Genomic DNA, 56,339 nt, shown 5'->3' on the forward strand with positions numbered 1-56,339 from the left:
GTGGTCACCGGTGACGTCACCCAGGTCGACCTGCTGCCCGGTGGCACCAAGAGCGGCCTGCGCCACGTGCAGTCCATCCTCGAAGGGGTCCCGGACATCCACTTCTCCCAGCTGACGTCCGAGGATGTCGTCCGGCACAAGCTGGTCGGCCGTATCGTCGACGCGTACGAGAAGTACGACGACGGCCAGCAGGGCCGAAACGGCCAACACGGGAAGTAGAACTCAGCGCACCATGTCGATCGACGTCAACAACGAGTCCGGGACCGAGGTCGACGAGCAGGCGATCCTCGACATCGCCCGCTACGCGCTCACCCGGATGCGGATCCACCCGCTCTCCGAGCTCTCCGTCATCGTGATCGACGAGGAGGCGATGGAGCAGCTCCACATCCAGTGGATGGATCTGCCCGGGCCCACCGACGTCATGTCCTTCCCCATGGACGAGCTCCGTCCGCCGGCCAAGGACGACCAGGAACCCCCGCAGGGGCTCCTCGGCGACATCGTGCTGTGCCCCGAGGTCGCGAAGAAGCAGGGCGAGGAAGCCCCCACGCGGCACTCCATGGACGAGGAGCTCCAGCTCCTGACCGTCCACGGGGTGCTGCACCTGCTCGGCTACGACCACGAGGAGCCCGACGAGAAGGCCGAGATGTTCGGCCTGCAGGCGGCCATCGTCGACGGCTGGCGCGGTGAGCGCGGTATGACCGGCGCGTCCCCGGCCCCCACCGTCTCGTGAACGCCGCCCAGCTGATCACCGGGGCGGTGCTGCTGGTGGTGGTGGCCTGGTTCGCGGCCTGCGCCGAGTCCGGCATCGCCCGCATCTCCAGCTTCCGCGCCGAGGAGGCCGTACGGGCGGGCCGGCGCGGCAGCGCGAAGCTCGCGCAGGTCGCCGCCGACCCCACCCGCTACCTCAATGTCGCCCTGTTGGTGCGGGTCGCGTGCGAGATGGCGGCGGGGGTGCTCGTCACGTACGTATGCCTGGACGCCTTCGGCGAGAACTGGACCGCGCTGCTCATCGCGATCGGCGTGATGGTGCTGGTCTCCTTCGTCGCCGTGGGCGTGTCCCCCCGTACGATCGGCCGCCAGCACCCGCTGAACACGGCGACCGCGGCCGCGTACGTCCTGGTACCGCTCGCCCGGATCATGGGGCCGATCCCGCAGCTGCTCATCCTCATCGGCAACGCGCTCACGCCCGGGAAGGGCTTCCGGAAGGGGCCCTTCGCCTCCGAGGCGGAACTGCGCGCGATGGTGGACCTGGCGGAGAAGGAGTCGCTGATCGAGGACGACGAGCGCCGGATGGTGCACCAGGTCTTCGAACTCGGCGACACGCTGGTGCGCGAGGTGATGGTGCCGCGCACCGACCTGGTCTGCATCGAGCGGTACAAGACGGTCCGGCAGGCGACGACGCTGGCGCTGCGGTCGGGTTTCTCGCGCATCCCGGTGACCGGGGAGAACGAGGACGACATCGTCGGGATCGTCTACCTCAAGGACCTCGTCCGCAAGACCCACATCAGCCGGGAGGCGGAGTCCGACCTCGTCTCGACGGCCATACGGCCGGCCGTCTTCGTGCCGGACACCAAGAACGCGGGCGACCTGCTGCGCGAGATGCAGCAGGTGCGCAATCACGTGGCGGTCGTCATCGACGAGTACGGCGGCACGGCCGGCATCGTCACGATCGAGGACATCCTGGAGGAGATCGTCGGCGAGATCACCGACGAGTACGACCGGGAACTCCCGCCGGTGGAGGACCTGGGCGGGAACCGCTACCGGGTCACGGCGCGACTGGACATCACCGACCTCGGCGAGCTGTTCAAGGTCGACTCCTTCGATGACGAGGACGTGGAGACGGTCGGCGGGCTGCTGGCGAAGGCGCTCGGCCGGGTGCCGATCGCGGGTGCGTCGGCGGTGGTGGAGCTGCCGGACGGGCGTCCGCTGCGGCTGACGGCCGAGTCCCCCGCGGGGCGGCGGAACAAGATCGTGACCGTGCTGGTGGAGCCGGTGCCCCGGGAGGAGGCCTCGGGCGAGGAGGAGGAATGACCCCCGCGCAGCTGCGTGCCTTCTGCCTGGACTTCAACGCGGCGGTGGAGGAGTTCCCCTTCACACCTCAGACCTCGGTGTTCAAGGTGCTGGGGAAGGTGTTCGCGCTCACGGCGCTGGACGCGGAGCCGCTGAAGGTCAACCTCAAGTGCGAGCCGGAGCTGGCGGTGCGGCTGCGGGCGGAGCACGAGGCGATCGTGCCGGGCTGGCACATGAACAAGCGGCACTGGAACACGGTGACGGTGGGCGGGGCGGGCCGGCCCGGCGGGCTGCCGGACGCGATGGTCCGGGAGCTGGTGGAGGACTCGTACGACCTGGTCGTGGCGGGCCTGCCGAGGGCGGAGCGGCTGCGGCTCGACCGGCCGTAAGAGCTCGGCCCGCTGCGAAGGGAGCGTCTCGGCGGGGCCGTCGCACGGCCGGGCCGAGGCGCTCCCTATGCTTTCGCCCATGACCGACAGCACCGGGATCGACCCCGAGGACAGCAAGATCATCACGCTGGCGCGCAGCGCCCGGGCCCGCAACGGTGTGCCCGAGGGGGCGGCGGTCCGGGACGAGACGGGCCGCACCTACGTCGCCGGGACGGTGGAGCTCGACTCCCTCAAGCTCAGCGCGCTGCGGACCGCGGTCGCGATGGCGGTGGCCAGCGGGGCGCGGTCCCTGGAGGCCGCCGCCGTCGTCACCGCGGCCGACGCCCCCGCGGAGGCCGACCGCGCGGCCGTACGCGACCTGGGCGGCCCGGACACCCCGGTCCTCCTGGCGGCGCCCGACGGCACCCTGAAGTCCACCACCCCGGCGGGCCCCTGACGCCGGCCCGGTCGTGCTGACCCCGAGCGGGGCGGCTGGAGCCGGGTACCCCGCTACCACCGCCCCGGCGAGGCCGAGCCCGGGCCTCCCGCGGCGCCCTTCCGGGCCCTGCCCGCCGCCGTCGCCGCGGGGCTGGTCGGCGCCGGGACCCGCATCGGGGAGAATGGCCCGTATGAGCGATCGTTCCCCCGAGTCCACCGTCCCGCACCGCGCGGGCTTCGCCTGCTTCGTCGGCCGCCCCAATGCGGGGAAGTCGACCCTCACCAACGCACTCGTGGGCACCAAGGTCGCGATCACCTCCAACCGGCCGCAGACCACCCGCCACACCGTCCGCGGCATCGTGCACCGCCCCGACGCCCAGCTCGTCCTCGTGGACACGCCCGGCCTGCACAAGCCGCGCACGCTGCTGGGCGAGCGCCTCAACGACGTCGTACGGACCACCTGGGCCGAAGTCGACGTCATCGGCTTCTGCCTGCCGGCCGACCAGAAGCTCGGCCCCGGCGACAAGTTCATCGCGAAGGAACTCGCGGGGATCAAGAAGACCCCCAAGATCGCCATCGTGACCAAGACCGACCTGGTCGAGTCCAAGGCCCTGGCCGAACAGCTGCTCGCCATCCACCAGCTCGGCGCCGAGCTGGGCTTCGAGTGGGCCGAGATCGTCCCCGTCTCGGCGGTCGACGGCAGCCAGATCCAGCTGCTGGCCGACCTGATCGCGCCGCTGCTGCCGGAGAGCCCGCCGCTGTATCCGGAGGGCGACCTCACCGACGAGCCCGAGATGGTGATGGTCGCGGAGCTGATCCGCGAGGCCGCGCTGGAAGGCGTACGGGACGAGCTCCCGCACTCCATCGCCGTGGTGGTCGAGGAGATGATCCCGCGCGAGAACCGCCCCGCCGACCGGCCGCTGCTCGATATCCACGCCAACGTCTACATCGAGCGGCCGAGCCAGAAGGGCATCATCATCGGCCCGAAGGGTGCCCGCTTGAAGGAGGTCGGGATGAAGTCGCGCAAGCACATCGAGGCGCTGCTCGGGACTGCGGTCTTCCTCGACCTCCATGTGAAGGTGGCCAAGGACTGGCAGCGGGACCCCAAGCAGCTGCGCAAGCTCGGCTTCTAGACGGCAGCGGCGGTCATGACCTAGGGGAGCCGCCGCACCTTCACCGCGTTGTCCGTACGGGTCCCGGGCCGGCCGTCAGGCTGGTCCTGGACCCGTACGTGTTCCTCCGCGAGCAGGACCTCCCAGGCGTCCGGCGCCAGTTCCAGCTGGGCGAGGACCTCCTGCGGGGTCGGGAACTCGATGTCCGGGTGCGGGTCCTCCTCCTCGGCCCCGGACGGCCATCCTCCGTGGCCCACGACCAGCAGGATCCCGCCGGGTGCCACGGCGGCCGCGGCCGTGCGCAGGATCCGCGCGCGGGGAAAGTCGCCGTAGGTGTGGAGGAAGCACGCCGAGACGAGGTCATACTCGCCTGCGGGGAAGGACTCCGCGAGGTCGTGCTGCTGCCAGTCGGTGCGGTCGGCGACCCCCGCCTCGGTGGCGTGCTCGGCCGCGCGGGAGAGGGCGACCCGGGAGATGTCCGTGCCGGTGACCTGCCAGCCCCGCCGGGCCAGCCAGACGGTGTCGGCGCCCTCGCCGCAGCCGAGGTCCAGGGCCCGTCCGGGGGCGAGGTCCGCGGCCTCGCGGACCAGGGCGGCGTTGGGCTTGCCGCTCCACATGCGGTCGCTCTCGCGGTAGCGGTAGTCCCAGTACTCCGCACCGCCCGCGTCGGGCACGGGGGAGTGGGCATGGGCGTGGCCGTGTGCGTGGGGCTGCGGGTGCTCGGGCATGGGGGCCTCTTCCTGTAGGGGCGCCGGTCGGCGTGCGGCTGCGGATGCCGTGTGCCGATGCTCCGCCGATGCCCACCGGCTGCGCAAACTTCCTTGCCGTTCCGGCAAAAGCCCATGGCGGTCCCGGCGAGTTCAGTCCGTCGGCGGCCCCGCGATCAGAGCCGTCCCGACGCGGCGGAAGCCGATCCGGGCGTAGAGGCGGGCCACGTCCTCGTCCCCGGCCGAGAGGAAGACCGTACGGACCCCGCAGGCCAGGGCGTCGGCGACCAGGGCCGCGGTGACGCCGAGGGCCAGCCCCTGGCGGCGGGCCGCCGGGAGGGTGCCGACCGCCACCACCTCGGCGACCTCGCCCACCGCGGTGTACTGGCCGGAGCAGAGCACGGTCCCGCCCCGCACGGCCGCGGCCAGCGTGGTGGCGCCCGACGCGATCATCTCGGAGACCTGCGCCCGGCGGGCCTCCACCGACGGGTCCGTCATCGCCACCGCGAGCGCCGCGGGCCCGGCTTCGCCGACGGCGGTCCCGGGCGCGCCGAAGGCCAGCATCGGGACCGTCACCGCCGCTCCCAGCAGCGGATCGTCGGCGGCGAGCAGCCGTACCTCCGGATGCGGCGCCACCGCTTCCGCGTCGGCCGCCGACGTCGACAGCAGCGGATGCTCGTGGACGCGCAGTCCCGAGGCCTCGGCCGCGGCGCGCAACGAGGGGCTGGTCTCAGCCACCCACTCGAAGGCCTCGGGCACCTTCAGCTCCCGCTGCCGGTCCCGCACCCGCTCCACATCGGCGACGGTGACCGCGCCGGCCCCGAGGGCGGGCCGCGCGTAGTACGGCCAGCCCGCGCCTTCCTGGACGAACAGGGTCAGCGGGCCGAAGTCCTCGGCCCGCGCGCCGCCCGCCCGCGGCACCGCGTCGTAGTACCGCTCCAGCTCGGACAGCGTCGTATCGATCACCCGGTCGGTCATCGCGCCATCCAAACAGGCCGGCGGCGCTCAGGCACCTTCTTTGAGCACCCGGGAGATCAGGGCCCGCTGTGCGTCCGTCAGGCCTGGTTCATGACAGGAGACCGTGCGGCCGTCCACGCAGATGCGGTACGAGAAGCCGTCGCGCACGTGCTCCGCCTGATCCCCCGGCGGCCCCGGGCGAAGCGCCAGGTACGCCAGTGCCTGCCACTCCTCCTCATCCGGCCGGCCGGAGGTGTCCACCTCGGCCCGCCGCTCGATTCCCGCGAAACCGCCTGTCCGTTCCACCTGAATCCGCATGGGGTCCGTCTACCCGGCCAGCGGGACGCCCACCACCGACCACGCCTTCTGCAGTGCCCGGTGCTCCTCGCCGCCGTCCCCGTACCGGGCCACGGCCGCCGCCACCGAGAGTCGGCCGAAATCGGCGAAGTCGGCGTCCACGGCCAGGTCCCCGCCGGTCAGGGTGTCGTACCAGATCTGCCCGGCCCGCTCCCAGGCCTTGCCGCCGAGCTCGGTCGCCGCGATGTAGAAGGCGTGGTTCGGGATGCCGGAGTTGATGTGCACCCCGCCGTTGTCCTGGTGCGTGTGGACGTAGTCGTCCATCGTCGCGGGCTGCGGGTCCTTGCCGAGCTCGTCGTCGTCGTACGCCGTACCCGGCGCCTTCATCGAGCGCAGGGCGACCCCGCTCACGTTCGGCCCGAGCAGTCCGGCGCCGATCAGCCAATCGGCCTCCTGCGCGGTCTGACCCAGCGAGTGCTGCTTGATCAGCGAGCCGAACACGTCCGACATCGACTCGTTGAGGGCGCCCGACTGGCCCTGGTACTCCAGGTTGGCCGAGTACTGCGTGACCCCGTGCGCCAGCTCGTGCCCGATGACGTCCACGGCCACCGTGAAATCGAGGAACAGGTCCCCGTCCCCGTCGCCGAAGACCATCTGCCGGCCGTCCCAGAAGGCGTTGTTGTACTCCTCGCCATAGTGGACGGTCGCGTCCAGCGCGAGCCCGGCGTCGTCGATCGAGCGCCGCCCGAAGCCCTTGAGGAACAGCTCGAAGGTCGCCCCGAGCCCGGTGTACGCGCGGTTGACGGTGGCGTCCGAGCTGACCGGGTCGCCCTCGGCGCGCACCTTCTTCCCGGGCAGCCGGGTGCGCTGCCCGGCGTCGTAGACGGTGCGGTTCGGATCGTCGGACCCGGGCGTCGGGGCGGCGGCGGCCGTCCCCCGGACGGTGGTGACCCGGCGCCGGGTACGCAGGAAGGAGTCCCGTTCGAGGGTGCGCTGCGCGAGGTCGGCCCGCCGGGTGTTCCCGGACTGGGCGATCTTGTCGAGCAGGTGCGGCGGCACGACGGTGCAGAAGACGGGGTGGCGGTGAGCGTGGGAGGCATCCATCTCCGCAATGTGGCACTCAGTCACCATGCTGTCACTAGCTGCCACCATGATTCATTCACGAGCCTGACAACGCCGCGCCACGTTGACGCAGCGGAACGGGCGGCGGGGAGCCGGGACGGGGCGAAACGAGAGGTAGCTCACATTCCGCACAAATCGGACCGAGTGGTCTTGCATACTGAAACACGTCCTCGCGTTACGGCGCGGCTCGGCTAGGCTCGGTCCATCATGCGTATCGGGCTGCTTCTCCTTAGCTGCCGCGGCGAGGGCCTGTAGTCGTAGGCCGACCCCCTTCCCGCGGAGTTCGGTGTTGCGGATTTACCACCCGTCCGTCGGCCGTCCCAGCGAACAACGCGGACACGCGAGGAGCCCTACGCCATGAGTCAGAACAGCTTCGTCGGTCGCCCCACGCCCATCACCAACGCGACCCACACCCAGAAGCCCTCCGGGATGCCGATCCACAAGTACGGCTTCTACGAGCAGGTGGACATCCCGGACCGCACCTGGCCCGACGCCCGCGTCACCAAGGCTCCCCGCTGGCTCTCCACCGACCTGCGCGACGGCAACCAGTCGCTGATCGACCCGATGACCCCGGCCCGCAAGCGCGAGATGTTCGACCTGCTGGTGCGCATGGGCTACAAGGAGATCGAGGTCGGCTTCCCGTCCTCCGGCGAGACCGACTTCAACTTCGTGCGCTCCATCATCGAAGAGGGCGCCATCCCGGACGACGTCACGATCTCCGTACTGACCCAGGCCCGCGAGGACCTGATCGAGCGGACCGTCGAGTCCCTGGTCGGCGCCAAGCGCGCCACCGTGCACCTGTACAACGCGACCGCCCCCACCTTCCGCCGCGTGGTCTTCCGCGGGTCCAAGGAAGACATCAAGCAGATCGCCGTCGACGGCACCCGCCTGGTGATGGAGTACGCCGACAAGCTGCTGGGCCCCGAGACCACCTTCGGCTACCAGTACAGCCCCGAGATCTTCACCGACACCGAGCTGGACTTCGCCCTGGAGGTCTGCGAGGCCGTCTGCGACGTGTGGCAGCCGGGCGAGGGGCGCGAGATCATCCTGAACCTGCCCGCCACCGTGGAGCGTTCGACCCCGTCCACGCACGCGGACCGCTTCGAGTGGATGGCCCGCAACCTGACCCGGCGCGAGCACATCTGCATTTCCGTCCACCCGCACAACGACCGCGGCACCGCCGTGGCGGCCGCCGAGCTGGCCCTGATGGCCGGCGCCGACCGCATCGAGGGATGCCTGTTCGGGCAGGGCGAGCGCACCGGCAACGTCGACCTGATCACGCTGGGCATGAACCTGTTCTCCCAGGGCATCGACCCGCAGATCGACTTCTCGCAGATCGACGATATCCGCCGCACCAGCGAGTACTGCAATCAGATGGAGGTCCACCCGCGCCACCCCTACGCGGGCGACCTGGTCTACACCGCCTTCTCCGGCTCCCACCAGGACGCCATCAAGAAGGGCTTCGACGCCATGCAGGCCGACGCGGCCGCCCAGGGCAAGAGCGTGGACGACATCGAGTGGGCGGTTCCGTACCTGCCCATCGATCCGAAGGACGTCGGCCGCTCCTACGAGGCCGTCATCCGCGTCAACTCGCAGTCCGGCAAGGGCGGCATCGCCTACGTCCTGAAGAACGAGCACAAGCTGGACCTGCCGCGCCGCATGCAGATCGAGTTCTCCCGGATCATCCAGGCCAAGACCGACGCCGAGGGCGGCGAGGTCACGCCGAAGGCGATCTGGTCCGTCTTCCAGGACGAGTACCTGCCGAACCCGGACAACCCGTGGGGACGCATCCAGCTGCGCTCCGGCCAGACCACCACCGACAAGGACGGCACGGACACGCTGACCGTCGAGGCGGTCGTGGACGGCGAGGAAACCGTACTGAACGGTACGGGCAACGGTCCGATCTCGGCCTTCTTCGACGCGCTGGCCGCCATCGGCATCGACGCCCGCCTGCTGGACTACACCGAGCACACCATGAGCGAGGGCGCCTCCGCCGTGGCCGCCTCCTACATCGAGTGCGCGATCGACGGCCGCGTGCTGTGGGGCATCGGCATCGACGCCAACACCACCCGCGCCTCCCTGAAGGCGGTCATCTCCGCCGTCAACCGCGCGGGCCGCTGACCCTTTCGGTGCCCCCTCCGAAGCCCCGCCGCTCCCTCCTCGGGAGGGCGGGGCTCCGCCGTTCCCGGCCCGGTAGGCGGGGGCGCAGACCGGCCAAGTCCGGCCGCCGCGAGATGTTGTCCTGTCACACGGCTGACGCATCCTCACCGATGTGGCTAACATCACGCCAACCCGGCGATGCTGCCGGAAGGTGACGGAGGTGCGACGTGCTGCCAGTTCGGGGTGGGGACGGCCGGAAGCTGACGGTCTGGGGCACCCGTACCACCTGGAGCACCGTGGGCGACGGGGAGTTCTTCTGCCCCGCCTGCGGTGGAGACCGCAATTACCGCCGCCGCACCGGGCGCCGCCGGTTCACCGTCATCGGGGTACCGCTGCTGCCGCGCGGGCAGGCCGGACCGGTCGTCGAGTGCCAGGCCTGCCGCGAGCGCTTCGGCACCGAGGTCCTGGACCACCTCACCACCACCCGCTTCTCCGGGCTGCTGCGCGACGCCGTGCACACCGTGGCGCTGGCCGTGCTGGCCGCGGGCGGGACGGCCTCGCGCAGCGCGCTGGAGGCCGCCGTGTACGCCGTACGGGCCGCGGGCTTCCAGGACTGCACGGAGGAGCAGCTGGAGGCCCTCGTGGAGGCGCTGTCCAGCGACGAGGGCCGGCTCGGGCTCTACGACGTCCCCGAGTGCTGCGGGGCGGCGCTGTCGATCGAGCTCCACGAGGCCCTGGAGCCGCTGGCCCCGCACCTGGCAGACCCGGGCCGCGAGTCGATCCTGCTGCAGGGCGCCCGTATCGCGCTCGCGGACGGACCGTACATCCCGGCCGAGCGGGAGGTGCTGTGCACCGTAGGCGCGGCGCTGCGCATCGACGCGAACGAGGTGGCCCGGCTGCTGTCGGCGGTGCGGGCGCCGTAGGTCCCCCCGGTTGGGCGATGTGGGCGGGCCCGGCGTCGCTCTCGCCGGGCCGGTTTCGCGTACGAAGCCGGCCCCGCGGCTCACCCTCGGTACCCGCCGGGCCGCCGTAGGTGTCCGGAACGACGGGTCAGGACGTAACGATCCGGCCTCGGGAGGCCTGAATCCAGCCTCTCCCCCGCTCTCCCGACGGCGAGAACCAGCCGTCGCCGGCGCGGCGCGTCCACCCCTTGGACGGCCCGGGCCGAGGCTCGGAATCGGCGCGGTCGTGCCCTCGTGCAGGGCTTCCTCGCAGGTCACCGAGGGTGGATGGGGGCGCGCGGCGGCGGGATCGGCGGGCCTCGCCGCCCCTGCGGCCATAACGCGTCGCTGCTCGATGCGCCACTGGACAAACATCCAGATCCGGCCAGCCGTGACGGCAGCGATTGGTAGAAGCCGACGATATCTGTGAGCGCCCCCACAGGCGTTCAATTCCGGTCACACGACGAGACGCCGCCGGTAACACAGCGGGGATTCGATTCACGTGAAGCACGGACAACCCCGGCGGACCAACGGGTTAGCGACCCACTCCGGCCAGGGACAACCAGATCTCCTCTCACTTACCTACCTCCTTGAAGGGCAAGGCAGAGATGGCACGTGTCGCCGCCCGGCTGTCCGGCAGCGGACAGCAGAGCACCCACCCGGTCGACGAGGTGCTCCCCCTCCCCAGGCTCGCGCTGTACGGCTTCCAGCACGTACTCGCCTTCTACGCCGGCGCGGTGATCGTCCCGATCATCGTCGGCAACGCGCTGAAGCTCAGCCCCGAGCAACTGGTCTACCTGATCAACGCGGACCTCTTCACCTGCGGCATCGCCTCCATCATCCAGGCCTGGGGCATAGGCCGGATCGGCGCGCGACTGCCGCTGATCCAGGGCGTGACCTTCACCGCGGTCTCCCCGATGATCGCCATCGGCCTCGGCGCCGGCGGAGGAACGGCCGCGCTGCTGGTCATCTACGGCGCCGTCATCACCGCCGGCATCGCGACCTTCGCCTTCGCCTGGCTGCCCGCCAAGGCGTTCCGCACCGTCATGCGGCTGTTCCCGCCGGTCGTCACCGGTACGGTGATCACCGTCCTGGGCGTCGTCCTGATCCCGGTCGGCCTCAACGACGCGGCCGGCGGCCTCGGCAGCCCCGACTTCGGCGCTCCCGAGCACTTCGCCTACGCCGGCGGCACGATGCTCTTCATCCTCGTACTGATGAAGCTCGGCAGGCCGTTCCTGTCCAGCATCTCGATCCTGCTCGGCCTGGTCGGCGGCACGGCCGTCGCCTTCCTCCTGGGAGACGCGAAGTTCGGGGCCGTCGGCGACTCCGACTGGATCGGCGTCACCACCCCCTTCCACTTCGGCTTCCCGAAGTTCGAGTGGTTTCCGATCGTCCTGATGCTCATCGTCATGCTGATCACCATGGTCGAGACGACCGGTGACACCTACGCCGTCGGCGACATCGTCGACAAGGAGGTCGACAGCGAGACCGTGGCCCGCGCCCTGCGTGCCGACGGCGCCGCGACCGCGCTCGGCGGTGTCCTCAACTCCTTCCCGTACGTGGCCTTCGCCGAGAACGTCGGCCTGGTGCGGATGACGAAGGTGAAGAGCCGGTTCGTGGTCGTCGCGGCCGGTGTGTTCATGATCATCCTGGGTCTGCTGCCCAAGGCCGCCGCGATCGTCGCCGCCGTCCCGCACGGAGTGCTCGGCGGCGCCGCGACCGTCATGTTCGGCATGGTCGCCCTGGCGGGCATCCAGACCCTGGCCAAGGTGGACCTGAGGGAGGAGAAGAACGCCCTGATCGTGGCCGTCTCGCTCGCCTTCGCCCTGCTGCCCGCGACCGTGCCGGTCTTCTTCACGCAGCACATGGACACGGACCTGTCCTCGCTCCTCAACAGCGGCGTCACCCTCGGTGCCACGTCCGCCATCGTCCTCAACCTGGTCTTCAACGGCCTGGCCAAGGACGACGCCCACGTCCTCGCCAAGGCCGCGGTGGTGCCGCTGGCCGAGCCGCCGGCGCGGGCGGAGACGGCGGATACCGGGACGCCGGCGGCGGAGCCCGCGACCACGGAGCAGCCGGCCACCGCGACGGCCGCCGCCACCGCCTCCGCGACCACGGCAGCCGTGCCCGCCCCGGCCGGTGAGGCGGCTCCGTCCACCGAGGGCGAACCCGAACCCGCCCCGAAGCCGACTGCCTGAGCGGCCATCCGCATCCGGCCCCCCTCCGAACCCGCCCATTGTCCCGGCCTCCGTACGGGACAATGGGCGCATGAGTCTGTTCCGCGACGACGGCATCGTGCTGCGCACCCAGAAGCTGGGTGAGGCGGACCGCATCATCACCCTGCTCACCCGGGGCCACGGCCGGGTGCGTGCCGTCGCCCGCGGGGTCCGGCGTACGAAGTCCAAATTCGGGGCCCGGCTGGAACCTTTCTCCCATGCCGACGTGCAGTTCTTCGCCCGCGGCAGCGAGCTGATCGGCCGCGGCCTCCCGCTCTGCACCCAGAGCGAGATCATCGCCCCGTACGGCAACGGCATCGTCACCGACTACGCCCGCTACACCGCCGGCACCGCCATGCTGGAGACCGCCGAGCGCTTCACCGAGAGTGAGGGCGAGCCCTCCGTACAGCAGTACCTGCTGCTCGTCGGAGCCCTGCGCACCCTCTCGCGCGGCGAACACGCACCGCACCTGATCCTCGACGCCTTCCTGCTGCGCTCCCTCGCCGTCAACGGCTACGCCCCCAGCTTCGAGGACTGCGCGAAGTGCGGGATCCACGGCCCCAACCGGCACTTCTCCGTCGCCGCGGGCGGGGTGATATGCGGCGACTGCAGGGTCCCCGGCAGCGTCGTACCCTCGTCCGAGGCCATCGCCCTGCTCAGTGCGCTGCTGACGGGCGACTGGGGTCACGCGGACGCCTGCGAGGCGCGTCACGCGCGGGAGGGCAGCGGGCTGGTCTCGGCCTATTTGCACTGGCATCTGGAGCGCGGGCTACGCTCCCTGCGATACGTCGAGAAATAGGAGCTGGACACATGGCACGACGCGGGATTCTGGGACGCTCTCGCCGGGAGTACAAGGTTCCCGAGCCGCACCCGTCCGGTGAGCGCCCGCCGAAGATCCCCGGCGAGCTGGTCCCGAACCACGTCGCGGTGGTCATGGACGGCAACGGCCGCTGGGCCAAGGAGCGCGGGCTGCCGCGCACCGAGGGCCACAAGGTCGGCGAGGGCGTGGTCCTCGACGTGCTCAAGGGCTGCCTGGAGATGGGCGTCAAGAACCTCTCCCTGTACGCCTTTTCCACGGAGAACTGGAAGCGCTCGCCCGACGAGGTGCGCTTCCTGATGAACTTCAACCGGGACGTCATCCGCCGCCGCCGCGACGAGATGAACGAGCTGGGCATCCGCATCCGCTGGGTCGGCCGCATGCCGAAGATGTGGAAGTCGGTCGTCCAGGAGCTCCAGGTCGCGCAGGAGCAGACCGTCGACAACGACGCCATGACCCTGTACTTCTGCGTGAACTACGGCGGCCGCGCGGAGATCGCCGACGCGGCGCAGGCGATCGCCCGGGACGTGGCCGCGGGCCGGCTCGACCCGTCGAAGGTGAACGAGAAGACCTTCGCGAAGTACATGTACTACCCGGACATGCCGGACGTGGACCTCTTCCTGCGGCCGAGCGGCGAGCAGCGCACCTCGAATTACCTGCTGTGGCAGAGCGCGTACGCCGAGATGGTCTTCCAGGACGTGCTGTGGCCCGACTTCGACCGCCGCAACCTGTGGGCGGCGTGTCTGGAGTACGCCCAGCGCGACCGGCGCTTCGGCGGAGCCGTACCGAACCAGCCGGACATCCCGGGGCAGTCGGGCTGACCCGCGGCGGGCGGCTGCCCGCGACTGCGGGTGGCCGCCGCGCAGGACCCTAGGCCCTGTCCGGGCGATCTCCGCGGGCCCGTGCTGCCTGGCACGGCGCCTCTCCCCCAGCTACCGCTGGGAGGGGCCCCCGGGTTGTCGGAGCGCGCGAGTACGGCCACGTACGAGCTGCGCCCCTCCGCCTTGCGATGCACCGCACCGGACAACGCGGCCTGATCCACGAAGACCGCCCGGAGCGGACCTCAGAGGGCTGCCGCGCAGTCCGCGCAGGTGCCGAAGATCTCCACCGTGTGGGCGACGTTCACATAGCCGTGCTCCGCTGCGATGGAGTCCGCCCACTTCTCGACCGCCGGCCCCTCCACCTCGACGGCCTTGCCGCACTTGCGGCAGACCAGGTGGTGGTGGTGATCCCCGGTGGAGCAGCGCCGGTAGACCGACTCCCCGTCGCTCGTGCGCAGGACGTCGACCTCGCCGGCGTCCGCGAGCGACTGGAGCGTGCGGTAGACGGTGGTCAGGCCCACGGAGTCGCCACGGTGCTTGAGCATGTCGTGGAGTTCCTGGGCGCTGCGGAACTCGTCCACCTCGTCCAGCGCCGCCGCCACGGCGGCCCGCTGCCGGGTGGACCGTCCTCGTACTGGCGCGGTATTCATCTCGCCAGGCGCAGTCGCCACCGGTTCCTCCTCGTATCGGCCTCGGCCCATTGTGCCAGGCGGCCGAACGTCCTAGACCTTCACGTCGTCCCGGGTGCATGCCTCCTCCGCCGCGCGGGCCGGCCTGACCCGGCGCCGGGCCAGCGGGGTGGACAGGGCCGTCATCACCATGAAGACGGCGATGGCGAGCAGCACGATCGTGCCGCCGGAGGGAGCGTCGATGTAGTACGTGGTGGCGGTGCCGGTCAGGGCGACCAGCACGCCGATCGTCATGGCCACCGTCAGGGTCGAGGCGAAGCCGCGGGTGACCCGCTGGGCGGCCGCGACGGGAATCACCATCATGGCGCTGACCAGCAGCAGGCCGACGATGCGCATGGCCACCGTGACCGTGACGGCGGCGGTGACGGCCATCAGCAGGTTCAGCGCGCGCACCGGCAGGCCGGTGACACTGGCGAACTCCTCGTCCTGGCAGACCGCGAACAGCTGGCGGCGCAGTCCGAGCGTGACGGCGAGGACGAACGCGGCCAGGATCACCACCGCGGTGATGTCCTCGGCGGAGACGGTGGTGATGGAGCCGAAGAGGTAGCTGGTCAGATTGGCGGTGGAGCCGCCCGGCGCCAGGTTAATGATCATGACGCCGCCGGCCAGGCCGCCGTAGAAGAGCATGGCGAGCGCGATGTCACCGCTGGTCTTGCCGCGGGAGCGGATCAGCTCCATGCCGACGGCGCCGATGACCGCGACCAGGGTGGCCATCCACACCGGGCTCGTGTTGAACAGGAAGCCGAGGGCGACGCCGGTCATGGCCACGTGGCCGATGCCGTCGCCCATGACGGCCTGGCGCCGCTGGACGAGGTACGTGCCGATCGCGGGAGCGGTGAGGCCGACCAGGACCGCGGCGAGCAGGGCCCGCTGCATGAAGGCGTAGTCGAGGATTTCCATCAGCTCAGCAGTCCCGTCCGCAGGGGCTCGGCGCCGTGCGCCGCGTGGGGGTGTACGTGGTCGTGGCCGGGCAGGGCGTGCTGGCCCACGGCCTCCGGGGGCGGGCCGTCGTGGACGACGCAGCCGTCGCGCAGGACGACGGCCCGGTCGATCAGGGTCTCCAGCGGGCCCAGCTCGTGCAGTACGAGGAGCACGGTGGTGCCGGCGGCGACCTGCTCGCGCAGGGCGGTCGCGAGGACCTCCTGGTTGGCGAGGTCCACGCCGGCCATCGGCTCGTCCATGATCAGCAGCTCCGGGTCGCCGGCGAGCGCGCGGGCGATGAGCACACGCTGGTGCTGGCCGCCGGAGAGGGCGTTCACCGAGGCATCGGCGTACGTGTCCATGCCGACCAGGACCAGGGCGCGTTCGACGGCGGCCTTGTCGGCCTTGCGGAGCATCCCGAAGCGCGAGCGGGCCAGGCGGCCTGAGGAGACGACCTCCCGGACGGTGGCCGGGACGCCGCTGGCGGCGGTGGTGCGCTGGGGGACGTACCCGACGCGCGACCAGTCCCGGAAGCGCCTGAAATCCGTACCGAAGAGGGACAGGTCGCCGCCGGTCAGCGGGACCTGGCCGACCACGGCGCGGACGGCCGTGGACTTGCCGGAACCGTTGGCGCCGAGCAGGGCGACGACCTCACCGCGGCGGACGGTGAGGTCGATCCCGCGCAGCACGGGGCGCGAGCCGAGCGAGGCGGTGGCCCCGCGCAGGGATATGACGGGCTGCTCGGCCGGTGCGGCGGCCTTCGCTGCTATCGCGGACTCCATGGCTCGCGCCTCCGTTGCTGCTGTCATTACTTGCTCCCGAGGGCCTTCTGCAGGTTCCTCAGGTTGGAGCGCATGACCTCGAAGTAGTCAGCGCCCTGCGACTTGTCGGTGATTCCCTCAAGCGGGTCGAGGACGTCGGTCTTCAGGCCGGTGTCCTGGGCGAGGGTCTTGGCCGTCTTGTCGCTGGCCAGGGTCTCGAAGAACACCGTGGAGACATTCTCCTTCTGCGCGACGCTCTGCAGCTCCTTCATCCGGGCCGGGCTCGGCTCGGACTCGGGGTCGACGCCGGAGATGCCCTCCTGGTCCAGGCCGTAGCGCTCGGCGAGGTAGCCGAAGGCGGAGTGGGTGGTGATGAAGGTCCTGGTGGCCGTGTTCTGGAGGCCGTCCTTGAACTCGGTGTCCAGCGCGGTCAGCTTGGTCACCAGTTCGTCGGTGTTCTTCTTGTAGTCCGCCGCGTGGCCGGGGTCGGCCTTCTCCAGGGCCGCGCCGACGCCCTTGGCGACCTCCGCGTACTTGGCGGGGTCGAGCCAGATGTGCGGGTCCTCGCCGGCCTCGCCGTGGCCGTGCTCCTTGCTCTCGCCCTCGGCGGCGTGGCCCTCGTGGCCGGCGCCCTCACCCTCGCCTTCGGCGGCGTGGTCGTGGTGGTCGGAGGTGCCGTGGGCCTCCAGCTCGGTGAGGGTGGCGGCGTCGACGACGTTCTTCACGCCGGACTGGGCGACGGCCTTGTCGACGGCGGGCTGCAGGCTCTTGAGGTAGAGGATCACGTCGGCCTCGCCGAGCTGCGCGGTCTGCTTCGGGGTGATCTCCAGGTCGTGCGGTTCGACGCCCGGCTTGGTCAGGGTGTCGACCTTCACGTGGTCCTTGCCGATCTGCTCGGCGAGGAACTGCATCGGGTAGAACGACGCCGTCACGCCGAGCTTGCCGTCCTTGCCGCCGGTGGCATCCGCGGCGCCGGGGGTGGCATCGGCGCCCGAGCAGGCGGTGAGGGCCGTGGCGCCGAGGGCGACGGCTCCGGCGAGGGCGGTGGCGGGTATGAGGCGTCGTACGTTCATGACATCCATTTTCATCAAAAATGGAAACGATTGTCAAAAAGCCAGGTGAGCGCCCTGTACCGGGGTCTGAGAGGGGGATACGATTTGAAAGGCAGGGTGCGGGCGCCGGTAACCTAAAGGCTTCGCCGTTCGTCCTCGTAATGAAGAGAGCACCGTGGCCGCCGACAAGATCGACACCATCGTCAGCCTGAGCAAGCGCCGTGGCTTCGTTTTCCCTTGCAGTGAGATCTACGGCGGCTCCAAGGCCGCCTGGGATTACGGCCCGCTGGGTGTCGAGCTCAAGGAGAACATCAAGCGCCAGTGGTGGAAGGCGATGGTCACCGGGCGTGAGGACATCGTCGGCATCGACTCGTCCGTGATCCTGGCCCCCGAGGTCTGGGTGGCCTCCGGCCACGTCGCGACCTTCTCGGACCCGCTCACCGAGTGCACCTCCTGCCACAAGCGCCACCGCGCGGACCACCTGGAAGAGGCGTACGAGGCCAAGCACGGCCGCCCGCCGGCCAACGGCCTCGCCGACATCAACTGCCCCAACTGCGGCGTGAAGGGCCAGTTCACCGAGCCCAAGCAGTTCTCCGGCATGCTGGAGACGCACCTCGGCCCGACCCAGGACAGCGGCTCCAAGGCGTACCTGCGCCCCGAGACGGCCCAGGGCATCTTCACCAACTTCGCCCAGGTGCAGACCACTTCGCGCAAGAAGCCGCCCTTCGGCATCGCGCAGATGGGCAAGTCCTTCCGCAACGAGATCACTCCCGGCAACTTCATCTTCCGCACGCGCGAGTTCGAGCAGATGGAGATGGAGTTCTTCGTCAAGCCGGGCGAGGACGAGCAGTGGCAGGAGTACTGGATGGCCGAGCGGTGGAACTGGTACCGCGACCTCGGCATCCGCGAGGAGAACATCCGCTGGTACGAGCACCCGAAGGAGAAGCTGTCCCACTACTCGAAGCGCACCGCCGACATCGAGTACCGCTTCAACTTCGGCGGCAATGAGTTCTCCGAGCTGGAGGGCGTCGCCAACCGCACCGACTTCGACCTCAAGGCGCACTCCGCGGCCTCCGGCCAGGACCTCACCTTCTTCGACCAGGAGGCGGGCGAGCGTTACACCCCGTACGTCATCGAGCCCGCGGCCGGCGTCAACCGCGCCATGCTGGCCTTCATGCTCGACGCGTACAACGAGGACGAGGCCCCCAACGCCAAGGGCGTCATGGAGAAGCGCGCCGTGATGCGCCTCGACCCGCGCCTCGCCCCGATCAAGGTCGCCGTCCTGCCGCTGTCGCGCAACCCGCAGCTGTCGCCGAAGGCGAAGGGGCTCGCCGCGGACCTGCGCAAGAACTGGAACATCGAGTTCGACGACGCGGGCGCCATCGGCCGCCGCTACCGCCGCCAGGACGAGATCGGTACGCCGTTCTGCGTCACGGTCGACTTCGACACCCTGGACGACAACGCGGTGACGGTGCGCGAGCGCGACACCATGAAGCAGGAGCGCGTCTCCCTGGACCAGATCCAGAGCTACCTCGGCAGCCGCCTGCTCGGCTGCTAGGTCCGCTTCACCCGGTGGCCCGGTGCGCGTCTCGCGCACCGGGCCACCGGTGTGTCTGGCGCAGGCCGTCCCGCGGCTCGGCGGGGGGCGGGGGCTCAGGTACGGGGAGGTCCCGCCGCCGGTTCCAGGGTGCGGGCGGCGCGCACCGCCGTGTCCCGCGCCCACCGGCCGCTCGTCGCGGCGCCCACGGCCAGGACGAGCAGCCCGCATCCCGTGATGGTCCACCAGGCGGGCCGGGCCGCCGTCACGAAGGCGCCGCCCCCCGCGGTCCCGGCCGCCAGCAGCGCCCCGATCACCGCGACCCCCAGCGTCCCGCCGGTCTGCCGGCTGGTGGACGCCACGGCCGCGGCGACGCCGGCCTGGGAGCGGGGCATCCCCGATACCGCCGTGTTGGTGATGGGGGAGTTCACCATGCCGAAGCCGATGCCGAACAGCACATAGCCGGTGAAGAGCAGGGCAGTGGAGGGCTCGGCCGGGAGAACGGCGAAGAGCAGCCCGCTCGCCCCCATCGCCACCCCCGCCACCATCAGCGGCAGCCGTGGCCCCCGGCTGCCCACCAGGCGGCCCGACAGGGGTGCGAAGAAGAGGGTCGGCACCGCCATGGGCAGCATGTACAGCCCGGCGTGCAGGGCGCTGAGCCCCCGTACCTCCTGGAGGTAGAGCGTGTTCAGGAAGAGGAACCCGGACAGTGCGGCAAAGGCGCCGACGGCGATGACGTTGGCCCCGCTGAAGGGCGCGCTGCGGAAGAACCGGAGGTCGATCAGCGGCTCCTCGCGCCGGGGCTCGTAGAGCAGCAGCCCCACGAGCGAGGCCACGGCCACCAGGGCGCAGCCCACGATCAGCGGCGAGTGCCAGCCGGCGGCCGGCGCTTCGATGATCCCGAACGTCACCGAGCCCAGCAGCGCGATGATCAGCAGCTGGCCCACCGGGTCCGGGGACCGCGGCTGCGCGGCGCGGGACTCGGGGACGTGGCGCAGGGTCAGGACGAGCGCGGCCAGCCCGATCGGGAGGTTGAGCAGGAAGATCGAGCGCCAGCCCACGGAATCCACCAGCAGTCCGCCGACGAGCGGGCCCGCCGCCATGGAGATGCCCGCCACCGCGCCCCATACGCCGATGGCCCGTGCCCGCTCGCCCGGATCGGTGAAGGTGTTGGCGATGATCGACATGGCCACCGGATTGAGCATCGCCCCGCCCACCGCCTGGACCATCCGGAAGAAGACGAGCCAGTCGAGGCCGGGGGCGAGGGAGCAGAGCAGGGATCCGGCGGTGAAGAGCACCAGGCCGGCGAGGAACACCTTGCGGCGGCCGATCCGGTCGGCCGTGGAGCCGGCGAGCATCAGCAGCGAGGCGAGCACGAGGGTGTAGGAGTCGACGGCCCACTGCATCCCCGCGACCGTGGCGTCCAGCTCGCGGCGCATCGAGGGCAACGCGACATTGAGGACGGTGTTGTCGAGGCTGACGATGAGCAGGCTCATGCAGCACACCGCCAGGATGAGCGTGCGCTGCCGGTGACTCGGCTCGATCATGCCGCCGATCGTACGGCGGCAGGACGGGCCCGGCATGCGGGACAATGGGCGGATGACCACGCTTCCTCCGCCTCTCGCGATCGGCCCGCACACCGTGCAGCCCCCGGTGGTGCTCGCGCCGATGGCCGGCATCACCAACGCACCGTTCCGTACCCTCTGCCGCGAGTTCTCGGGCGGCAAGGGGCTGTTCGTGAGCGAAATGATCACCACCCGCGCCCTGGTCGAGCGCAACGAGAAGACCATGCAGCTGATCCACTTCGACGAGACCGAGGAGTTTCGCTCGATCCAGCTGTACGGGGTCGACCCCGTGACGGTCGGCAAGGCGGTCCGCATGATCGTCGAAGAGGACCGCGCCGACCACATCGACCTCAACTTCGGCTGCCCGGTCCCCAAGGTGACCCGCAAGGGCGGCGGCTCGGCCCTCCCGTACAAGCGGAACCTGCTGCGCGCGATCCTGCGGGAGGCCGTCGCGGGCGCCGGCGACCTGCCGGTGACGATGAAGATGCGCAAGGGCATCACCGACGAGCACCTCACCTACCTCGACGCCGGCCGGATCGCCGTCGAGGAGGGGATCACCGCCATCGCCCTGCACGGGCGCACCACCGCCCAGCACTACGGCGGCACCGCCGACTGGGAGGCCATCGCCCGGCTCAAGGAGCACGTGCCGGAGATCCCGGTGCTCGGCAACGGCGACATCTGGTGTGCCGAGGACGCGCTGCGCATGGTCCGCGAGACCGGCTGCGACGGCGTGGTCGTCGGGCGCGGCTGCCTGGGGCGGCCCTGGCTCTTCAACGACCTGGTCGCGGCCTTCGAGGGGCGCCCGGAGGACTTCCACAAGCCCACGCTGCGCGAGGTCGCGGGCGCGATGCACCGCCACGCGCAGCTGCTCGGCGAGTGGATCGGGGACGAGGCGCGCGGGGTGATCGACTTCCGTAAGCACGTGGCCTGGTACCTCAAGGGCTTCGCGGTGGGCTCGGAGATGCGCCAGAAGCTCGCCGTCACCTCGTCACTGGCCGAGCTGGATGCTCATCTGAGCGAGCTGGATCTGGATCAGCCCTGGCCGGAGAGCGCGGACGGCCCGCGGGGTCGAACGTCCGGAAACAACCGAGTTGTCCTACCTGAGGGCTGGCTGAAGGATCCGTACGACTGTGCGGGCGTGGGCGAGGAAGCCGAACTGGACACCTCCGGCGGCTGACAAACTATGCCGTGGGCGGCGTGACATACGCCACGCATGGGTGGGGTTGTGCTCACATGAGCACGAGAATCACGGCTAAGACTTCCAAAGGGTGGCACTGCGTGCCACCCTTTGTTCGTTCAAGAGGTGAACGCAAATGTATCGATGATCGCTCATCCGAGCAGAACCAAGCCTCCGTAGCCCCTTCTAGCTTCGGGAGGTGAAGGCTCTTCGTATGTTCAGGCTACCGATCAGTCACTTTCGATGTACTGGCGCATGGGTGGTTACAGCCACATGACCGCCAAGTGGACGTACCCATAAGCCTTCGATCTGGGTATGTTCCTGGCCGTCAGGGCAGCCACCCGAGCCTCGCCGCATCAAGGAGTCGAGACCCGTGTCGGAAAACAAAGAGCAGCAGAAGTTCGTCTACGACTTCACCGAGGGAAACCGCGACCTCAAGGACCTTCTCGGCGGCAAGGGAGCCAACCTCGCCGAGATGACCAACCTGGGTCTCCCGGTGCCTCCCGGCTTCACCATCACCACCGAGGCCTGCAAGGTCTACCTCGAAAGCGGCACGGCCCCGGCCGAGCTGCGCGACGAGGTCAGCGCCCACCTGGCTGCCCTTGAGGCGAAGATGGGCAAGAAGCTCGGCCAGTCGGACGACCCGCTGCTGGTCTCGGTGCGTTCCGGCGCCAAGTTCTCGATGCCCGGCATGATGGACACCGTCCTCAACATCGGCCTCTCGGACGAGTCGGTGGCCGGCCTCGCCTCCCAGTCCGGTGACGAGCGGTTCGCGTGGGACTCCTACCGCCGCCTCATCCAGATGTTCGGCAAGACCGTCCTCGGGGTCGGCGGGGAGCTCTTCGAGGACGCCCTCGAAGACGCCAAGGCCGCCAAGAAGGTCACCGTCGACACCGACCTCGACGCCGCCGACCTGAAGAAGCTGGTCAAGCAGTTCAAGAAGATCGTGGCGAAGGAGGCCGGCCGCGAGTTCCCGCAGAACGCCCGCGAGCAGATGGACCTCGCCGTCGAGGCGGTCTTCAACTCCTGGAACACCGACCGCGCGAAGCTCTACCGCCGCCAGGAGCGCATCCCCGGCGACCTGGGCACCGCCGTCAACATCTGCTCCATGGTCTTCGGCAACCTCGGCCCCGACTCCGGCACCGGCGTCGCCTTCACCCGCGACCCCGCCAGCGGCCACCAGGGCGTCTACGGCGACTACCTCCAGAACGCTCAGGGCGAGGACGTGGTCGCGGGCATCCGCAACACCGTCCCGCTGGCCGAGCTGGAGTCGATCGACAAGGCCTCGTACGACCAGCTCATGGCGATCATGGAGACGCTGGAGACCCACTACAAGGACCTCTGCGACATCGAGTTCACCATCGAGCGCGGCCAGCTGTGGATGCTCCAGACCCGCGTCGGCAAGCGCACCGCCGGTGCGGCCTTCCGGATCGCCACGCAGCTGGTGGACCAGGGCCTGATCGACGAGGCCGAGGCCCTCCAGCGGGTCACCGGCGCCCAGCTGGCCCAGCTGATGTTCCCGCGCTTCGACGAGACCGCCTCGGGCAAGGGCGGGACCGAGCTGCTGGGCCGCGGCATCGCCGCCTCCCCGGGCGCCGCGGTCGGCAAGGCCGTCTTCGACTCGTACACGGCCGTCAAGTGGTCGCGCTCCGGCGAGAAGGTCATCCTCATCCGCCGCGAGACCAACCCGGACGACCTGGACGGAATGATCGCCTCCGAGGGCATCCTGACCTCGCGCGGCGGCAAGACCTCGCACGCGGCCGTCGTCGCCCGCGGCATGGGCAAGACCTGTGTCTGCGGCGCCGAAGAGCTGGACGTGGACACCAAGCGCCGCCGGATGACCGTGGGCGGGAAGGTCATCGAGGAGGGCGACGTCGTCTCCATCGACGGCTCCACCGGCAAGGTGTACCTCGGCGAGGTGCCGGTCGTACCGTCCCCGGTCGTCGAGTACTTCGAGGGCCGCATGCACGCGGGCGCCGACGACGCCGACGAGCTGGTCGCCGCCGTGCACCGGATCATGGCGTACGCGGACCGCGTCCGCCGGCTGCGCGTGCGCGCCAACGCCGACAACGCGGAGGACGCCATGCGCGCCCGCCGCTTCGGCGCCCAGGGCATCGGCCTGTGCCGCACCGAGCACATGTTCCTCGGCGAGCGCCGGGAGATGGTGGAGCGACTGATCCTCGCGGACACCGAGAAGGAGCGCGAGGAGGCACTCAGTGCCCTCCTGCCGCTGCAGAAGAAGGACTTCATCGAGCTGTTCGAGGCGATGGACGGCCTGCCCGTCACCGTCCGCCTGCTCGACCCGCCGCTGCACGAGTTCCTGCCCGACATCACCGAGCTGTCGGTGCGCGTCGCCCTCGCCGAGGCCCGCAAGGACCACAACGAGAACGACCTGCGCCTGCTCCAGGCCGTGCACAAGCTGCACGAGCAGAACCCGATGCTGGGCCTGCGCGGTGTCCGCCTGGGCCTGGTCATCCCGGGTCTGTTCGCCATGCAGGTACGGGCGATCGCCGAGGCCGCGGCCGAGCGCAAGAACGCCAAGGGCGACCCCCGCCCCGAGATCATGATTCCGCTCGTGGGCACCGTCCAGGAGCTGGAGATCGTCCGCGAGGAGGCCGACCGGGTCATCGCCGAGGTCGAGGCCGCCACCGGCACCAGCCTCAGGCTGACCATCGGCACGATGATCGAGCTGCCCCGCGCCGCGCTGACGGCCGGCCAGATCGCCGAGGCCGCGCAGTTCTTCTCCTTCGGTACGAACGACCTGACGCAGACGGTGTGGGGCTTCTCGCGGGACGACGTGGAGGCCTCCTTCTTCACCGCCTACCTGGAGAAGGGCATCTTCGGGGTCTCGCCCTTCGAGACCATCGACAAGGACGGCGTGGGCTCCCTGGTCCGCAGCGCGGTCCAGGCCGGCCGGGCCACCCGCCCCGACCTCAAGCTCGGCGTCTGCGGCGAGCACGGCGGCGACCCCGAGTCCGTCCACTTCTTCCACGAGGTCGGCCTCGACTACGTCTCCTGCTCGCCCTTCCGGATTCCGGTGGCGCGCCTGGAGGCCGGTCGCGCCGCCGCCGAATCGAAGGGCAGCGACAGCCGCTGATCCCCGGCCCCGAGAAGGGGCCCCAAAGGCCGCGCCTGCCCCCGGGTTCCCTGACGCCCGGGGGCAGGCGCACCTTTTTTGTTCAACCACTCTTTACGTCAGCAGGCGGTGGACGGATCCCCACCCGTCCACCGCCTGCTGTCATTCTGCCGGTCACGTCGGCGCTTCCCGGTGCGACCGACCGCCAGGCCCCGCAAAGCCCCCCACGGCCTTCGCGGAGCGTTTCGGTCGCATCGGAGTGTGCCCGGCGGAGTACAGGATTTCGGTTGTCACGCCCCTGCCGAAAGGGGTTTCAACTGTGGCCGAAAGGGCGTGGTGACCACGTGTGACGGCATGCATACTCATAGGGCGGGGGGATTGCGGTTGCACAGGTGGGGGTTCGGTGCTGCGTATCCATTTCACTGGAGTGGACCTGGCACGCGTACGGATGGCAGGGCGTCCCGATGCGTTGTGGGAAACGATTCTTAGCTTTCACCGCTTAAGAGACCGGCGAGATGCCCGGTTGTTCGGTGAATGGCGAACGGAAACCCGGAGCAGGTTGAATAGTGAAACACGCATGCTCGGTATGCTCATACCGAGTCGCGGCTATTTCCCCGATTTCCTGACCCCCGCGGAGGGGCGGTACGGGTGGGACGTGGGCGTCGACGCGCTGCGCGCGATACGTCCCGAGCGGATGCGCCGCGAGCTGCTGCTGCTGGGCGCGGGAGCGGCCGCCGGTTCGGCGTCCGCGTCGGCGGCCGCGGCGTGCAGGCGACCGGGGGCCGGCTCGGCTATGGCGCCGCGGCTGCGGGAACTCCTGGACGACGGCCCCAAGCACCTGCCCAGGCTGCTGGGGGAGCTGCGGGCGTACCACCGGGCCGCCGTGGAGCCGTACTGGACCCACATCCAGGCCCAGATCGAAGCCGAGCGCGCCGCGCGCGGCCGGGCGCTGCTCGACGGGGGCGCGGACGAACTGCTGGCCTCGCTGCCGCCGATGCTGCGCTGGCGGGCTCCGGTGCTGGAGTGCGACTACCCGGTGGACCGGGACGTACGGCTGCGGGGGCGCGGGCTGCTGCTCCAGCCGTCCTTCTTCTGCCGGCGCACCGCGGTGACGCTGCACGACCCCGAACTGCCGCCGGTGCTCGTCTACCCGGCCGCCGCGCAGCTGGCCTCGGCTCCCGCAGGGGGCGAGTCGGCCCGGCCGGTGGAGGAGCAGCGCCAGCGCACCCTGGGCAAGCTCGTCGGGCACACCCGCTCGGTCGTGCTGCGGGCGATCGGCGACGGCGCGACGACCAGTGAACTCGCGCGGCGCGCCGGGGTGTCCCTGGCGTCCGCGAGCCAGCACGCCTGCGTGATGCGCGAGGCGGGCCTGGTCACCACCCTGCGCCACGGCAACGCGGTGCTGCACACGGTGACCCCGCTCGGCGCGGCCCTCCTCAAGGGCGGCGCGGTGGCCTCCTAGCCGCAGCTCCCTAGGCCCTGTCCCGGGCCTCGTAGGCATGCGCGCGGGGCCCGGCCCGGGGAAACGCTCCCGGGCGGGGCCCCGCCTCTCGCCTCAGACGCGGAAGGGGCCCGTCACCTCGTAGGTGATGCCGCCGGACGAGCTGCCGCTCGTACCGCGCTGGCTGGAGAAGTAGAGGCGGTTGCCGGCCGGGGAGAAGGCCGGGCCGCAGATCTCCGACGAGGACTGGCCGGTGATCTGCAGGAAGGGGGCGACCACATCGTTCGGGGTGATCACGCAGATCTCCATGTTGCCGCCGTCCTCGGCGATGTAGAGGTCGCCGTAGGAGGACCCGGTGACGTTGTCCACGCCGGTCAGCGGCGCCGCGCCGCCGGGGACGAGGGAGTCGTCGTAGGCCAGTTCGTAGGTGTTGGCGGCCACGTTGAGCTTCCAGACCCGGTTGTCGCCCTTGGTCGTGAACCACACCGTGTCATTGGCGTAGTGGCAGCCCTCGCCGCCGTTGAACTTTTTCGCGCCGGAGACCTGGCTGCGGGTGGCGGTCGGGGAGCCGTCCGGGTCCGGCACGTTGGCCCAGGTGAAGGAGCCGGAGGTGGCCGTGCCGGCCTTGAGGACCTGGAGGGTGCCGGAGGAGAGGTTGCCCCAGGTGGTGGGGATGAAGCGGTAGAAGCAGCCGCTGGATTCGTCCTCGGTGAGGTAGACCACCTTGCGCACCGGGTCGGCGGCCGCCGCCTCGTGGTTGAAGCGGCCCATCGCCGGCCGGCGGACGGCCGCGTTCACACCCCACGGGTCGGTCTCGTACACGTAGCCGAGGCTGACCTCCTCGCAGGACAGCCAGGTGTTCCACGGGGTCGCGCCGCCCGCGCAGTTCCGGTTGGTGTTGGAGAGGATCCGGTAGGCCGAGGTGATCGAGCCCGAGGAGTTGAACTTCACCGCGCTCGCGCCGCCGGTGGAGGAGATCTCCGAGTTCGAGACGTAGATCCAGCCCGTGCCGTCCGCGAAGCAGGCGCCGCCGTCGGGGGCGTTGTGCCACGTGTAGCCGGTGGAGCCGACGGTCCGCCCGGACCGGGCGATCACCCGGCTGCTGAAGCCGGCGGGGAGCCGGATGCCGTTCGCGTCCGCCGCGCCGAGCGTTCCGTAGGGCCCGGCGCCGGGCTGGGCGGGAGCCGCGTAGGCGGCGCCGCGCATCAGCGTGCCGCCGAAGGCTGCGGCCGAGGAGCCGATCACGGCACCACGCAGGAAATTACGACGTTCCACGGTCACTCCTGGGGGAGGAAGGCCCACGTCCGGTCGGGCGCGGGGTCGCACGCTTCGAGGAACTTAGGAGCACTGAGTTGACGTGACGTCAATTCCTCATGACGCGGGAGCGACCGGCTCGGGGTCAATACCTGTGCGTCAGTCCTCCAGCAGATCCTTGAGGGCGCCCAGGCGCTCCTTCCAGAAGGCCTTGTACACCTCGACCGCGTCCGCGTCCGCCAGCTTCGTGTGCCCGACTCCCACCTGCGTACGGTCGGCGCCCTTCGGGGTGAGGTAGACGCAGACGCGGCTGCTGGCGCCGTCCCAGTCGGCGGTCACCGACTTCCCGGGCCGGTGGGTGCGCAGCGTGAAGTCCACGTGCGGCAGCCAGCGCTCGCGCAGTGCCGCGTCGGCGAAGGCCTCGGTGATCCGCTCCGCGCCGGCGCGCACGGTGCGGCTCGCACTGGCCTGCCAGTCGCCGCCGCTCGACTGCCCGACCTCGCGCATCCCGCGCTCCTGCTCGTAGCCGACGGTGACCGACTGGGCGTACCAGCCGCTCACCCCGTACGCGTCCACCAGGCGGCGGGCGATCTCGGTGTGCGTGCGCCCGGTGGCACCCCACGCGTCCAGCTCGGCGAACCAGGCGGCCCAGCCCCGCCTTGTCTCGGCGGCCAGGGTTTCGTCCGACAGCTTCTGGGTGATCTTCTTGACGGCCATGGTCCGACGCTACGTCCTGGCGCGAGCCACGGCACGGCGCGGGCTGCGGCTGGGTCCGGCCGTGTGACGTACAGCGGTACTTCCGCGCCTGCGGGCGGGTCGCGTGGGGGAAGATGGTGGAGCGATGAACGACCTTCCCCGCGCCGATATCTCGGGCCGCCCCGACCTCGACGTCCTGCTGCGCCGCTTCTACACGGCCGCCTTCGCCGACCGGCGGATCGGGCCGTTCTTCACCGAGATCGCCGGTACGGACCTGGACGCCCACCTGCCCCGGATCACCGACTTCTGGGAACGGTCCCTCTTCGGCGGCGCCGGCTACCGGCGCGACGCCTTCGCCCCGCACGCGGCCCTGCACGCGGCGCGGACGATGACCGCCGCGGACTTCGGGCGCTGGGTCCAGCTCTGGCGCGCCACGATCGACGGCCTGTACCGCGGCCCGAACGCCGAGCGGGCCAAGGAGCGGGGCGAGCGGATCGCGCTGGCCCTGCACGGGCGGCTGTCCGGAGCGGACGACGCCCCGCCGAGCGGCGAGGGCAGGGCGGGCTTCGTCCCCCTGGCGGCGCTGGAACTGCGCAGTCCGTCACCGCGCCCTTCGGTGGCCTGACGCGAACCCAGGCCCTGTCCGGAGCTCCGCCCCCCTGCTGACATGCCCTGACGCCGGGTCGAGCGGGGACCTCGAAAAACTTTCGCGCGGAGCGATGATTCTCCCGCGGCCCCGCGGTCTATCTCTCGAAAGCAACGGACAGCACACGAGAGACGAGGGACCGAGATGCCCGCCACCACCCCCACCATGATCTTCGTCAACCTGCCGGTCAAGGACCTCGACGCCAGCAAGGCCTTCTGGTCCCGGCTCGGTTACTCCTTCAACGCCCAGTTCAGCGACGAGAACGCCGCCTCCGTGGTCATCAGCGACACCATCGTCGCCATGCTGCTCACGGAGGCCCGTTACAAGGACTTCACCCACAAGGAGATCGCGGACGCGACGAAGACCTCCGAGGTGCTCCTGTGCCTGAGTGCCGAGAGCCGCGAGAAGGTCGACGAGCTGGTCGACGGGGCGCTCGCGGCCGGGGCCACCGAGCCGCGCCCGGCCCAGGATTACGGCTTCATGTACGGCCGGGCCTTCGACGACCTCGACGGCCACACCTGGGAGATCATGTGGATGGACCCGGCCGCCGTCCAGAGCGGCCCGGAGACCGGCCAAGGGAGCTGACCCGGGTGCGGACCCGGAGCCGGCCCGGGGCCGGCCTCCCGTCCGTCAGGAGGTCGCGGCGGTCCGCACCGGATAGGTCCGGACCGCCACCTCCTCGTCGTCCAGGCAGCGCCCCGACTCCAGGTCGAAGCGCTGCTTCAGCAGCGGCGAGGCCACGAAGGGCCTGCCCGCCGCGCACCCGAGCAGCCCCCGCGAGAGCACCTGCGCGCCGGTGAAGGGGTCCTGGTTGCCGATGGCGTACGTACGCCCCGCGCGGTCCACGAACACCGCGGCCTGACTCCCGTCGGGCAGCAGGGCGGCGACCCCCCGCCCCGGGATGAGCGCGGACAGCTCGCACACCGTCAGCCAGCCCTCGGCCACTCGCAGTTCGACGGTCATCGGGTGCCTCCCAGCGGCTGAAGGGTGAGAACGGTCAGGTCCGGCTTGACCTGGTCCCGCTCGGGGACGAACTTCACGGTCGGGTCGGGCGCCCCCGGCGCGTTGACGAAGGAGACGAAGCGGCGCATCCGCTCCGGGTCCGCCAGCGTCTGCGCCCACTCGTCGCGGTAGTGGGCCACATGCCCCGCCATCAGGGACTCCAGCTCCTCGCACAGCCCGAGCGAGTCGTGCACGATCACGTCCTTGAGGTGCGCCAGGCCGCCCTCCATCCGCTCCAGCCAGGTGGAGGTCCGCTCCAGCCGGTCGGCGGTGCGGATGTAGAACATCAGGAACCGGTCGATGAGCCGGATCAGCTCCGCGTCGGAGAGGTCCTGGGCCAGCAGGTCGGCGTGGCGCGGCGTGGCCCCGCCGTTCCCGCCGACGTAGAGGTTCCAGCCGCTCGCCGTCGCGATGACCCCGAAGTCCTTGCTCTGCGCCTCCGCGCACTCGCGGGCGCAGCCGGAGACCGCCGACTTGAGCTTGTGCGGGGCGCGCAGGCCCCGGTAGCGCAGCTCCAGGTCGATGGCCATCCGCACGCTGTCCTGGACCCCGTACCGGCACCAGGTCTGCCCCACGCAGGACTTCACCGTGCGCAGGGCCTTTCCGTACGCGTGGCCGGATTCGAATCCGGCGTCGACGAGGCGTGCCCAGATGCGCGGGAGCTGGTCCACGCTGGCGCCGAAGAGGTCGATCCGCTGACCGCCGGTGATCTTCGTGTAGAGGCCGAAGTCGCGGGCCACCTCACCGATCACGATCAGCTTGTCGGGGGTGATCTCACCGCCGGGGATCCGGGGGACGACCGAGTAGGAGCCGTTGCGCTGCATGTTCGCGAGGAAGTGGTCGTTGGTGTCCTGGAGCGCGGCCTGCTCCCCGTCCAGTACGTATCCGCTCGCGCCGAGGACCGCGGCCAGCGAGGCGATGATCGACCCGACGGTGGGCTTGCAGACCTCGCAGCCGTCGCCGCCCCGGGCCTCCGGGCGGCCGTGGCCGTCGAGGAGCTGCTCGTACGAGGTCAGCTGCCGGGTGCGCACGATCTCGTAGAGCTCGGCGCGGGTGTACGGGAAGCAGCCGCACAGCCCCTTGTCCGCGGCGGCCGGCAGCAGCTGGCCGATCACCTTGAGGCAGCTGCCGCAGCCCGTGCCCGCCTTGGTGCACTTCTTGACCTCGGGGAGGTCGGCGCAGGCGGCGATGGCCTTCTTGGTGACGTTGTGGCAGGAGCAGATCACCGCATGGTCGGGCAGGGCGGACGGGCCGAGCGCGACGGGCGCGCCGAGGCCGGCGGGCAGCACCAGCTGCTCGGGGGCGACCGGCGGGACGCTGCCGGTGAGCGGGCGCAGCAGGCCGTACGAGTCGGCGTCGCCCACCAGCACCCCGCCGAGGAGGACGCCGTCGGGGGAGACGACCAGCTTCTTGTAGACGCCGGACCGGGAGTCCGACCAGACCACGTCGAGGCTGCCTTCGGTGGCGCCGTGGGCGTCGCCGAAGGAGGCCACGTCCACTCCGAGCAGCTTGAGCTTGGTGGAGAGATCGGCTCCGGTGAACTCCTTCGCGCGGCCCAGGAGGTCCTCGGCGGCGGTCTCCGCCATCTCGTAGCCGGGGGCGACCAGACCGTAGACGCGGCCGTCGGCGGCGAGGGCGCACTCGCCGATGGCGTAGACGTACGGGTCCGAGGTGCGGCAGCGGGCGTCGACCCGGATTCCGCCGCGCTCGCCGACCTCCAGCCCCGAGGCGTGGGCCAGCTGGTCGCGGGGGCGGACACCGGCGGAGAAGACCACGAGGTCGGCCTCGACGGTGGAGCCGTCGGAGAGCCGCATTCCGCTCACCGAGCCGTCCTCGCCGGTCAGTACCTCCTGCGTGCCCACGCCGGTGTGGACGGTGATGCCCATGGACTCGATGGTGCGCAGCAGGGCCGCGCCGCCGCCCTCGTCGACCTGGACGGGCATCAGCCGCGGGGCGAACTCGACCACGCGGGTGCTCAGGCCCAGCCCCTGGAGGGCGCCCGCGGCTTCGAGCCCGAGCAGGCCGCCGCCGACGACCGCGCCCCGGGTGCGGCCCTTGGCGTACTCCTCGATCGCGAGGAGGTCCTCGATGGTGCGGTAGACGAAGCAGCCGGGTGCGTCCTTGCCGTGGACGGGCGGGACGAAGGGGTAGCTGCCGGTCGCCAGGACGAGGACGTCGTACGGGAAGACCTGCCCGGAGCGGGAGGTGACCGTGCGGGCGGCCCGGTCGATGTGCTCGGCGGGGTCGTCCAGGTGGAGGGCGATGCCGTGCTCCGCCATGAATCCCGGGGGAGTCATGGACAGGTCCTCGGGGGTGCTGCCCGAGAAGTACGAGGTGAGGTGGACGCGGTCGTAGGCGGGCCGGGGCTCCTCGCAGAGCACGGTGATCCGGTGCGTGGCGGTGGCGCCGCGCTCGGCGAGCGCCTCCAGGTAGCGCTGGCCGACCATGCCGTGCCCGATGAGCACGATGGCGGGAGTGGGCGTGGGTGCGGCCATGATCAGGAGCCTCCGTCGTCGGTGAGCAGGTGGAACAGGTCGTCGGCGGCGGGCAGGGGCCCGCCGTCCTCCCAGCTGCGGGCGAGGGCGCCCACGGTGGAGAGTTCGCCGAGCAGGACCCCGCCGACGAGCCGGTCGCCGCGGACGACGACCTTCCGGTAGGTCCGGCGGGTGGCGTCGGCCAGGCGGAGCACGTCGTCGCCGGGGAGGGGGGTGGTCTCGCCGAAAGCGGCGAGGTCGAGGGGGCGGCCGGCTTCGCCGCTTCCGGCCCGGTCCTTTCCGGCTCCGCCCAGGGTGAGGCGGGTGAGGGCGCGGGTACCGGTGTACTCGGTGGGGGGCGGGGCGTCGGGGCCGGTGGTGTGGCCCTGGCCATGGCCGCCGCCGTGCTGCGCCCCGCCGAGGACGGCGGCGAGGGCGTCGGCCTGTTCCAGCGCGGCGCCGGCGAGGCCGTACACCTGACCGGCGTGTTCGGCGCAGTCGCCGATGGCGTGGATGCGGGGGTCACTCGTCCGCAGCCGGCCGTCGACCACGATGCCCTTGCGCACGTCGAGCCCGGCGGCCACCGCGAGCCCCGTACGGGGACGGACGCCGCAGGCCAGGACGACGAGGTCGGCGTCCAGGCGGTAGCCGTCGGCGAGTTCCACCCCGGTGACCCTGCGGGGAGTCGCCGCCGCGCGGGGCGTGCCCGCCGCGGCCGCCGCGGCCGGCTCCGGCGCCGCGGCCGGCGCACCGGGACGGACCCCGGCGCCGACGGACTCCGGGGCGCCGGCCGGCCCTTGGGGCGTGGTCGTCAGGCCGCGGACTCGGCATTCCGTGTGGATCTCCACCCCGAGGTCGGTCAGGTGCTCGTGGAGCACGGCCGAGGCGTCCGCGTCGAGCTGGCGTTCCATCAGGCGCTCCGCCTGCTGGGCCAGGACGACCTGGGCGCCGCGCTCGGCGAGGGCGCGGGCCGCCGAGACGCCGAGGAGGCCCCCGCCGATCACCACCGCGCGCACGCCGGGACGTACGGCCGCCGAGAGGGCCAGGCAGTCGTCCATCGTGCGGAAAGCGTGGACCCCCTCCGGGAGGTCGCGCCCCTCCGGTTCGAACAGCCCGCGCAGCGGCGGCAGCACCGGATTGGAGCCGGTGGCCAGCACGAGCGTGTCGTACGCCTCCACGGTGCCGTCGTCGCAGTGCACGGTCCGCTCGGCGCGATCGACCCGTACCGCCCGCACGCCGCGGCGCAGCGCCGGGCCGGGCGCCGGGAGGGCGGTCACCTCCGGGGCGTACCGGCCGGCCAGGACCTCGGCGAGCAGGACCCGGTTGTAGGGGACGTGAGTCTCCTCGCCCAGGACGGTCACCGCCGCGGCAGGGCCCAGCCGCTGCGCGAGCCGCAGGCCCGCCAGGCCGCCGCCGATCACCACCACACGCTGCTCCGAGGTCATGCCATGAGCGTGCGCCGCCGCTGTTTCCCCGCCGCATCGCCCCTGTTACCCGGACGGAACGCCCACCTCAGCGCCGGGGCCGGGGGCCCGTGAGGAGCGTTCCGCCCGGCCGCCCCAAGCGGCGGGTCGGCCTTGCCCTGCACGTATCGGGGGCTGATGCGTCCCGCATCCGGCCACTGCGTAGGGTCATGATCGTGCCTGAGATATCGATGACCATGATCATCGTGCTGTGCGTGGCCGCCGCGGCCGCGGGCTGGATCGACGCTGTGGTGGGCGGCGGCGGCCTGCTCCTGCTGCCCGCCCTGCTGCTCGGCCTGCCGAACGCCCACCCCGCCACCGTCCTCGGCACCAACAAGGCCGTGGCCGTCGTCGGCACCACGGGCGCGGCCGTGACGTACGTGCGCAAGGCGCCGGTGGACGTGAAGCTCTCCGTCCGCATCGGCCTCGCCGCGCTCGCCGGATCGATGGGCGGCGCCGCGCTCGCCGGCGGTATCAGCAAGGACGCGCTGCGTCCGCTGATCATGGTGGTACTGGTGCTCGTCGCCGCCTTCGTGCTCTTCCGGCCCGCCTTCGGCACCGCCCCCGCCGCCTCACCCGTCAGCCGGCGGCGCGTGCTGCTCGCCATCGGGCTCGCCGGGCTCGGCATCGGGTTCTACGACGGCCTCGTCGGGCCCGGCACCGGCACCTTCCTGGTCCTCGCGCTCACCGCCCTCCTCCACCTCGACCTGGTCACCGCCTCCGCGACCGCCAAGATCGTCAATGTGTGCACCAACGCGGGGGCGCTCGCGGTGTTCGCCCACCAGGGCATGGTGCTGTGGCAGCTGGCCGCGCTGATGGCGGTGTTCAATCTGGCGGGAGGCCTGATCGGGGCCCGTACGGCGCTCAGCAAGGGCAGCGGTTTCGTCCGCGGCGTGCTGCTGACGGTGGTGGGCGCGCTCGTGGTGAAGCTCGGCTTCGAGCAGTGGGGCTGACCGGGACCGGCTACCAGGTGTGGGCCGTGCCCACGGGGGTCAGTACGTGCCCGTGAGGTGGGCGAAGACGACCACGTTGCCGCGGTAGCCGGTGCGCGGTGAGAAGCCGCCACCGCAGGTGATGACCCGCAGCTCGGCGCGGGCCGAGGGGCCGTACACGCGGGAGTCGGGGAAGGCCTCCGTGCCGTAGACCTCGACCGCGTGGACCGTGAACACGGCGGTACGGCCGTCCGCCCGCGGGATCTCGATGGCCGCCCCGCGGCGCAGCGCACCCAGGTGGTAGAAGACCGCCGGGCCGGTGGCGTGGTCCACGTGTCCGGCGATGACCGCCGTACCGGTGGCGCCCGGGGTGGTGCCCTCGCGGTACCAGCCGGCCAGGTCGCCCCGGGCGGGCGGGGGCACCTCAAGGCTGCGGTCGCGCTCCAGCCCCAGCCCGATCAGCGGGGCGTCGACCCGGATGGAGGGAATCCGGATCCGGCTGGGCGGGGAACCGGGGAGGGGGGCGATCCCGGGTCCCGTCGCGCTGGTGGCGGTCAGGGCTTCGGCGGGGGAGGGCAGCGGCGGGCCGACCGGCTCGCGGGAACCGCTGGTCACGAGCCAGATGCCGACGCAGGCGGCGAGCGCGACGAGACCGGCGTGACGGGCGGTGAGGTCGCGGGCCGTCTCCCGGACGGTGGTGCGGGGGGTGGGACGGGGGGTGGGACGGGTGGTGGCGCCGACGGGGCCGCGGGTGGTGCGGCTGCCGGTGCCCGTCGAGGCCGGGCCGGCTCCGCCGTGGCCACGGACGCCTCGGAAATCGCCACCCATGCGTGCCCCTCCGCTTCCGTGTCGGGGTGACTGGCCGTCGCCCGGCCCCGCGAACGGGGGGACCTCGCGGGGCGGGCGACGGGGACGGTACCGGTCGGACCGCGGCCGAAGCCGCGGTGGGCGTCCGTCAGCTCCGCGTGCCGCTCGCCCGGCGACGCAGGAGCCAGGTACCGCCGACGGCGGTGGCGGCCAGGACGGCCGTTCCCGCCGCGATCTTGGCGGGGTCGGTGGCGACGTTCGTCCCACCACCCACCCCGGTCTTGACGTGGCCCTGCGGGCCGCGTTCGGTGACGACGAGATCGCCGGTGGCGAACTTGCCGTTCGCGCAGGTCGCGCCGATGGCGTAGATGCCGGACCGGGTGCCGGGGGCGACCCGGAACTGCCCCACGACGACCTCCTTGTGCGTGCCGGGGACCAGCTTGAAGCGACCGCCGCCGACCGTGGTGGCGTCACCCTCTGCGTGGCTGCCACGGCCGCAGGCGGTGGTGTTCACGGTGACGGTGGTGCCCGGTGCGGCGGACTTCGGCCACACCTCCAGCGGGGCGAAGTCGCCGGGCGTGAAGCTCACCATGCCGAGGTCCGCGGCGGCGACGGCGCCGGCGACCGGGCCGGTGAACGCCACGGCGGTCAGCGCGGTGGCGGTGAGCGCGTGGGCGGTGCGTCGGCGCATGGGGGACTCTCCTGAGGACACGGGGTCGTGTCTCCGAGGTAACCCGGCCCGTCGGACTCCCGCCTGCTGATGCCTCGTCAGCTCTGCCCCCGTTTCCGCCACCCCCGTTTCATTCCCGCAGGTCAGCGCCCCGACTGCCGCCATCAGGGCCGTCCCCGACCGCCGCGCCGTCCGGGTGATCCCACCGCGCGGACCCGCCGGAGCCGCGCGGCGCGGAGGAAGCGGCGGCGGGGTGGGGACGGGCCGATGCGGCAGCGGCCTCGCGGGCGCGGAAAGCGGTGGCGGCAGCCGTGCGTACGGTGGTGGGGCGCAGGGCGCCCGGGACGTTCCGCCCGGTCCTGCGGACCGCCTCGCCGTACCTGAGGGAGAGCCCCGTGACACCGGAGACTTCGCAGACATCTGACATGTCCGGGACGTCGGGGACATCGGAGACGTCTGCGATATCGCGGAGACCCGAGGTCCGCCCGCCGGATTCCAGCGCTCCGCTCCCCTTCTTCGTCTACGGGACCCTGCGCCCGGGCGAGGTCAACCACGACCTGTTCCTGCGCGGCCGCACGGCTCGCGAGGAGCCCGCGCTCCTCCCCGACGCGGCGCTCTACGACGGCCCCGGATACCCGTACGCCGTCCACCGCCCCGGCTCCGCCGTCGTCGGCGAGCTGATCACGGCGGCGCCGGACGCCTACGGTGAACTGCTGGCCGCGCTGGACCGGCTGGAGGAGTACGAGGGCCCGGGCCGCCCGCGGAACCTCTACGACCGGATCGCCCGCGACGCGCTGCGCCCCGACGGCACGCCCGTGCGGGCCTGGGTCTATCTGGCGTCGGATCTCATGACCCGGGAGCTGAGGCGGTCCGGCGCCGAGATACCGGGCGGGGACTGGTTCAAGCGGTAGCGCCGGGTCGCGGGCCCAGCGGCCGCAGCGGGCCCGATTGGGCTGTGCGGGCGGGTACGGCCAGCACATGCGTAACCGTGCGCCCTACAGCCCTACAGCCCTTCGGCGCCGCGGTTGCGCAGCCGCTGGCCGTACTGCTGGAGGACCCACAGCTCCTCCTGGACCGCGGCCAGCTGCTCCGGCGGGGCCTGGGCGCCCAGCCGGGACAGCGTCCCCTGGATCTCGTGGACCCGGCGGTCCACGGCGCGCAGGCGCACCTGGACCAGCTGGACTCCGGCGTAGATCTCATCCACCGTCTTCGCGTGGATGGCCTCCACCGCCAGCTCCGTCACGAGGGAGCGGACGGTGTCGTTCGGCGCGGCCTCGCGCACGCGCGCCAGGTAGTCCTCGGAGTCGGCCGCGACGCCGCCCGCGTCCTGGATGGCCTGGCGCACCGCCGCGTAGGGCGGGGCGGTGAACTCGTCCATCCCGTACGCGTCGAAGGCCGGGGAGACCAGGGCCGGCCGTTGCAGGGCCAACTTGAGCAGCTCGCGCTCCGTGCGGTGGGCCGGGCTGCGCAGATTCAGGGCCGGGCCGCCGGCGGGCCGGGGCGAGGCCGCGGGGGCGGAGTCGTAGGAGGGGCGGCCGCGCTGCGGACCGCCGTTCTGCCCAGGGCCCGGCTGGCCGCCCCGGTCCCGCGCCCACCGCGCCAGCTGCGCGACCCGCTTGACCACGAACTGCTCGTCGCGGATGCCCAGCATGCCCGCCAGCTGGACCGCCGACTCGTGCTGGATCGCGATGTTCTTGATGTGGGCGACGACCGGCGCCGCCTCGTCCAGGGCGGCCGCCCGGCCCGCCGGGTTCTCCAGGTTGTGGCGCGAGACGATGTGCCGCAGCGCGAACTCGAACAGCGGAGTGCGGGACTCCACCAGCCCGGCCACCGCCGCGTCCCCCTGCGCGAGGCGCAGGTCGCAGGGGTCCATACCGCCGGGGGTGATCGCGATCGAGGTCTCGGCGGCGAACTTCTGGTCGTCCTCGAAAGCCCGCAGCGCGGCCTTCTGACCCGCCGCGTCACCGTCGAAGGTGAAGATCACCTCTGCCGTCGCGTTGTCCATCAGCAGGCGGCGCAGGATCTTGATGTGGTCCCCGCCGAAGGCGGTGCCACAGGTCGCGATCGCGGTGGTGACTCCGGCCAGGTGGCAGGCCATCACGTCCGTGTACCCCTCGACCACCACGGCCAGCGAGGTCTTCGCGATCTCCTTCTTCGCCAGGTCGATGCCGTACAGCACCTGGGACTTCTTGTAGATCGCCGTCTCGGGCGTGTTCAGGTACTTCGGGCCGTTGTCGTCGTCGCGCAGCTTGCGGGCGCCGAAGCCCACCACCTCGCCGGTGATGTCGCGGATCGGCCACATCAGCCGGCCGCGGAAGCGGTCGATGGGCTTGCCGCTGCGGCTGTCCTGGGCGAGCCCGGACAGGATCAGCTCCTTGTCGCTGAAGCCCTTGCCGCGCAGGAAGCGCGTCAGGTGGTCCCAGCCGGCCGGGCTGTAACCGACGCTGAAGTGCGCGGCGGCAGCCTGGTCGAAGCCGCGCTCCGCCAGGAACTTGCGGCCGATCTCGGCTTCGGGGCTGCCCAGCTGGTCGGCGTAGAACAGGGCGGCGGCCTTGTGCGCCTCGACCAGCCGGATCCGCTCACCGCGGCCGCTGGTGCCGGCGGTGTAGCCGCCCTCCTCGTACCGCAGGGTGATGCCGGCCTGGCCGGCGAGGCGCTCGACCGCCTCCGAGAAGGAGAGGTGGTCGATCTTCATGATGAAGTCGAGGGTGTCCCCGCCCGCCTGGCAGCCGAAGCAGTGGTACAGGCCCTTGCTGGGGCTGACCTGGAAGGACGGGGACTTTTCGTCGTGGAAGGGGCACAGGCCCTTGAGGTTGCCGCCGCCCGCGTTGCGCAGCTGGAGGTATTCGGAGACGACGGCGTCGATCGGGACCGCGTCCCGTACCGCCTTCACGTCATCGTCGTTGATCCGTCCTGCCACGCGTGAAGTCTACGGCCGGGCGCCGACAATCCCTCCCGGCCCCCGGGGGCTCGGCCCACCGGGCGGCCGCCCGCGCCGCCGGCCCGGTTCCTATGACTCCGCGAGGGAGGCCAGCGGAACCGACGGGTCGGCCAGCGCGTCGCGGTCCACCGGGGACTTCGACCTGATCAGGGCCTGGATGTGTGCGGTGACATCCCACACGTTCACGTTCATCCCGGCCAGGACCCGCCCCTCGGAGAGCCAGAAGGCGATGAACTCCCGCTTGCCCACATCCCCGCGGATGAGCACCTGGTCGTAGCTTCCGGGCGGCGCGTACCCGGAGTACTCCATACCCACGTCGTACTGGTCGGAGAAGAAGTACGGCACCCGGTCGTACGAGACCTCCTGCCCCAGCATGGCCCGCGCCGCGGCCGGACCGCCGTTGAGGGCGTTGGCCCAGTGCTCGACCCGCAGCCGGCTGCCCAGCACCGGGTGGTGCGCGGCGGCCACGTCCCCGACCGCGTAGACGTGCGGATCCGACGTCCGCAGGGAGGCGTCCACGGCGATCCCGCCGCCGTGCTCCCGGTCCACCAGGGACAGCCCGGAGGTCTCGGCGAGCGCGGTCCGCGGCGCGGCCCCGATCGCCGCGAGAACGGCGTGCGCCGGGTGCTCCTCCCCGTCGTCCGTCCGGGCGGCCAGCACCATGCCGTCATGTCCCAGGATCTCGGTGAGGCGGGCCCCGAAGTGGAAGCGCACCCCCCGGTCGGCGTGCAGGTCCGCGAAGAGCCGGCCGATCTCCGGGCCGAGCACCGCGTGCAGCGGGGTCGCCTCCTGCTCGACGACGGTGACTTCGGCGCCGTACCCGCGGGCCGCGGCCGCCACCTCCAGGCCGATCCACCCGGCGCCCGCGATCAGCAGGTGCCCGTTGTCCCGGCCGAGGCCGGCGAGTACGTTGCGCAGCCGCTCGGCGTGGGCGAGGCGCCGCAGGTGGTGCACCCCGGCCAGGCCCGTGCCGGGGATGTCCATGCGGCGCGGTTCGGCGCCGGTGGCCAGCAGCAGCTTGTCGTAGTGCAGCGCGGTGCCGTCGCCGAGGACGACCTTCTTGGCCTCCCGGTCGAGCTGGACCGCCGGCTGGCCGAGGTGGAGCTCGATGTCGCAGGCCGCGTACCAGGACGGCTCGTGGACGAAGACGCTGTCGCGGTCGTCCTTGCCCGTCAGGAACCCCTTGGAGAGCGGGGGCCGTTCGTAGGGATGGTCGCGCTCGTCGCCGATCAGGATCACCCGCCCCGTGAACCCCTCGGAGCGCAGCGTTTCGGCCGCTTTCGCCCCGGCCAGCCCCGCGCCGACGATGACGAACGTCTGGTGTGCGTCGACCACCTGATGCCTCCTCATAACCTCTGCGCCACATGCGACCACATGCCAGCGTCCCGCACCGAGCCTGCCGCGTGAAGGGCGAGTGGCCCGATCACTCACCCTCCGGCGCGCCGGGTGCGCCGGGTGAGGCGGGCGTGCAGCGAGCGGGCGGAGGCGTCCGTGAGGGCCGCGATCTGGTCGATGACGGCGCGTTTGCGGGCCTTGTCGTCCGGGGCCGTGTCGAAGATCGCCCGGAACTGCGGGTCCAGCCCCTCGGGGGCGCGGGCGCTCAGCGCCTCGGCGAGTTCGGCCAGCACCACGCGCTGGTCGGCGCGGATCCGCTCCTGCTCGTCGCGCTGCATGACGTACAGGTCGGCTACCGCCTTGAGCACCGCGCACTCGTTGCGCGCCGCACGCGGGACCATCAGCTCGGCGGCGTACCGGGTGAGGCGGCCGGAACCGTAGGCCTCGCGGGTGGCGCCCTCGGCGGCCAGGCAGAACCGGCCGATCAACTGGCTGGTGGCGTCCTTCAGGCGGGCCTGGGCGACGGCCGAACCGTCGTACCCGTGGGGCCACCACTCCTGTTCCATCAGCCGGTCGAGAGCCTCGCGCAGCTCCTCCGGGGAGGTGTCGGCGGGGACGTACCGGCCGATCGCCACCCGCCAGATCGCGGCCCGCTCCGGCTCGGCGAAGAGGAGATTGGGGTCGAGGTGGCCCGCGTGCAGGCTGTCCTCGAAATCATGGACGGAGTAGGCGACATCGTCCGCCCAGTCCATCACCTGCGCCTCGAAGCACTTGCGGTCGGCGGGCGCGCCGCGGCGCAGCCACGCGAAGACCGGCAGATCGTCCTCGTACGCCCCGAATTTGACCGAGCCGGGGTCGGTGGGGTGGTCCCCGCGGGCCCAGGGGTACTTGGTGGCGGCGTCCAGGCAGGCGCGGGTCAGGTTGAGGCCGACGCTGACGAGCTCGCCGCTCGACGGGTCGGGTACGAACCGCTTCGGTTCCAGGCGGGTCAGCAGGCGCAGCGACTGGGCGTTGCCCTCGAAGCCACCGCAGTCCTTGGCGAATTGGTTGAGGGCCTCCTCGCCGTTGTGCCCGAAGGGAGGGTGGCCCATGTCGTGCGAGAGGCAGGCGGCCTCGACGAGGTCGGGGTCGCAGCCGAGCGCCGCGCCGAGCTCGCGGCCGACCTGGGCGCACTCCAAGGAGTGCGTGAGCCGCGTACGGGGGCTCGCGTCCCAGTCGTAGGAACGGGTGCCGGGGGTGACGACCTGGGTCTTCCCGGCGAGGCGGCGCAGGGCGGCGGAGTGCAGCACGCGGGCGCGGTCGCGCTGGAAGGCGGTGCGCCCGGGCCGTTTGTCGGGCTCGGTGGCCCAGCGCTCGGTGGCGGACGGGTCGTAGGGCTCGTTCGGATCGGGTGCGGGGGCCAGTGTGGTGCCTTCCATGCCTTCCATGGTGAGACGTTAACCGGAAACACCGACAATCCGAGCAATCCGAACGCTGCGGCTGTCCAAGGGCGCCCTGTCCAACGGCGTGCTGTCCGAGGGTGCGCTGTCCGAACGGTGTGCTCCTCTTCCGGGGGCCGGCCCTTACGCGGTGGCCAGTTCGCGGGGCCGGGCCGGGCTCGGGGCGGGGCTCTCGTCCCGGCGCCGGGTGAGGGCCTCGTCGTACCGCTGGAGTACGAGGCGGGCCAGCGCCGGATGCGCGCCGATGGGGGCGGCGGCGGGGCCGGACGCGGCGGCCGCGCTGTGGGTGGCGAAGCGGCCCGGGGCGACGAAGTAGGAGGCGACCGCGACCCGGCGGTGCCCGCGGGAGGTCAGCGCCCGGACGGCGTCGGGGACGGCGGGAGCGGCGGTGGAGGCGTAGGCCGGTACGACGGGCACGGAACCGAGGCGTTCGGAGAGCAGGGCGGCGGTGGCGCGGGTGTCGGCGGCGGAGTCGGGGTCGCGGGACCCGGCGGCGGCCAGGACCACGGCGGTGCCCGGAGTCCAGCCGGCTTCCAGGAGCCGTTCGAAGAGGGCCTCGACCAGCAGCGGGTGCGGGCCGAGCGGGGCGGCGACGCGGGTGTCGAGGTGGCCGGCCCGGGCGCCGGCCGCGGGGAGGTCGTGCTTGACGTGGTATCCGCGGCCGAGCAGCAGCGGTACGAGCACCGCCGGGCCGGGCGCGTGCCCGGCGAGGGTGTCGTCGAGCAGCGGCCGGTTCAGCTCGATGTGCCCGAGCCGGACGTCGAGCCGGGGGCGGAGCTCGCGGACCCGTTCGAGCAGCGCGAGGGCGGTGTGCGGGGCACGCGGGTCGCGGCTGCCGTGGGCCACTGCGATGAGGGTGGGCTGCATGTCTGGACTCCGTGGGGCCGGGCGCGCGGCGGGAGCAGCCCGCTGAGCTGGGTGCCGAGTTGGGCGGTGATCCGGGTCAGCAGCTCGGCGGCGCCGCCGAACGGGAGGGGGAGGGGGAGTGCGAGGGGGCGGGGGAGGGGCGGGGTGTCGGGAGGGTGCACCGGCTCCGTCATGAACCGATCCTGCGGGAGGCAGGTTGCCGGGGCGTTGCGTCGGGGTGACGGGTGTTTTCCGGCTGCTCACTCGATCATTCGTACGGGTGAAAGGCGGGAGGTGTGGAACTGGGGGCGGGGGCCTGTTCGTCAATCCGTGCGAAGGACGCGTGAGGCGTGAGGCCCGGGGTGCGGGGCATTGGGTGCGAGGGGGGATCGATCATGGAGATGCCGGGATGGGCACGGTCGGCGGCGGGATGGCGGCCGAGGGGGCGGCAGGGGCCGCGGATGCGAGGGATGCCGGGGGCGTGGGGGCGGCCAGGGGTGCCGGGGCTGCCGCGCGGCGTAGGGGCGCGGCGGCGGGCGGTGCGGATCGTGATGGCGGGCTGCGTGCTGGCGTTGCTGCCGTCGGCGTGGACGCACGCGGCGGCCGCGGACCGGCTGCGGACCACCGCCGACGCGCCGGCCGCCGAGGTGGCCGTGGTGTTCGGGGCCGGTTTGTGGAACGGCAGGCCCACCCCTTACCTGGCCGACCGGCTCGACGCGGCCGCCGAGCTCTTCCACGCGGGCAAGGTCAAGGTCGTGCTGGTCACCGGGGACAACAGCCGCACGGAGTATGACGAGCCCCAGGCGATGCGCACGTATCTCACCGGACACGGGGTGCCGGACGAGCGGATCGTCAGTGACTACGCCGGCTTCGACACCTGGGACTCCTGCGTGCGGGCCAAGCAGATATTCGGCGTCGAGCGGGCCGTGCTGATCAGCCAGGGCTTCCACATCCGCCGGGCGGTCGCCCTGTGCCAGGCCGCGGGCCTGGACTCGTACGGCGTCGGGGTGGCCGACGTACATGACGCCACCTGGTACTACGGGGGGACCCGCGAGGTCTTCGCGGCGGGCAAGGCGGCGCTGGACGCGGCCTTCACACCCGCCCCGCGCTTCCTGGGGCCGAAGGAACAGGGCATATCGCGAGCCCTCGCGTCCCTGCCGGACTGACCCGCCACCGGCGGCGCCGCCGACCGGCCGGCGAGGGCGAGGCCGGCGGGCGCCGACGAGCCGGTGCCCGCGAGGCCGGCTGGCGCGGACCGGTCGGTGAGGGCGTGCCCCCGCGAGGCCGGCAGGCGCCGACCAGCCGGCGAGGACCCCGGCGCACCCATGGTTGCGCCGGGGACCCGGGAGACCGACGAGACCCGTATCGGCCCCCGGGGGCCGCCGCGTCCGGCTACCGGATCCCGCCGGGCGCGTGCGCGGCGCCCGGCTCGCCGTGGACCGGGGCCGGGCCGCCGGGTCCAGCGCCCTGCCCCGCCGCCGGCCCGCGCAGCCACCTCACCGGATGGTGACGGCGGCGCTGAGGGCGCCGTACCGGAGGCGTAACGGACGGCTGCCGCCCGCGTAACACCGGCGGAGCAGGCTGTCCGGTATGCACACTCCGGAAGCAGCCGCCACGGCCACGCACTGCCCGTACTGCGCGCTGCAGTGCGGCATGGTCCTCCGACCCGACCCGGGCGGTGCCACCGTGACGGTGGAGGAGCGCGCCGACTTCCCCGTGAACCGGGGCGCGCTGTGCGGCAAGGGCCGCACCGCCCCCGCCGTGCTCTCCTCCCGGGTGCGCCTGACCGAGCCGCTCGTCCGCACCCACGCCGGGCAGCTCGCGCCGGCCACCTGGGAGGAGGCCCTCGACGCCGTCGCCGCGGGCCTCGCCCGCACGGCGGGTACGCACGGACCGGACGCCGTCGGGGTCTTCGGCGGCGGCGGACTGACCAACGAGAAGGCGTACGCGCTCGGCAAGTTCGCCCGGGTCGCCCTGCGGACCTCGCAGATCGACTACAACGGCCGCTTCTGCATGTCCTCGGCCGCCGCCGCCCACCAGCGGGCCTTCGGCCTCGACCGGGGTCTGCCCTTCCCGCTGGAGGACATTCCCCGCACCGGCTGCGTCATCCTCGTCGGCTCGAACCTGGCCGAGACCATGCCGCCCGCCCTGCGCTACCTCACGGAGCTCAAGGCGAACGGCGGCACCTTGATCGTCATCGACCCGCGCCGGACCCGCACCGCCGAGCAGGCCGACCTGCACCTGGCCCCGCGCCCCGGCACGGACCTCGCGCTCGCGCTCGGCCTGCTGCACCTGGTGGTCGCGGAAGGCCGTACGGACGAGCAGTTCATCGCCGAACGCACCACCGGCTGGGAGGAGGCCCGGGCGGCCGCGATGGCGCACTGGCCGGAGCTGGTGGAGCGCATCACGGGCGTCCCCGTCCCCCGGCTGCGCGAAGCGGTGGCGATGTTCTGCGCCCCGTCCTCCGCGATGGTGCTCACGGCCCGCGGCCCGGAACAGCAGTCCAAGGGCACCGACACCGTCGGCGCCTGGATCAACCTGTGCCTCGCCACCGGCCGGGCCGGCCGGCCGCTCTCCGGGTACGGGTGCCTGACCGGCCAGGGCAACGGCCAGGGCGGCCGCGAGCACGGACAGAAGGCGGACCAGCTCCCCGGCTACCGCAAGCTGACCGACCCGGCGGCCCGCGCGCACGTCGCCGGGGTCTGGGGAGTGGACCCGGACAGCCTCCCCGGCCCGGGCCGCAGCGCGTACGAACTCCTCGACGCCCTGGGCACGGAGGTCCGGGCGCTGCTGCTGATGGGTTCCAACCCGGTGGTCTCGGCGCCCCGCGCCGCCCACGTCGAGGAGCGCATCCGCTCGCTGGACTTCCTGGTGGTTGCCGATGTCGTCCTCTCCGAGACGGCTGCCCTCGCGGACGTGGTCCTCCCGGTCACCCAGTGGGCGGAGGAGACCGGCACCACCACCAACCTGGAGGGCCGCGTCCTGCTCCGCCGCAAGGCACTCGACCCGCCGGCGGGGGTGCGCACCGACCTGGAGGTGCTGCACGGCCTGGCCGGCCGGCTCGGCGTGGAGAAGGGCTTCCCCACCGCCCCCGAGGAGGTCTTCGACGAACTGCGCCGCGCCTCCGCCGGCGGCCCTGCGGACTACTCGGGCATCACCTACGCCCGCATCGAGGCGGAGCAGGGCGTCTTCTGGCCCTGCCCCGAGGACGGTTCCGGTGCGCCGGGCACCCCCCGCCTCTTCCTGGACCGCTTCGCCACCGACGACGGCCGCGCCCGCTTCGTCGCCGTCTCGCACCGCGACGCCGCCGAGATCCCCGACGCTCAGTACCCGGTCCTGCTCACCACCGGCCGCGTGGTCGCCCAGTACCAGTCCGGCGCCCAGACCCGCAGGGTGGACGAGCTCAACGCGGCGGCCCCCGGCCCCTTCGTGGAACTCCACCCCCGCCTCGCCGCCCGGATCGGCGCGGTCGAGGGCCGCCCCCTGGCGGTCGTCTCCCGTCGGGGCCGGGCGGTGGCGCCGGCCCGCATCACGGACACCATCCGGGCGGACACGGTCTTCATGCCCTTCCACTGGCCGGGCGAGGGCCGCGCCAACACCCTGACCAACGCGGCCCTGGACCCGACCTCCCGCATGCCGGAGTTCAAGGTGTGCGCGGTCCGCGTGGAACCGGCCGACTGAGCCGCCGGGCCACCACCCGGCTCGGGGCGGGCGCCGCGGGTCCCGTACGCGGATCTGAAATCGACTGCTCGGACATGCTTCCGATCCGCATCGGATCCTCGACGGCGGGTAACCATCCGGTCACGCAGGGACTCAGAAAGTGCGCGCACGCCCCTCGTGGCGGCGATGTGCCGTGCCCCACACTGAGGTCCGGTGCCCCCGTCCTCGGAGCCCAGGAGGTCGCCCTCGTGCAGACCCAGACCCTGACCGCGAACGTGAGCGTGACCGTGAACGGGAGCGAGTCCTCGGAGGCCGCAGTGGCCGCCGTAGCGGCCACGAGGGACGAAGGCGCCGAAGAGGCCGAAGAGCCCGGGACGGCGGACGAAGCCGTGGACGACGGGCCGGAGCCGCCGGAACTGATCGAGCACGTGCCGGAGATGCCCGATACGCCGGAGCAGCGCAGGCGCAGCAGCGAGCGCGGGAGCGGCGCGGCTCCTTCCGCGGACCTGTTCCGGCAGTACCTGCGCGAGATAGGCAGGATCCCGCTCCTCACCGCCGCCGAGGAGGTCGATCTCGCACGGCGCGTCGAAGCCGGGCTCTTCGCCGAGGAGAAGCTCGCCAGCGCCGCCGACCTCGATTCCCGCCTCGCCATGGACCTCGACAAGCTCGTCGTCATGGGGCGCATGGCCAAACGCCGCCTGATCGAGTCGAATCTGCGGCTCGTCGTCTCCGTCGCCAAGCGGTACGTGGGCCGCGGGCTCACCATGCTCGACCTCGTACAGGAGGGGAACCTCGGGCTCATCCGGGCCGTTGAGAAATTCGACTACGCCCGCGGGTACAAGTTCTCCACCTACGCCACCTGGTGGATCCGGCAGGCGATGTCCCGGGCCCTCGCCGACCAGGCCCGGACCATCCGCGTGCCCGTCCACGTCGTGGAATTGATCAACCGCGTCGTGCGGGTGCAGCGCCGCATGCTCCAGGAGCGCGGGTACGAACCCACCGCCGAAGAGGTCGCCGTCCATCTGGAGCTCACCCCCGAGCGCGTCATGGAGGTGCTCCGCCTCGCGCAGGAGCCGGTCTCCCTGCACGCCCCCGTGGGCGAGGAGGACGACGTGGCGCTCGGTGATCTGATCGAGGACGGTGACGCCGCCTCCCCCATGGAGTCCGCCGCGTTCTTCCTGCTGCGCGAGCACCTGGAAGCCGTGCTGTCGACCCTCGGCGAGCGCGAGCGCAAGGTCGTCCAGCTGCGGTACGGACTCGCCGACGGGCGCCCCCGCACCCTGGAGGAGATCGGCCGGATCTTCGGCGTGACCCGCGAGCGGATCCGGCAGATCGAGTCGAAGACCCTCAACAAGCTGCGCGACCACGCCTTCGCCGATCAGCTCCGGGGCTATCTCGACTGACCGGCCGGGGTGCCGCAGTCGGGGTGCCCGGGCCGGGCACCCCGCCACGGAATCAGTCGACTTCGGCGACCGCCTGCGCGAACTGCGCCGCGTACAGCCGCGCGTACGCCCCCTGCGACGCCAACAGCCCTTCGTGCGTCCCCTGTTCCACGATCGAACCGTTCTCCATCACCAGGATGACGTCGGCGTCGCGGATGGTGGACAGCCGGTGCGCGATCACGAAGGAGGTACGGCCGTGCGCGAGGCGCGCCATCGCCTTCTGGATCAGCACCTCCGTACGGGTGTCCACCGAGCTCGTCGCCTCGTCGAGCACCAGGATCACCGGGTCCGACAGGAACGCCCGGGCGATGGTGATCAGCTGCTTCTCGCCGGCGCTGACCCCCGCGCCCTCGTCGTCCAGCACCGTGTCGTAGCCGTCCGGCAGGGTGCGGATGAAGCGGTCCGCGTGCGCGGCCCGCGCCGCCGCCTCGATCTCGGCGCGCGTGACCTCGCGCGAAGCACCGTAGGCGATGTTCTGCGCGATCGTGCCGCCGAACAGCCAGGTGTCCTGGAGCACCATGCCGATGCCGGCGCGCAGTTCCTCGCGCGTCATCTTCCCGATGTCCACCCCGTCGAGGGCGATCTCCCCGCCCGTGACCTCGTAGAACCGCATCAGCAGATTCACCAGGGTCGTTTTGCCCGCCCCCGTCGGGCCGACGATCGCGACCGTCTGGCCGGGCTCGACCGTCAGCGAGAGGTTCTCGATGAGCGGCTTGTCCGGCTCGTAGCGGAAGGCCACCTTGTCGAGAGTGACCCGGCCGCGCAGCTCCTCGGGACGCTCCGGCACCTCGGCGTCCGGCTCCTGCTCCCGCGCGTCCAGCAGTTCGTAGACCCGCTCCGCCGAGGCGACGCCGGACTGCACGAGGTTCGCCATCGACGCGACCTGGGTCAGCGGCATCGAGAACTGCCGCGAATACTGGATGAAGGCCTGCACGTCACCGATGGACAGGCTGCCCGAGGCCACGCGCAGACCGCCGACGACCGCGATCAGCACGTAGTTGATGTTCGAGATGAAGAACATCACCGGCTGCATGATGCCGCTGACCAACTGCGCCTTGAAGGTGGCCCGGTACAGCGCCTCGTTCTGCTCGGCGAAGAGGGCCGCGGACTCCTCCTGCCGGCCGAAGACCTTGACCAGCGCGTGGCCCGAGTACATCTCCTCGACGTGCGCGTTCAGCGCGCCCGTCGTCTTCCACTGCGCCACGAACTGGGGCTGCGACTTCTTGCCGATCTTCGCGGCGACGTAGACCGAGAGCGGTACGGTCACCAGCGCGACCAGGGCCAGCAGCGGGGAGATCCAGAACATCATCGCCAGCACGCCGACGATGGTCAGCAGCGAGTTCAGCAGCTGCCCCATCGTCTGCTGGAGCGTCTGGCCGATGTTGTCGATGTCGTTCGTGGCCCGGCTCAGCACCTCACCGCGCTTCTGCTGGTCGAAGTACGACAGCGGCAGCCGCGACAGCTTCGCCTGCAGCTCCTCGCGCATCCGGTACACGGTGCCGTTCATGACGTGGTTCGACAGCCGTGTCGCCACCAGCATCAGTACACCGGCCACACTGAAGAGCACCAGCGCCCAGAGCGCCACGACCCCGACCGCGCCGAAGTCGATGCCCTTGCCCGGGGTGAAATCGGTGCCGGACAGCATGTCCGCCACACCGCCCCGGCCCTGGGCGCGCAGTCCGTCCAACGCCTCCTGCTTGGTGGCCCCGTCCGGCATCTCCCGGCCCACGATCCCCGCGAACACCAGGTCGGTGGCCTCACCGAGGATCTTGGGGCCGACGACCGCGCAGCCGACGCTGCCCACCACGGCGGCGACCATGCCCCACAGCTTGGCCCGGTCCTGCGCGAGCTGGCCCAGCAGCCGCTTGCCCGAACCCTTGAAATCCATGGAGCGCTGGGCCGGCCCCGTCATCATCCGTCCTCTGGGCCCGCTCATGCGGCCTCCGCCTCCGTCAGCTGGGAGAGCACGATCTCCCGGTAGGTCTCATTGCCGGCCATCAGCTCGTGGTGCCGTCCCTCGCCCACCACCTGGCCCGCGTCCAGGACGATGATCCGGTCGGCGTCGCGGATCGTGGAGACCCGCTGGGCGACGATGACCACGGTCGCGTCCTCGGTCTCCCGGGCCAGCGCCGCCCGCAGCGCCGCGTCGGTCGCGTAGTCGAGGGCCGAGAAGGAATCGTCGAAGAGGTAGATCTCCGGTCGCTGCACCAGGGTGCGGGCGATGGCCAGGCGCTGGCGCTGACCGCCGGAGACATTGGTTCCGCCCTGCGTGACGGCGGCTTCGAGGGCGCCCTCCAGCGCGGACACGAACTCCTTGGCCTGCGCAACCTCCAGCGCGTGCCAGAGCTCCTCGTCGCTCGCGTCGGGGCGCCCGTAGCGCAGGTTGGAAGCGACGGTGCCGGAGAACAGGTACGGCTTCTGCGGGACCAGTCCCACCGTCCTGGCCAGCAGGCCGGGCTCCAGCCGTCGTACGTCCTCCCCGTCGACCAGCACCTCGCCACCGGTCGCGTCGAACAGCCGCGGCACCAGGCCCAGCAGCGTGGACTTGCCGCTTCCGGTCGAGCCGATCACCGCGGTGGTCTCGCCCGGGCGGGCCAGCAGGTCCACGCCGCGCAGGACCGGGGCCTCGGCGCCCGGATAGCGGAACTCGGCGCCGCGCAACTCCAGCCGCCCGTGCCGGGCGAGCACACGCACCGGTTCGACGGGCGGGACCACGCTCGACTCGGTGTCCAGGACCTCCTGCACCCGCTCGGCGCACACCTCGGCGCGCGGCACCATCATGAACATGAAGGTGGCCATCATCACGGACATGACGATCTGCATCAGGTAGGCGAGGAAGGCCGTCAGCTGGCCGATCTCCATGCCACCGCTGTCGACGCGCATCGCACCGAACCAGATGACGGCGACGCTGGAGATGTTCACGACCAGGATGACGGTGGGGAACATCAGGGCCAGCAGCTTGCCGGTGGCCAGGGATACACCGGTCAGGTCGGCGTTGGCGTCGCGGAACCGGTCCTTCTCGTAGTCGTCGCGGACGAAAGCGCGGATCACCCGGTTTCCGGTGATCTGTTCGCGCAGGACCCGGTTCACGTTGTCCAGGCGCTCCTGCATCTGCCGGAACAGCGGCCGCGTCTTGAAGACCACCGCGCCGACGGAGAGCCCGAGGACGGGGACCACGGCGATCAGCACACCGGACAGCCGCAGGTCGAGCGAGAGGGCCATGGCGATGCCGCCGACGCACATGATGGGCGCCGAGACCATCAGGGTGAACGACATCAGCACGAGCATCTGGATCTGCTGTACGTCGTTCGTCGTACGGGTGATGAGGGACGGCGCTCCGAACTGGCCGAGCTCCCGCGCGGAGAAGCTCTGCACCCGGTCGAAGACGGCGGCGCGCACGTCCCGGCCGAAGGCCGCCGCCGTGCGCGCGCCGTAGTACACGGCCCCGACGTTGCAGAGCAGCTGGACGAGGGAGACGCCGAGCATCACCGCGCCGAAGCGCAGGATGTAGCCGGTGTCGCCGTGGACGACACCGTTGTCGATGATGTCCGCGTTCAGCGTCGGCAGGTAGAGGCTCGCGCTGGTCTGCAGCAACTGCAGCAGCACCAGGGCGGCGATCGGTTTTTGATACGCACCCAGGTGGGTCCGCAGAAGTCGTATGAGCACGCGTAGGCTCCGGTCGGCAAGATCGAGGGGTTCCCCCCATCTTGAGCCAACGGTGGCCCGATCCCCACCGCATTTCGCAAAGCCCGGTCAAAAGGTGCAGTCCACCGCGACCGCACGCCCAAGGTGTCCGCACCGCCGGGAAACGCGGGCCTCACCGGCGCCTTGACGCCACTCCTTGACGCCGCTCTTTGACGCCGCTCTTTGACGGCACACCGCGGTTAGAAGGCGCCGGGGTGGATCGACTCCCGCGTGGCGATGTACTGCTGGCGCACCGCCTGCCAGGCCGGGAACTCCTCGCCCGGTTCGAAGACCTGGGCCGCCGGGGCGGGCCAGAGCGGCGGGGTGTGCGGGGCGAGCGTGCCCTGGCGGACCCCGAGCGCCCATGCCGCCTGCCGCGCCGCGCCCAGCGCCGCGTAGTCGGCCGGCGCCGGTACGACGATCTGCGTACCGAAGAGACCCGGAGCGGCGGCCTGTACGGCGGGCAGCTCGGCCGCCGCGCCCAGCAGGAACACCCGCCGGATCTCGACCCCGCGCGAGCGCAGCACGTCCAGCGCGTCCACCAGCCCGCACAGCATGCCCTCGAAGGCGGCCCGGGCCAGGTGCTCCGGCTTCATCGAGTCCCGCCGCAGCCCGGACAGGGTCCCGGCGGTGTGCGGCAGGTTCGGCGTCCGCTCACCCTCCAGGTACGGCAGGAGTACGAGGCCGTGCGCGCCCGGTGTCGACTTCAGCGCGAGCTCGGACAGCCCCTCCAGATCGGTCCCCAGCAGCTCGGCGGTGCCGCGCAGGGCCCGTACGGCATTGGAGGTGTTCACCACCGGCAGGTGCATACCGCCGGCGTCGGCCAGGGAGGTGATCAGTCCGCCCGGCTCCGACAGTGCCTCGTGGTGCACCGCCATCACGGAACCGGAAGCCCCCAGAGAGACCACCGCGTCGCCCGGTCCCAGCCCGAGCCCGAGCGCGGCGGCCATGGTCTCGCCGGTCCCGGCGGAGATGAGCAGCCCCTCTGGGGTGGTCCCGGCGGCATCGGCCGGGCCGAGCACCTCGGGCAGCACGGCCTGGTGCCCGAGCGCCAGCTCGACCAGGTCGGGACGGTAGGAGCCGGTGGCCGCCGACCAGTAGCCGGTGCCGGAGGCGCCGCCCCGGTCCGTGGTCCGCCGGGCCGGCCGGCCCAGCAGCTGCCAGACCAGCCAGTCGTGCGGCGACATCACCACGGCCACCCGGCGGGCCGCCTCCGGCTCGGTGCGGGCGAGCCAGGCCAGCTTGGCGATCGGCTGAGCGGAATGCGGAACGGAGCCCACCGCCTCGCTCCAGGCGTGCCGGCCGCCCAGCGCGTCGATGAGGTCGGCGGCGGCCACCTGGCCGCGCTTGTCGTTGCCGACGAGTGCGGGGCGTACGAGCCCGCCCTGCGCGTCCAGCGGCAGCACCCCGTGCTGCTGCGCGGAGACACCGATGGCCTGGACCCCTTCGAGGAGCCCGCCGCCGGCGGCCTCGCCGAGCGAGAGCAGCCAGGCCTGCGGATCCGTCTCGTGCGGGTTGACGCCCTCGGGGTCCCCGGCGGGCTGTGGATGGGGTGCGTACCCCTGGCGCAGCACGGCGCCCGTTTCGGTGTCGCAGACGACGATGCGAGTGAAGGCGGAAGAACTGTCCAGCCCGGCGACTATCCCCATGCGGAGAATTCTGCCGCACGGCGGGCCGGTCCCGACCGCCCGGATCCCCGACCGCCCGGATCCCCGATCCCCGGGCACGCGGCCCGGAGCCCGGGGGCGCAGCCCGGAGCCCCGGGGATCCACAGGGACCCCCGGGGCTCCGGCTCCGCGCGTACCTCAGGTGTTGGTCGTGCCCCACTCGTCCTCGGTGCCGGTGCCGCCGACCCGGTCGCGCAGCTTGCGTACCCGCCCGGCCAGCGCGGCCGGGACGGCGTCGCCGACGACCTCGCTCACCGTCGTGAAGGCCTTCCCGGCGAACTGGCGTCCGTTCTGCCCGGCCGTCTCGACGGCATTGCGCACCGCCGGGTTCTGCGCGATCTGCTGCGCGGACTTCTTCAGCTGCTCGTACCGCTCGCGCCCGGCCCGGCTTCCGAGCACGTACCCGATGGCCAGTCCGACCGCGAACGTGACCTTGTACCGCATGCCTGCCACCCTTCGTCGTGTGGTGCCCGGCCCGCTCTGGATACCGATTGGCGGAGCACCCCCCTGCTTGCGCTAATCTATGACTCGCAACGGGCACTCGCCCCCCGGCAAGGCCGGAGGTGGGCTGTTTGATGCACCGCAGCAATCCCCTGTAGCTCAATTGGCAGAGCAGCCGGCTGTTAACCGGCAGGTTACTGGTTCGAGTCCAGTCGGGGGAGCGCGGTCCCCTGTAGCTCAATTGGCAGAGCATTCGGCTGTTAACCGGAGGGTTGCTGGTTCGAGTCCAGCCGGGGGAGCCAGAAGGAGAAGAGGAGGCCCCAGTGGGTCCTCCTCTTCTTTTTTTCCTCTTTCCTTGCCAGGTCCGGGAACCGGGCAGCCCTCAGCGCGGTCTTCTGAACAGGCGAAGCCGATCATGCGAGGCATCCGAGGCAGGAGATCGTATGAGCGGCTATGCTGCGGCAGACGGCGCGCACACATGTACGCGCCACGCCGTGAAGGGGCGGTAGCTCAGCCGGTTAGAGCAGCGGACTCATAATCCGTCGGCCGTGGGTTCGAGTCCCACCCGCCCCACTGCGAGCCGCAGGTGAAGAAACGATCTCACCTGCGGCTTTGGCGTTCGCGGGGTCGGTGGGACCATCCGGCGAGCCGAGCTCAGCTTGTGGCTGGGAACCGCCCGGGAACGTGAGTCCCGCGGCTGGATCTCATCGCACCGTCGGCGCGGCACGAGGGACGCCGCCTTCGCGGCCGCGTCGTGCCCGGCTCCACCCCCCAGCGGCCGAGAACAGGTCTGTGGTGATCGTCACCGTGGACTGTCCGCGGCGCTTCGACGCGATCGCCATGTCGACCCGGCGGCGAGCATCACATGTCGCCGCCGCCGCGGCTTCCGTTGCCGCCGTTGGTGCCGTCGCCACCCCGGCCGCGGGCGATGCCGAGGAGGCACCCGTCCCATGACGCCGCCGTCGACGGGAGGACGCGCATCGGCGGCGCGAGCGGGCTCTCGGCGCCGGTGACGAAGCTGTACGTCCGCACTGGCCCGGAGAATTCGCCACCTCGGGGAGGTCCGGCGGTGAGCGTCGGAGGCCGGTGAGCTGTCCGGTGAGGGCGCGGACGCGTCGGCGAGCTTGCGGTGCCCGGGGTGAGGGTCACGTACACAACTCGCAGGCGCCGAGGCCGCGGGCGATGTCGCAGACGTACAGGCCGATGCTGCCCCGGGCCACGATCAGCAGCCGGTGAGGCGTCGGGGCCTGGTCCCTCGCTCACTCGATGGTGTGATCGTGAAGGGAGCCCGTGCGCTTCGATCCAGAACGGCAAGGCCTTGTTCACCGCACGCCGGGGGACAGGCAGGAGAGTGATCGGTGGGGGGAGGACCGACGCAGGCGTCGGCGTTGTGATCATCTCGTGCCTAGAGTCCCACCTATGTCGCTCTGGCTGCTCAATCATTTCAGCACCTTCACTCTGGCCGTGGTCATCGTCGGCGGGACCGTCGCCGTTTCCATGGCCGGCAGTGTGCTGCTGCGCCGCAGGTACCCGTCGTTGGCCGAGGGTGAGCACAACGACATGGTCGGGGTGACGCTGGGGATGTTCGGTGCCATCTACGGGATCATCCTGGCCTTCGTCATCGTCACCCTCTGGACCCAACTGGACAGCACTCAGACCACCGTGGCCACCGAGGCCACCGACATCGCCCTCATCGCCCGCGACGCCGCGGCCTTCCCGCCCCCGGTCCGCGCTGACCTCGACGCGGCCCTGAGCGGCTACGTCCACGCGGTCGTCGAGGATCAGTGGCCTCGCATGCGCGCGGGGCGGCCCAGCTACGGCGCCACGGAACGGCACCTCCGGACCGCCTTCGAGACCCTGCAGGCGTACGAGCCGAAAACGGCACGCGAGGAGGTCTTCTACGCGGAGGCCGTCAGCCACCTCAACGACGTCGCCGCCCAGCGTCGCTCCCGCCTGACCATGGCCGAGCAGGAACTCCCTCCGCTGCTTCAGGTCCTCGCCTTCGGCGGCGCCCTCGTGCTGATCCCGCTCACCTTCCTCTACGGCATGCGCAGACTGCTGGTCCAGCTCCTCTTCGTCGCCTCGGTCGCCGCCCTCATCGGCTTCAGCCTGCTCTTGGTCCTCGTCCTCGACCGCCCCTTCGCCGGCCAACTCAGCGTGAGCCCGGCCCCGTACCGAGAAGGAGCGCTCGCCCAGTACTGGAGCCAGTGAGCCGCCAGGGCCGGGCCGCCGCCTCCAGCCGGTCGTGCTTCTCGAAGATCACTTACAGGCCTGCGCTCATGGGCCGTGCGGTCGGATGGCCGTCCGGGCACTCGGCCTGTTCGGGGAGATCAGTCTCCGATCGCTCAGTCGGTGACGTCAGCGGCCGGCCCGGCTGCCCGGTGGGGGTCGGGATCGCGCGCCGGTCCCCGGGCCGCCCGCAGGGCGAGGTCGCGCCAGAGCCGGACCCGGCCGGCGGTGTCGAGCGCTTCGTGAGCGGCGAGGAGGCCACCGCCGACCGCGCCGATGAGCCCGCCGGCCAGACTGTCCTGCCCGGAGAGGTACAGCCCGGGGACCCGGGTGCGCGGGCGGAGCCAGTGGTCCTGGCGCAACAGGTTCTCCCGGTCCTTGGCGAGCCCGTACAGGCTTCCGTTGGGCCACCTGCCGAAGTGCTCGGCGGTCAGCGGGGTTCCCAGCTCCTGGTAGACGACCTTGCCCCGGATCTGCGGGACATGGCGGTACAGCGTGTCGAGCAGCTCCGTGCAGACGGCGTCCTTGAGTGCCCGGTAGTCGTGCCCGCGCCTGTTCCACGACGTGCCGGCCGAGTCCGCGAACC

49 protein-coding genes and 3 tRNA genes (2 of these 52 cut by a window edge) are annotated in these 56,339 nt (G+C 71.7%); 26 read left to right on the forward strand and 26 right to left on the reverse strand.

What is annotated here, in order from left to right:
• From ACWDX7_RS04150 to era, 6 genes are all read left to right on the forward strand, one after another.
• On the forward strand, positions 1-219 hold the end of the coding sequence (locus ACWDX7_RS04150; RefSeq protein WP_451489278.1) for a PhoH family protein. 828 nt of this gene lie to the left of the window's left edge; the window shows 219 of its 1,047 coding nt (coding positions 829-1,047); the start codon falls outside the window, past its left edge; it ends in the stop codon at positions 217-219.
• A gap of 13 nt (positions 220-232) precedes the next feature.
• On the forward strand, positions 233-730 hold the full coding sequence (gene ybeY, locus ACWDX7_RS04155; RefSeq protein WP_451489277.1) for an rRNA maturation RNase YbeY: 498 nt from the start codon (positions 233-235) through the stop codon (positions 728-730).
• Entirely contained in the window at positions 727-2,031 is a 1,305-nt protein-coding gene (locus ACWDX7_RS04160) for a hemolysin family protein (protein ID WP_451489276.1), read from the forward strand. The genes ybeY and ACWDX7_RS04160 overlap by 4 nt, the downstream gene beginning before the upstream one ends.
• Positions 2,028-2,399 (forward strand): MmcQ/YjbR family DNA-binding protein, encoded by a 372-nt coding sequence (locus ACWDX7_RS04165; RefSeq protein ID WP_451489275.1) that lies wholly within the window; start codon positions 2,028-2,030, stop codon positions 2,397-2,399. The genes ACWDX7_RS04160 and ACWDX7_RS04165 overlap by 4 nt, the downstream gene beginning before the upstream one ends.
• A gap of 79 nt (positions 2,400-2,478) precedes the next feature.
• A complete protein-coding gene (locus ACWDX7_RS04170; protein WP_451489274.1) occupies positions 2,479-2,835 on the forward strand; it encodes a cytidine deaminase in 357 nt (118 codons plus the stop codon).
• Positions 2,836-2,998: 163 nt separating this feature from the next.
• Complete coding sequence (gene era / locus ACWDX7_RS04175; RefSeq protein ID WP_451489273.1) at positions 2,999-3,949, forward strand: GTPase Era; 951 nt, start codon at positions 2,999-3,001, stop codon at positions 3,947-3,949.
• 20 nt (positions 3,950-3,969) lie between these two features.
• On the opposite strand, the gene ACWDX7_RS04180 is transcribed toward era, so the two are convergent.
• From ACWDX7_RS04180 to ACWDX7_RS04195, 4 genes are all read right to left on the reverse strand, one after another.
• Complete coding sequence (locus tag ACWDX7_RS04180) at positions 3,970-4,656, reverse strand: class I SAM-dependent methyltransferase (protein WP_451489272.1); 687 nt, start codon at positions 4,654-4,656, stop codon at positions 3,970-3,972.
• Between the two features lie 132 nt (positions 4,657-4,788).
• On the reverse strand, positions 4,789-5,613 hold the full coding sequence (locus ACWDX7_RS04185) for a GNAT family N-acetyltransferase (RefSeq protein WP_451489271.1): 825 nt from the start codon (positions 5,611-5,613) through the stop codon (positions 4,789-4,791).
• Positions 5,614-5,640: 27 nt separating this feature from the next.
• Positions 5,641-5,910, reverse strand: a complete 270-nt coding sequence (locus ACWDX7_RS04190; RefSeq protein WP_451489270.1) for a protealysin inhibitor emfourin — start codon at positions 5,908-5,910, stop codon at positions 5,641-5,643.
• A 9-nt stretch (positions 5,911-5,919) separates the two neighbouring features.
• The gene (locus ACWDX7_RS04195; RefSeq protein WP_451489269.1) at positions 5,920-6,993 is read right to left on the reverse strand and encodes a M4 family metallopeptidase; all 1,074 of its coding nucleotides are present in this window, start codon (positions 6,991-6,993) and stop codon (positions 5,920-5,922) included.
• A 375-nt stretch (positions 6,994-7,368) separates the two neighbouring features.
• Between ACWDX7_RS04195 and leuA the strand changes: the two genes are divergently transcribed.
• From leuA to ACWDX7_RS04220, 5 genes are all read left to right on the forward strand, one after another.
• Positions 7,369-9,132, forward strand: coding sequence for a 2-isopropylmalate synthase (leuA, locus tag ACWDX7_RS04200; RefSeq protein WP_451489268.1), 1,764 nt, complete (start codon positions 7,369-7,371; stop codon positions 9,130-9,132).
• A 206-nt stretch (positions 9,133-9,338) separates the two neighbouring features.
• Positions 9,339-10,034 carry a TerB family tellurite resistance protein gene (locus ACWDX7_RS04205; RefSeq protein WP_451489267.1) on the forward strand — a complete coding sequence of 232 codons (696 nt, stop codon included), beginning with the start codon at positions 9,339-9,341 and terminating at the stop codon, positions 10,032-10,034.
• 626 nt (positions 10,035-10,660) lie between these two features.
• Complete coding sequence (locus tag ACWDX7_RS04210) at positions 10,661-12,250, forward strand: nucleobase:cation symporter-2 family protein (RefSeq protein ID WP_451489266.1); 1,590 nt, start codon at positions 10,661-10,663, stop codon at positions 12,248-12,250.
• A 70-nt stretch (positions 12,251-12,320) separates the two neighbouring features.
• Positions 12,321-13,067 (forward strand): DNA repair protein RecO, encoded by a 747-nt coding sequence (gene recO, locus ACWDX7_RS04215; protein ID WP_451489265.1) that lies wholly within the window; start codon positions 12,321-12,323, stop codon positions 13,065-13,067.
• Positions 13,068-13,078: 11 nt separating this feature from the next.
• On the forward strand, positions 13,079-13,906 hold the full coding sequence (locus tag ACWDX7_RS04220) for an isoprenyl transferase (protein WP_451489264.1): 828 nt from the start codon (positions 13,079-13,081) through the stop codon (positions 13,904-13,906).
• A gap of 242 nt (positions 13,907-14,148) precedes the next feature.
• Here ACWDX7_RS04220 and ACWDX7_RS04225 read toward each other — a convergent pair whose 3' ends face one another.
• The 4 genes from ACWDX7_RS04225 to ACWDX7_RS04240 are packed head-to-tail and all read right to left on the reverse strand — an operon-like array spanning position 14,149 to position 17,350.
• Positions 14,149-14,577, reverse strand: a complete 429-nt coding sequence (locus ACWDX7_RS04225) for a Fur family transcriptional regulator (RefSeq protein WP_401622334.1) — start codon at positions 14,575-14,577, stop codon at positions 14,149-14,151.
• A 51-nt stretch (positions 14,578-14,628) separates the two neighbouring features.
• On the reverse strand, positions 14,629-15,495 hold the full coding sequence (locus tag ACWDX7_RS04230) for a metal ABC transporter permease (RefSeq protein ID WP_451489263.1): 867 nt from the start codon (positions 15,493-15,495) through the stop codon (positions 14,629-14,631).
• Complete coding sequence (locus ACWDX7_RS04235; protein WP_451489344.1) at positions 15,495-16,298, reverse strand: metal ABC transporter ATP-binding protein; 804 nt, start codon at positions 16,296-16,298, stop codon at positions 15,495-15,497. The genes ACWDX7_RS04230 and ACWDX7_RS04235 overlap by 1 nt, the downstream gene beginning before the upstream one ends.
• A 26-nt stretch (positions 16,299-16,324) precedes the next feature.
• Positions 16,325-17,350 (reverse strand): metal ABC transporter substrate-binding protein, encoded by a 1,026-nt coding sequence (locus ACWDX7_RS04240; protein ID WP_451489262.1) that lies wholly within the window; start codon positions 17,348-17,350, stop codon positions 16,325-16,327.
• A gap of 154 nt (positions 17,351-17,504) precedes the next feature.
• On the opposite strand from ACWDX7_RS04240, the gene ACWDX7_RS04245 reads away from it, so the two are divergent.
• On the forward strand, positions 17,505-18,887 hold the full coding sequence (locus tag ACWDX7_RS04245; protein WP_451489261.1) for a glycine--tRNA ligase: 1,383 nt from the start codon (positions 17,505-17,507) through the stop codon (positions 18,885-18,887).
• Positions 18,888-18,982: 95 nt separating this feature from the next.
• On the opposite strand, the gene ACWDX7_RS04250 is transcribed toward ACWDX7_RS04245, so the two are convergent.
• Complete coding sequence (locus ACWDX7_RS04250; protein ID WP_451489260.1) at positions 18,983-20,413, reverse strand: MFS transporter; 1,431 nt, start codon at positions 20,411-20,413, stop codon at positions 18,983-18,985.
• A gap of 34 nt (positions 20,414-20,447) precedes the next feature.
• On the opposite strand from ACWDX7_RS04250, the gene dusB reads away from it, so the two are divergent.
• The 3 genes from dusB to ACWDX7_RS04265 all read left to right on the forward strand — a co-directional run bounded on the left by dusB (position 20,448) and on the right by ACWDX7_RS04265 (position 26,146).
• A complete protein-coding gene (gene dusB / locus ACWDX7_RS04255; protein WP_451489259.1) occupies positions 20,448-21,608 on the forward strand; it encodes a tRNA dihydrouridine synthase DusB in 1,161 nt (386 codons plus the stop codon).
• A 373-nt stretch (positions 21,609-21,981) separates the two neighbouring features.
• Positions 21,982-24,705, forward strand: coding sequence for a pyruvate, phosphate dikinase (ppdK, locus tag ACWDX7_RS04260; protein WP_451489258.1), 2,724 nt, complete (start codon positions 21,982-21,984; stop codon positions 24,703-24,705).
• A gap of 382 nt (positions 24,706-25,087) precedes the next feature.
• Complete coding sequence (locus ACWDX7_RS04265; RefSeq protein ID WP_451489257.1) at positions 25,088-26,146, forward strand: DUF5937 family protein; 1,059 nt, start codon at positions 25,088-25,090, stop codon at positions 26,144-26,146.
• A 93-nt stretch (positions 26,147-26,239) separates the two neighbouring features.
• Here ACWDX7_RS04265 and ACWDX7_RS04270 read toward each other — a convergent pair whose 3' ends face one another.
• Entirely contained in the window at positions 26,240-27,400 is a 1,161-nt protein-coding gene (locus tag ACWDX7_RS04270) for an alkaline phosphatase PhoX (protein ID WP_451489256.1), read from the reverse strand.
• Between the two features lie 138 nt (positions 27,401-27,538).
• Positions 27,539-28,096, reverse strand: coding sequence for a hypothetical protein (locus tag ACWDX7_RS04275; protein WP_451489255.1), 558 nt, complete (start codon positions 28,094-28,096; stop codon positions 27,539-27,541).
• A gap of 124 nt (positions 28,097-28,220) precedes the next feature.
• Here ACWDX7_RS04275 and ACWDX7_RS04280 point away from each other — a divergent pair, with 124 nt between their 5' ends.
• Together ACWDX7_RS04280 and ACWDX7_RS04285 are read left to right on the forward strand one after the other, a co-directional pair.
• Positions 28,221-28,700, forward strand: a complete 480-nt coding sequence (locus ACWDX7_RS04280; RefSeq protein ID WP_451489254.1) for a group III truncated hemoglobin — start codon at positions 28,221-28,223, stop codon at positions 28,698-28,700.
• Between the two features lie 165 nt (positions 28,701-28,865).
• Positions 28,866-29,306 (forward strand): VOC family protein, encoded by a 441-nt coding sequence (locus ACWDX7_RS04285; protein WP_451489253.1) that lies wholly within the window; start codon positions 28,866-28,868, stop codon positions 29,304-29,306.
• 45 nt (positions 29,307-29,351) lie between these two features.
• On the opposite strand, the gene nirD is transcribed toward ACWDX7_RS04285, so the two are convergent.
• The 3 genes from nirD to ACWDX7_RS04300 are packed head-to-tail and all read right to left on the reverse strand — an operon-like array spanning position 29,352 to position 33,642.
• On the reverse strand, positions 29,352-29,684 hold the full coding sequence (gene nirD / locus ACWDX7_RS04290; protein WP_451489252.1) for a nitrite reductase small subunit NirD: 333 nt from the start codon (positions 29,682-29,684) through the stop codon (positions 29,352-29,354).
• Positions 29,681-32,218: a nitrite reductase large subunit NirB gene (gene nirB, locus ACWDX7_RS04295; RefSeq protein ID WP_451489251.1), complete on the reverse strand. Its 2,538-nt coding sequence runs from the start codon at positions 32,216-32,218 to the stop codon at positions 29,681-29,683. The genes nirD and nirB overlap by 4 nt, the downstream gene beginning before the upstream one ends.
• Before the next feature lie 2 nt (positions 32,219-32,220).
• Positions 32,221-33,642 (reverse strand): NAD(P)/FAD-dependent oxidoreductase, encoded by a 1,422-nt coding sequence (locus ACWDX7_RS04300; RefSeq protein WP_451489250.1) that lies wholly within the window; start codon positions 33,640-33,642, stop codon positions 32,221-32,223.
• Between the two features lie 188 nt (positions 33,643-33,830).
• Here ACWDX7_RS04300 and ACWDX7_RS04305 point away from each other — a divergent pair, with 188 nt between their 5' ends.
• Positions 33,831-34,613 (forward strand): sulfite exporter TauE/SafE family protein, encoded by a 783-nt coding sequence (locus ACWDX7_RS04305; protein ID WP_451489249.1) that lies wholly within the window; start codon positions 33,831-33,833, stop codon positions 34,611-34,613.
• 39 nt (positions 34,614-34,652) lie between these two features.
• Here ACWDX7_RS04305 and ACWDX7_RS04310 read toward each other — a convergent pair whose 3' ends face one another.
• Together ACWDX7_RS04310 and ACWDX7_RS04315 are read right to left on the reverse strand one after the other, a co-directional pair.
• A complete protein-coding gene (locus ACWDX7_RS04310; protein ID WP_451489248.1) occupies positions 34,653-35,420 on the reverse strand; it encodes a class F sortase in 768 nt (255 codons plus the stop codon).
• A gap of 127 nt (positions 35,421-35,547) precedes the next feature.
• Positions 35,548-36,090, reverse strand: coding sequence for a hypothetical protein (locus ACWDX7_RS04315; RefSeq protein WP_451489247.1), 543 nt, complete (start codon positions 36,088-36,090; stop codon positions 35,548-35,550).
• 404 nt (positions 36,091-36,494) lie between these two features.
• Here ACWDX7_RS04315 and ACWDX7_RS04320 point away from each other — a divergent pair, with 404 nt between their 5' ends.
• Positions 36,495-36,980, forward strand: coding sequence for a gamma-glutamylcyclotransferase family protein (locus tag ACWDX7_RS04320; protein WP_451489246.1), 486 nt, complete (start codon positions 36,495-36,497; stop codon positions 36,978-36,980).
• A gap of 92 nt (positions 36,981-37,072) precedes the next feature.
• Here ACWDX7_RS04320 and dnaG read toward each other — a convergent pair whose 3' ends face one another.
• From dnaG to ACWDX7_RS04340, 4 genes are all read right to left on the reverse strand, one after another.
• The gene (gene dnaG, locus ACWDX7_RS04325; protein ID WP_451489245.1) at positions 37,073-38,989 is read right to left on the reverse strand and encodes a DNA primase; all 1,917 of its coding nucleotides are present in this window, start codon (positions 38,987-38,989) and stop codon (positions 37,073-37,075) included.
• 90 nt (positions 38,990-39,079) lie between these two features.
• A complete protein-coding gene (locus ACWDX7_RS04330; RefSeq protein WP_451489244.1) occupies positions 39,080-40,345 on the reverse strand; it encodes an NAD(P)/FAD-dependent oxidoreductase in 1,266 nt (421 codons plus the stop codon).
• Positions 40,346-40,437: 92 nt separating this feature from the next.
• On the reverse strand, positions 40,438-41,772 hold the full coding sequence (locus ACWDX7_RS04335; RefSeq protein WP_451489243.1) for a deoxyguanosinetriphosphate triphosphohydrolase: 1,335 nt from the start codon (positions 41,770-41,772) through the stop codon (positions 40,438-40,440).
• A gap of 135 nt (positions 41,773-41,907) precedes the next feature.
• Complete coding sequence (locus ACWDX7_RS04340) at positions 41,908-42,651, reverse strand: sirohydrochlorin chelatase (RefSeq protein WP_451489242.1); 744 nt, start codon at positions 42,649-42,651, stop codon at positions 41,908-41,910.
• Between the two features lie 440 nt (positions 42,652-43,091).
• Here ACWDX7_RS04340 and ACWDX7_RS04345 point away from each other — a divergent pair, with 440 nt between their 5' ends.
• The 3 genes from ACWDX7_RS04345 to ACWDX7_RS04355 all read left to right on the forward strand — a co-directional run bounded on the left by ACWDX7_RS04345 (position 43,092) and on the right by ACWDX7_RS04355 (position 47,693).
• Positions 43,092-43,796: a SanA/YdcF family protein gene (locus tag ACWDX7_RS04345; protein ID WP_451489241.1), complete on the forward strand. Its 705-nt coding sequence runs from the start codon at positions 43,092-43,094 to the stop codon at positions 43,794-43,796.
• A gap of 424 nt (positions 43,797-44,220) precedes the next feature.
• Positions 44,221-46,311 (forward strand): molybdopterin oxidoreductase family protein, encoded by a 2,091-nt coding sequence (locus tag ACWDX7_RS04350; RefSeq protein ID WP_451489240.1) that lies wholly within the window; start codon positions 44,221-44,223, stop codon positions 46,309-46,311.
• Between the two features lie 227 nt (positions 46,312-46,538).
• Positions 46,539-47,693, forward strand: coding sequence for an RNA polymerase sigma factor (locus ACWDX7_RS04355; protein WP_451489239.1), 1,155 nt, complete (start codon positions 46,539-46,541; stop codon positions 47,691-47,693).
• Positions 47,694-47,745: 52 nt separating this feature from the next.
• Here the strand turns inward: ACWDX7_RS04355 and ACWDX7_RS04360 are convergent, their stop codons facing one another.
• The 4 genes from ACWDX7_RS04360 to ACWDX7_RS04375 all read right to left on the reverse strand — a co-directional run bounded on the left by ACWDX7_RS04360 (position 47,746) and on the right by ACWDX7_RS04375 (position 53,527).
• Positions 47,746-49,668, reverse strand: a complete 1,923-nt coding sequence (locus ACWDX7_RS04360) for an ABC transporter ATP-binding protein (protein ID WP_451489238.1) — start codon at positions 49,666-49,668, stop codon at positions 47,746-47,748.
• Positions 49,665-51,398, reverse strand: coding sequence for an ABC transporter ATP-binding protein (locus tag ACWDX7_RS04365; RefSeq protein WP_451489237.1), 1,734 nt, complete (start codon positions 51,396-51,398; stop codon positions 49,665-49,667). Before ACWDX7_RS04365 ends, ACWDX7_RS04360 begins: the two co-directional genes overlap by 4 nt.
• Positions 51,399-51,616: 218 nt before the next feature.
• Positions 51,617-53,065 (reverse strand): FGGY family carbohydrate kinase, encoded by a 1,449-nt coding sequence (locus ACWDX7_RS04370; protein ID WP_451489236.1) that lies wholly within the window; start codon positions 53,063-53,065, stop codon positions 51,617-51,619.
• 156 nt (positions 53,066-53,221) lie between these two features.
• Positions 53,222-53,527, reverse strand: a complete 306-nt coding sequence (locus ACWDX7_RS04375) for a YtxH domain-containing protein (protein ID WP_451489235.1) — start codon at positions 53,525-53,527, stop codon at positions 53,222-53,224.
• 145 nt (positions 53,528-53,672) lie between these two features.
• Between ACWDX7_RS04375 and ACWDX7_RS04380 the strand changes: the two genes are divergently transcribed.
• The 3 genes from ACWDX7_RS04380 to ACWDX7_RS04390 all read left to right on the forward strand — a co-directional run bounded on the left by ACWDX7_RS04380 (position 53,673) and on the right by ACWDX7_RS04390 (position 54,097).
• Positions 53,673-53,745: transfer RNA gene (locus tag ACWDX7_RS04380), tRNA-Asn, on the forward strand.
• Between the two features lie 5 nt (positions 53,746-53,750).
• Positions 53,751-53,826: transfer RNA gene (locus tag ACWDX7_RS04385), tRNA-Asn, on the forward strand.
• A 197-nt stretch (positions 53,827-54,023) separates the two neighbouring features.
• Positions 54,024-54,097, forward strand: a tRNA-Ile gene (locus ACWDX7_RS04390).
• 288 nt (positions 54,098-54,385) lie between these two features.
• Here ACWDX7_RS04390 and ACWDX7_RS04395 read toward each other — a convergent pair.
• Complete coding sequence (locus ACWDX7_RS04395; protein ID WP_451489234.1) at positions 54,386-54,556, reverse strand: hypothetical protein; 171 nt, start codon at positions 54,554-54,556, stop codon at positions 54,386-54,388.
• Between the two features lie 387 nt (positions 54,557-54,943).
• Between ACWDX7_RS04395 and ACWDX7_RS04400 the strand changes: the two genes are divergently transcribed.
• Positions 54,944-55,735: a bestrophin-like domain gene (locus tag ACWDX7_RS04400; RefSeq protein ID WP_451489233.1), complete on the forward strand. Its 792-nt coding sequence runs from the start codon at positions 54,944-54,946 to the stop codon at positions 55,733-55,735.
• Between the two features lie 134 nt (positions 55,736-55,869).
• Here the strand turns inward: ACWDX7_RS04400 and ACWDX7_RS04405 are convergent, their stop codons facing one another.
• Positions 55,870-56,339 carry the final stretch of a phytoene desaturase family protein gene (locus ACWDX7_RS04405; RefSeq protein WP_451489232.1) on the reverse strand. 1,270 nt of this gene lie beyond the right edge of the window, so 470 of the gene's 1,740 nt are visible here — the last part of the coding sequence; the start codon falls outside the window, past its right edge — the gene reads right to left on this strand; the stop codon is at positions 55,870-55,872.

The organism is Streptomyces sp. NPDC003034 (genome assembly GCF_053591375.1).

Bases quoted from the DNA above. Each gene is read 5' to 3' on its own strand.
- ACWDX7_RS04235 (WP_451489344.1), bottom strand. From the start codon at position 16,298: ATGGAGTCCGCGATAGCAGCGAAGGCCGCCGCACCGGCCGAGCAGCCC.
- ACWDX7_RS04165 (WP_451489275.1), top strand. From the start codon at position 2,028: ATGACCCCCGCGCAGCTGCGTGCCTTCTGCCTGGACTTCAACGCGGCG.
- ACWDX7_RS04335 (WP_451489243.1), bottom strand. From the start codon at position 41,772: ATGGAAGGCATGGAAGGCACCACACTGGCCCCCGCACCCGATCCGAAC.
- era (WP_451489273.1), top strand. From the start codon at position 2,999: ATGGCCCGTATGAGCGATCGTTCCCCCGAGTCCACCGTCCCGCACCGC.
- ACWDX7_RS04400 (WP_451489233.1), top strand. From the start codon at position 54,944: ATGTCGCTCTGGCTGCTCAATCATTTCAGCACCTTCACTCTGGCCGTG.
- ACWDX7_RS04180 (WP_451489272.1), bottom strand. From the start codon at position 4,656: ATGCCCGAGCACCCGCAGCCCCACGCACACGGCCACGCCCATGCCCAC.
- ACWDX7_RS04190 (WP_451489270.1), bottom strand. From the start codon at position 5,910: ATGCGGATTCAGGTGGAACGGACAGGCGGTTTCGCGGGAATCGAGCGG.
- nirB (WP_451489251.1), bottom strand. From the start codon at position 32,218: ATGGCCGCACCCACGCCCACTCCCGCCATCGTGCTCATCGGGCACGGC.
- ACWDX7_RS04350 (WP_451489240.1), top strand. From the start codon at position 44,221: ATGCACACTCCGGAAGCAGCCGCCACGGCCACGCACTGCCCGTACTGC.
- ACWDX7_RS04375 (WP_451489235.1), bottom strand. From the start codon at position 53,527: ATGCGGTACAAGGTCACGTTCGCGGTCGGACTGGCCATCGGGTACGTG.
- ACWDX7_RS04285 (WP_451489253.1), top strand. From the start codon at position 28,866: ATGCCCGCCACCACCCCCACCATGATCTTCGTCAACCTGCCGGTCAAG.
- ACWDX7_RS04320 (WP_451489246.1), top strand. From the start codon at position 36,495: ATGTCCGGGACGTCGGGGACATCGGAGACGTCTGCGATATCGCGGAGA.
- ACWDX7_RS04170 (WP_451489274.1), top strand. From the start codon at position 2,479: ATGACCGACAGCACCGGGATCGACCCCGAGGACAGCAAGATCATCACG.
- ACWDX7_RS04305 (WP_451489249.1), top strand. From the start codon at position 33,831: ATGATCGTGCCTGAGATATCGATGACCATGATCATCGTGCTGTGCGTG.
- ACWDX7_RS04345 (WP_451489241.1), top strand. From the start codon at position 43,092: ATGCGAGGGATGCCGGGGGCGTGGGGGCGGCCAGGGGTGCCGGGGCTG.
- ACWDX7_RS04220 (WP_451489264.1), top strand. From the start codon at position 13,079: ATGGCACGACGCGGGATTCTGGGACGCTCTCGCCGGGAGTACAAGGTT.
- ACWDX7_RS04300 (WP_451489250.1), bottom strand. From the start codon at position 33,642: ATGACCTCGGAGCAGCGTGTGGTGGTGATCGGCGGCGGCCTGGCGGGC.
- recO (WP_451489265.1), top strand. From the start codon at position 12,321: ATGAGTCTGTTCCGCGACGACGGCATCGTGCTGCGCACCCAGAAGCTG.
- ACWDX7_RS04275 (WP_451489255.1), bottom strand. From the start codon at position 28,096: ATGGCCGTCAAGAAGATCACCCAGAAGCTGTCGGACGAAACCCTGGCC.
- ACWDX7_RS04310 (WP_451489248.1), bottom strand. From the start codon at position 35,420: ATGGGTGGCGATTTCCGAGGCGTCCGTGGCCACGGCGGAGCCGGCCCG.
- ACWDX7_RS04210 (WP_451489266.1), top strand. From the start codon at position 10,661: ATGGCACGTGTCGCCGCCCGGCTGTCCGGCAGCGGACAGCAGAGCACC.
- ACWDX7_RS04370 (WP_451489236.1), bottom strand. From the start codon at position 53,065: ATGGGGATAGTCGCCGGGCTGGACAGTTCTTCCGCCTTCACTCGCATC.
- ACWDX7_RS04280 (WP_451489254.1), top strand. From the start codon at position 28,221: ATGAACGACCTTCCCCGCGCCGATATCTCGGGCCGCCCCGACCTCGAC.
- ACWDX7_RS04250 (WP_451489260.1), bottom strand. From the start codon at position 20,413: ATGATCGAGCCGAGTCACCGGCAGCGCACGCTCATCCTGGCGGTGTGC.
- ACWDX7_RS04340 (WP_451489242.1), bottom strand. From the start codon at position 42,651: ATGCAGCCCACCCTCATCGCAGTGGCCCACGGCAGCCGCGACCCGCGT.
- dusB (WP_451489259.1), top strand. From the start codon at position 20,448: ATGCGGGACAATGGGCGGATGACCACGCTTCCTCCGCCTCTCGCGATC.
- nirD (WP_451489252.1), bottom strand. From the start codon at position 29,684: ATGACCGTCGAACTGCGAGTGGCCGAGGGCTGGCTGACGGTGTGCGAG.
- leuA (WP_451489268.1), top strand. From the start codon at position 7,369: ATGAGTCAGAACAGCTTCGTCGGTCGCCCCACGCCCATCACCAACGCG.
- ACWDX7_RS04195 (WP_451489269.1), bottom strand. From the start codon at position 6,993: ATGGATGCCTCCCACGCTCACCGCCACCCCGTCTTCTGCACCGTCGTG.
- ACWDX7_RS04230 (WP_451489263.1), bottom strand. From the start codon at position 15,495: ATGGAAATCCTCGACTACGCCTTCATGCAGCGGGCCCTGCTCGCCGCG.
- ACWDX7_RS04240 (WP_451489262.1), bottom strand. From the start codon at position 17,350: ATGAACGTACGACGCCTCATACCCGCCACCGCCCTCGCCGGAGCCGTC.
- ACWDX7_RS04315 (WP_451489247.1), bottom strand. From the start codon at position 36,090: ATGCGCCGACGCACCGCCCACGCGCTCACCGCCACCGCGCTGACCGCC.
- ACWDX7_RS04360 (WP_451489238.1), bottom strand. From the start codon at position 49,668: ATGAGCGGGCCCAGAGGACGGATGATGACGGGGCCGGCCCAGCGCTCC.
- ACWDX7_RS04185 (WP_451489271.1), bottom strand. From the start codon at position 5,613: ATGACCGACCGGGTGATCGATACGACGCTGTCCGAGCTGGAGCGGTAC.
- ybeY (WP_451489277.1), top strand. From the start codon at position 233: ATGTCGATCGACGTCAACAACGAGTCCGGGACCGAGGTCGACGAGCAG.